Origin of the sequence: Streptomyces sp. NPDC049541, from assembly GCF_044465725.1 — a bacterium.
Lineage (GTDB): Bacteria > Actinomycetota > Actinomycetes > Streptomycetales > Streptomycetaceae > Streptomyces.
The window spans coordinates 42,417-99,438 of record NZ_JBITLY010000015.1 but is presented as its reverse complement, the minus strand read 5'-3'; the positions used below and the strand labels follow the sequence as shown (position 1 = coordinate 99,438).

The 57,022-nt window shown below is 71.5% G+C and carries 51 protein-coding genes (1 of these 51 running past the window's edge); 26 read left to right on the top strand and 25 right to left on the bottom strand.

What is annotated here, in order from left to right; translation table 11 throughout:
• The 4 genes from ACIBW9_RS37980 to ACIBW9_RS37965 form a co-directional block, all read right to left on the bottom strand.
• On the bottom strand, positions 1-620 hold the 5' portion of the coding sequence (locus tag ACIBW9_RS37980; RefSeq protein WP_398961988.1) for a hypothetical protein. The gene continues 148 nt to the left of window position 1, outside the view; the window shows 620 of its 768 coding nt (coding positions 1-620); its start codon is at positions 618-620; the stop codon falls past the left edge of the window.
• Positions 621-1,160: 540 nt separating this feature from the next.
• Positions 1,161-3,011, bottom strand: coding sequence for a M1 family aminopeptidase (locus tag ACIBW9_RS37975; RefSeq protein ID WP_398961986.1), 1,851 nt, complete (start codon positions 3,009-3,011; stop codon positions 1,161-1,163).
• Between the two features lie 514 nt (positions 3,012-3,525).
• Entirely contained in the window at positions 3,526-4,491 is a 966-nt protein-coding gene (locus ACIBW9_RS37970; RefSeq protein ID WP_398961983.1) for a M56 family metallopeptidase, read from the bottom strand.
• 79 nt (positions 4,492-4,570) lie between these two features.
• Positions 4,571-4,996, bottom strand: a complete 426-nt coding sequence (locus tag ACIBW9_RS37965) for a BlaI/MecI/CopY family transcriptional regulator (protein ID WP_398961980.1) — start codon at positions 4,994-4,996, stop codon at positions 4,571-4,573.
• Between the two features lie 96 nt (positions 4,997-5,092).
• On the opposite strand from ACIBW9_RS37965, the gene ACIBW9_RS37960 reads away from it, so the two are divergent.
• The 5 genes from ACIBW9_RS37960 (at position 5,093) to ACIBW9_RS37940 (ending at position 7,994) form a co-directional block, all read left to right on the top strand.
• Complete coding sequence (locus ACIBW9_RS37960) at positions 5,093-5,776, top strand: DedA family protein (RefSeq protein WP_398961978.1); 684 nt, start codon at positions 5,093-5,095, stop codon at positions 5,774-5,776.
• On the top strand, positions 5,773-6,378 hold the full coding sequence (locus tag ACIBW9_RS37955; RefSeq protein WP_398961975.1) for a phosphatase PAP2 family protein: 606 nt from the start codon (positions 5,773-5,775) through the stop codon (positions 6,376-6,378). The genes ACIBW9_RS37960 and ACIBW9_RS37955 overlap by 4 nt, the downstream gene beginning before the upstream one ends.
• 48 nt (positions 6,379-6,426) lie before the next feature.
• Complete coding sequence (locus tag ACIBW9_RS37950; protein ID WP_398961972.1) at positions 6,427-6,798, top strand: hypothetical protein; 372 nt, start codon at positions 6,427-6,429, stop codon at positions 6,796-6,798.
• A 33-nt stretch (positions 6,799-6,831) separates the two neighbouring features.
• On the top strand, positions 6,832-7,092 hold the full coding sequence (locus tag ACIBW9_RS37945) for a hypothetical protein (protein WP_398961970.1): 261 nt from the start codon (positions 6,832-6,834) through the stop codon (positions 7,090-7,092).
• Between the two features lie 74 nt (positions 7,093-7,166).
• A complete protein-coding gene (locus ACIBW9_RS37940) occupies positions 7,167-7,994 on the top strand; it encodes a phosphatase PAP2 family protein (protein ID WP_398961967.1) in 828 nt (275 codons plus the stop codon).
• A 1,048-nt stretch (positions 7,995-9,042) separates the two neighbouring features.
• On the opposite strand, the gene ACIBW9_RS37935 is transcribed toward ACIBW9_RS37940, so the two are convergent.
• Positions 9,043-10,200: a YbhN family protein gene (locus ACIBW9_RS37935; RefSeq protein ID WP_398961965.1), complete on the bottom strand. Its 1,158-nt coding sequence runs from the start codon at positions 10,198-10,200 to the stop codon at positions 9,043-9,045.
• Between the two features lie 25 nt (positions 10,201-10,225).
• Complete coding sequence (locus ACIBW9_RS37930; protein WP_398961962.1) at positions 10,226-11,734, bottom strand: hypothetical protein; 1,509 nt, start codon at positions 11,732-11,734, stop codon at positions 10,226-10,228.
• A 136-nt stretch (positions 11,735-11,870) separates the two neighbouring features.
• Between ACIBW9_RS37930 and ACIBW9_RS37925 the strand changes: the two genes are divergently transcribed.
• Positions 11,871-12,254 carry a BlaI/MecI/CopY family transcriptional regulator gene (locus ACIBW9_RS37925; RefSeq protein ID WP_398961960.1) on the top strand — a complete coding sequence of 128 codons (384 nt, stop codon included), beginning with the start codon at positions 11,871-11,873 and terminating at the stop codon, positions 12,252-12,254.
• 326 nt (positions 12,255-12,580) lie between these two features.
• On the opposite strand, the gene ACIBW9_RS37920 is transcribed toward ACIBW9_RS37925, so the two are convergent.
• Entirely contained in the window at positions 12,581-13,726 is a 1,146-nt protein-coding gene (locus ACIBW9_RS37920; protein WP_398962165.1) for an MFS transporter, read from the bottom strand.
• Between the two features lie 159 nt (positions 13,727-13,885).
• Between ACIBW9_RS37920 and ACIBW9_RS37915 the strand changes: the two genes are divergently transcribed.
• From ACIBW9_RS37915 to ACIBW9_RS37905, 3 genes are all read left to right on the top strand, one after another.
• Positions 13,886-15,355, top strand: coding sequence for an AlkA N-terminal domain-containing protein (locus tag ACIBW9_RS37915; RefSeq protein ID WP_398962163.1), 1,470 nt, complete (start codon positions 13,886-13,888; stop codon positions 15,353-15,355).
• Between the two features lie 20 nt (positions 15,356-15,375).
• The gene (locus tag ACIBW9_RS37910) at positions 15,376-15,864 is read left to right on the top strand and encodes a methylated-DNA--[protein]-cysteine S-methyltransferase (protein ID WP_398962161.1); all 489 of its coding nucleotides are present in this window, start codon (positions 15,376-15,378) and stop codon (positions 15,862-15,864) included.
• Between the two features lie 144 nt (positions 15,865-16,008).
• A complete protein-coding gene (locus ACIBW9_RS37905; RefSeq protein WP_398961957.1) occupies positions 16,009-17,250 on the top strand; it encodes a serine hydrolase domain-containing protein in 1,242 nt (413 codons plus the stop codon).
• A 39-nt stretch (positions 17,251-17,289) separates the two neighbouring features.
• On the opposite strand, the gene ACIBW9_RS37900 is transcribed toward ACIBW9_RS37905, so the two are convergent.
• Positions 17,290-18,027 (bottom strand): SIR2 family NAD-dependent protein deacylase, encoded by a 738-nt coding sequence (locus tag ACIBW9_RS37900; RefSeq protein ID WP_398961954.1) that lies wholly within the window; start codon positions 18,025-18,027, stop codon positions 17,290-17,292.
• 76 nt (positions 18,028-18,103) lie between these two features.
• Between ACIBW9_RS37900 and ACIBW9_RS37895 the strand changes: the two genes are divergently transcribed.
• A complete protein-coding gene (locus tag ACIBW9_RS37895; RefSeq protein WP_398961951.1) occupies positions 18,104-18,304 on the top strand; it encodes a type II toxin-antitoxin system VapB family antitoxin in 201 nt (66 codons plus the stop codon).
• A 12-nt stretch (positions 18,305-18,316) separates the two neighbouring features.
• Here ACIBW9_RS37895 and ACIBW9_RS37890 read toward each other — a convergent pair whose 3' ends face one another.
• Positions 18,317-18,811, bottom strand: a complete 495-nt coding sequence (locus ACIBW9_RS37890; RefSeq protein WP_398961949.1) for an NUDIX domain-containing protein — start codon at positions 18,809-18,811, stop codon at positions 18,317-18,319.
• A 36-nt stretch (positions 18,812-18,847) separates the two neighbouring features.
• Complete coding sequence (locus tag ACIBW9_RS37885) at positions 18,848-19,921, bottom strand: ADP-ribosylglycohydrolase family protein (protein WP_398961947.1); 1,074 nt, start codon at positions 19,919-19,921, stop codon at positions 18,848-18,850.
• A 204-nt stretch (positions 19,922-20,125) separates the two neighbouring features.
• Between ACIBW9_RS37885 and ACIBW9_RS37880 the strand changes: the two genes are divergently transcribed.
• Positions 20,126-21,244, top strand: a complete 1,119-nt coding sequence (locus ACIBW9_RS37880) for a glycerate kinase (RefSeq protein WP_398962159.1) — start codon at positions 20,126-20,128, stop codon at positions 21,242-21,244.
• Positions 21,245-21,492: 248 nt separating this feature from the next.
• On the opposite strand, the gene pssA is transcribed toward ACIBW9_RS37880, so the two are convergent.
• The 9 genes from pssA to ACIBW9_RS37835 form a co-directional block, all read right to left on the bottom strand.
• Positions 21,493-22,311 carry a CDP-diacylglycerol--serine O-phosphatidyltransferase gene (gene pssA / locus ACIBW9_RS37875; RefSeq protein WP_389077819.1) on the bottom strand — a complete coding sequence of 273 codons (819 nt, stop codon included), beginning with the start codon at positions 22,309-22,311 and terminating at the stop codon, positions 21,493-21,495.
• Positions 22,312-22,333: 22 nt separating this feature from the next.
• Positions 22,334-22,990, bottom strand: coding sequence for a phosphatidylserine decarboxylase (locus ACIBW9_RS37870; RefSeq protein ID WP_115910141.1), 657 nt, complete (start codon positions 22,988-22,990; stop codon positions 22,334-22,336).
• A 170-nt stretch (positions 22,991-23,160) separates the two neighbouring features.
• On the bottom strand, positions 23,161-24,366 hold the full coding sequence (locus ACIBW9_RS37865) for an acyl-CoA dehydrogenase family protein (protein WP_062710448.1): 1,206 nt from the start codon (positions 24,364-24,366) through the stop codon (positions 23,161-23,163).
• A gap of 5 nt (positions 24,367-24,371) precedes the next feature.
• A complete protein-coding gene (locus tag ACIBW9_RS37860) occupies positions 24,372-24,878 on the bottom strand; it encodes a MaoC family dehydratase (protein WP_389077432.1) in 507 nt (168 codons plus the stop codon).
• 5 nt (positions 24,879-24,883) lie between these two features.
• Entirely contained in the window at positions 24,884-25,849 is a 966-nt protein-coding gene (locus ACIBW9_RS37855) for a CoA ester lyase (protein ID WP_115910143.1), read from the bottom strand.
• Positions 25,846-27,894 carry a protein meaA gene (locus ACIBW9_RS37850; protein WP_398961943.1) on the bottom strand — a complete coding sequence of 683 codons (2,049 nt, stop codon included), beginning with the start codon at positions 27,892-27,894 and terminating at the stop codon, positions 25,846-25,848. The genes ACIBW9_RS37855 and ACIBW9_RS37850 overlap by 4 nt, the downstream gene beginning before the upstream one ends.
• 17 nt (positions 27,895-27,911) lie before the next feature.
• Positions 27,912-29,255: a crotonyl-CoA carboxylase/reductase gene (ccrA, locus tag ACIBW9_RS37845; RefSeq protein ID WP_398961940.1), complete on the bottom strand. Its 1,344-nt coding sequence runs from the start codon at positions 29,253-29,255 to the stop codon at positions 27,912-27,914.
• A 390-nt stretch (positions 29,256-29,645) separates the two neighbouring features.
• Positions 29,646-30,479 (bottom strand): TetR family transcriptional regulator, encoded by an 834-nt coding sequence (locus tag ACIBW9_RS37840; protein ID WP_398961937.1) that lies wholly within the window; start codon positions 30,477-30,479, stop codon positions 29,646-29,648.
• Between the two features lie 118 nt (positions 30,480-30,597).
• Positions 30,598-32,403 (bottom strand): 3-hydroxyacyl-CoA dehydrogenase family protein, encoded by a 1,806-nt coding sequence (locus tag ACIBW9_RS37835; RefSeq protein WP_398961933.1) that lies wholly within the window; start codon positions 32,401-32,403, stop codon positions 30,598-30,600.
• A 430-nt stretch (positions 32,404-32,833) separates the two neighbouring features.
• On the opposite strand from ACIBW9_RS37835, the gene ACIBW9_RS37830 reads away from it, so the two are divergent.
• A complete protein-coding gene (locus tag ACIBW9_RS37830; RefSeq protein WP_398961931.1) occupies positions 32,834-33,409 on the top strand; it encodes an adenylosuccinate lyase in 576 nt (191 codons plus the stop codon).
• 7 nt (positions 33,410-33,416) lie between these two features.
• Here ACIBW9_RS37830 and ACIBW9_RS37825 read toward each other — a convergent pair whose 3' ends face one another.
• From ACIBW9_RS37825 to ACIBW9_RS37810, 4 genes are all read right to left on the bottom strand, one after another.
• Positions 33,417-33,917 (bottom strand): GNAT family N-acetyltransferase, encoded by a 501-nt coding sequence (locus ACIBW9_RS37825; protein WP_398962154.1) that lies wholly within the window; start codon positions 33,915-33,917, stop codon positions 33,417-33,419.
• A gap of 20 nt (positions 33,918-33,937) precedes the next feature.
• On the bottom strand, positions 33,938-34,336 hold the full coding sequence (locus ACIBW9_RS37820) for a RidA family protein (RefSeq protein WP_398961929.1): 399 nt from the start codon (positions 34,334-34,336) through the stop codon (positions 33,938-33,940).
• 62 nt (positions 34,337-34,398) lie between these two features.
• The gene (locus ACIBW9_RS37815; RefSeq protein WP_398961926.1) at positions 34,399-35,994 is read right to left on the bottom strand and encodes an alpha/beta hydrolase; all 1,596 of its coding nucleotides are present in this window, start codon (positions 35,992-35,994) and stop codon (positions 34,399-34,401) included.
• Positions 35,995-36,129: 135 nt separating this feature from the next.
• A complete protein-coding gene (locus ACIBW9_RS37810; protein ID WP_398961923.1) occupies positions 36,130-37,173 on the bottom strand; it encodes an Rv2578c family radical SAM protein in 1,044 nt (347 codons plus the stop codon).
• A gap of 180 nt (positions 37,174-37,353) precedes the next feature.
• Here ACIBW9_RS37810 and ACIBW9_RS37805 point away from each other — a divergent pair, with 180 nt between their 5' ends.
• The 12 genes from ACIBW9_RS37805 to ACIBW9_RS37750 all read left to right on the top strand — a co-directional run bounded on the left by ACIBW9_RS37805 (position 37,354) and on the right by ACIBW9_RS37750 (position 53,954).
• Positions 37,354-37,797, top strand: coding sequence for an SRPBCC family protein (locus ACIBW9_RS37805; RefSeq protein WP_398961921.1), 444 nt, complete (start codon positions 37,354-37,356; stop codon positions 37,795-37,797).
• A gap of 146 nt (positions 37,798-37,943) precedes the next feature.
• Complete coding sequence (locus ACIBW9_RS37800) at positions 37,944-40,343, top strand: MFS transporter (RefSeq protein WP_398961918.1); 2,400 nt, start codon at positions 37,944-37,946, stop codon at positions 40,341-40,343.
• Between the two features lie 153 nt (positions 40,344-40,496).
• Positions 40,497-43,010: a SpoIIE family protein phosphatase gene (locus ACIBW9_RS37795; protein ID WP_398961915.1), complete on the top strand. Its 2,514-nt coding sequence runs from the start codon at positions 40,497-40,499 to the stop codon at positions 43,008-43,010.
• A 180-nt stretch (positions 43,011-43,190) separates the two neighbouring features.
• The gene (locus ACIBW9_RS37790) at positions 43,191-43,916 is read left to right on the top strand and encodes a class I SAM-dependent methyltransferase (protein WP_398961913.1); all 726 of its coding nucleotides are present in this window, start codon (positions 43,191-43,193) and stop codon (positions 43,914-43,916) included.
• 108 nt (positions 43,917-44,024) lie between these two features.
• Positions 44,025-44,858, top strand: coding sequence for a M55 family metallopeptidase (locus tag ACIBW9_RS37785; protein WP_398961910.1), 834 nt, complete (start codon positions 44,025-44,027; stop codon positions 44,856-44,858).
• Complete coding sequence (locus ACIBW9_RS37780) at positions 44,851-46,155, top strand: M20/M25/M40 family metallo-hydrolase (protein ID WP_398961907.1); 1,305 nt, start codon at positions 44,851-44,853, stop codon at positions 46,153-46,155. The genes ACIBW9_RS37785 and ACIBW9_RS37780 overlap by 8 nt, the downstream gene beginning before the upstream one ends.
• A gap of 17 nt (positions 46,156-46,172) precedes the next feature.
• A complete protein-coding gene (locus tag ACIBW9_RS37775; protein ID WP_398961905.1) occupies positions 46,173-48,125 on the top strand; it encodes a prolyl oligopeptidase family serine peptidase in 1,953 nt (650 codons plus the stop codon).
• On the top strand, positions 48,122-49,045 hold the full coding sequence (locus ACIBW9_RS37770; protein ID WP_398961902.1) for an LD-carboxypeptidase: 924 nt from the start codon (positions 48,122-48,124) through the stop codon (positions 49,043-49,045). Before ACIBW9_RS37775 ends, ACIBW9_RS37770 begins: the two co-directional genes overlap by 4 nt.
• A 143-nt stretch (positions 49,046-49,188) precedes the next feature.
• Entirely contained in the window at positions 49,189-50,952 is a 1,764-nt protein-coding gene (locus ACIBW9_RS37765) for a CocE/NonD family hydrolase (protein WP_398961899.1), read from the top strand.
• A gap of 59 nt (positions 50,953-51,011) precedes the next feature.
• The gene (locus tag ACIBW9_RS37760) at positions 51,012-51,257 is read left to right on the top strand and encodes a DUF1049 domain-containing protein (RefSeq protein WP_398961896.1); all 246 of its coding nucleotides are present in this window, start codon (positions 51,012-51,014) and stop codon (positions 51,255-51,257) included.
• A gap of 19 nt (positions 51,258-51,276) precedes the next feature.
• A complete protein-coding gene (locus ACIBW9_RS37755) occupies positions 51,277-51,843 on the top strand; it encodes a GNAT family N-acetyltransferase (protein ID WP_398961894.1) in 567 nt (188 codons plus the stop codon).
• Positions 51,844-52,028: 185 nt separating this feature from the next.
• On the top strand, positions 52,029-53,954 hold the full coding sequence (locus tag ACIBW9_RS37750; protein WP_398961892.1) for a DUF5107 domain-containing protein: 1,926 nt from the start codon (positions 52,029-52,031) through the stop codon (positions 53,952-53,954).
• Between the two features lie 3 nt (positions 53,955-53,957).
• Here the strand turns inward: ACIBW9_RS37750 and ACIBW9_RS37745 are convergent, their stop codons facing one another.
• Together ACIBW9_RS37745 and ACIBW9_RS37740 are read right to left on the bottom strand one after the other, a co-directional pair.
• Positions 53,958-54,305 carry a VOC family protein gene (locus tag ACIBW9_RS37745; protein ID WP_398961889.1) on the bottom strand — a complete coding sequence of 116 codons (348 nt, stop codon included), beginning with the start codon at positions 54,303-54,305 and terminating at the stop codon, positions 53,958-53,960.
• 89 nt (positions 54,306-54,394) lie between these two features.
• Positions 54,395-54,943: a hemerythrin domain-containing protein gene (locus tag ACIBW9_RS37740; RefSeq protein WP_398961886.1), complete on the bottom strand. Its 549-nt coding sequence runs from the start codon at positions 54,941-54,943 to the stop codon at positions 54,395-54,397.
• A gap of 145 nt (positions 54,944-55,088) precedes the next feature.
• Between ACIBW9_RS37740 and ACIBW9_RS37735 the strand changes: the two genes are divergently transcribed.
• Both ACIBW9_RS37735 and ACIBW9_RS37730 read left to right on the top strand, forming a co-directional pair.
• A complete protein-coding gene (locus ACIBW9_RS37735; RefSeq protein ID WP_398961883.1) occupies positions 55,089-55,631 on the top strand; it encodes a phage holin family protein in 543 nt (180 codons plus the stop codon).
• A 3-nt stretch (positions 55,632-55,634) separates the two neighbouring features.
• A complete protein-coding gene (locus ACIBW9_RS37730) occupies positions 55,635-56,675 on the top strand; it encodes an SDR family oxidoreductase (RefSeq protein WP_398961881.1) in 1,041 nt (346 codons plus the stop codon).
• Positions 56,676-57,022: the final 347 nt, after the last annotated feature.

Sequence of the window (57,022 nt, the reverse complement as noted above, 5' to 3'; positions counted from 1 at the left end):
TCTGTCGCCTGGTCCTCGTTCAAGAAGTCCTTGCAGGTCGAGGAGCCGGTCAGGCCCGCGTCCGCGCCGCCGCCCAGGACCGCCGGAACGGCCTTGAACACGATGAAGACCAGCGCCAGGACGACCAGGGCGATCACCACGTAGCGACCGACCGGGCTGTTGTGGGTGACGTCTCCCTCGTAGGTGTCACCCTGGTGCTGGTGGGTGACATCGCCTTCGTAGATCGAACCGGCTCCGTTGACCACGCGGTTCTGGTCGCCGTAGGTGTCGCGCCGGTCGCCGATCTGGGCGTCGCCGTCACGGCCGATGCTGATCGCGTTCACCCCCGTGCCGCCCGGCCGCTCGGCCTTCGCCCCGCGCACCGCCTCGGCGAGCCTTCGCCGGAAGTCCTCGTCCTCCTCGACGGCCTGTCTCAGCAGGTACTCGACGAGGGAGTTGTTGCGCGGGTCGCGTGCGAAGTCGTCCCACTGCCCTCCGTTGCCGCCACGGCGCAGCCGGTCCGCGACCAGATCGGCCAGCAGCCGCGTCGCCACCCCCTGCGCGACCTGCCCCGCGCCCGCGGCCGCCGATGTCATGTGCTGTGTCAGGACGCGGACAGCCTCGGCTGCCATGTCGCTCACGTGCATGGGTCCCCAGCCCTTTCCCCCGATGAGTGTGCGCCGGCCGTCGGACATGTCGGTCCGTCATGGGACGGAACGGCCAGAAGGCGCATACCGAAGGAGAGGAATGTAGCGCTCCGAAAGATGTGAAGGATGGGTGAAGTTGTTGAGCTTTACGTAAGAGAGACATGTAACGGAACAGATAGGCATGGGTCATATGCCATGTATGTCAGGGGATTCCATGTGAAGTCGGTCGATCCCGTCGACCCGAACCGCCGGAGACGCACCGACCGAGTCACCAACTACCCATCGAAGAAAGGGAGTTCGGGCAGATCGGCATCGAACTCCGTGTCCCGCCAAGTGGCGATGAGGACGCGGCCCTTGGGAGCGCGGAAGGTCGCTCGACGCAGGGGCGCGCGAGCGGCTCCTGCGCCCGCGCAAGGCCGGCTGTTCGCGCCCTCCCGCCAGGTTCAACCGCGCGTGAGGGTGAAACGACCGGCGGGCCTGCGAGGCATTCGCCGCGCAGGCCCGCCGGGGCCGACAGTCGTCGATCCGTGATGCTCAGCCGTCGATGCGGTGCGTGCTCCAGAAGGAGGTCAGGTCCGTGCTCGTGGCGGCCTGCGCGGCCGCCTTGAACTCGGCCGTGGTCGAGACGCCGTACCAGTGCGAAGTGGCGTAGTCCTTGAGCAACTTGGTCATCGCCGTGTCACCGAGCAGCCGCCGCAGGTCGTGCAGGGCGCACTTGCCGTAGCCGTAGACGACGGTGGAGTAGCGGGACGAGTGGGCGTCCCAGTAGGCCATGGAGTTGGTGATCTTCTCCGCGGAGGAGGCCCAGGAGACGCTGTTCCAGCAGTTGCTGCCGGTCTTGCCGAGGGCCAGGTCGGTGGCGTAGTCGGTGAACGCCTCGTCCAGCCAGGGGCTGTTGTACTCGTCGTCGCCGACGATGCCGTACCACCACTGGTGGCCGATCTCGTGGGTGAGCGCGGTGGTGCTGACCAGGTCGAGGACGAACCCGGGGTACTCCATGCCGCCGAACCAGTAGTTGTTGTCGATGACCGCGTCCAACTCGCCGTAGGGGTACGCCCCGAAGCGTGCCGCATGGGCGTCCACGGCCGACTTGGCGGTGGAGAGCATCGACTGGGCGTCGGAGGAGCTGATGCCCGAGACGGAGTAGATGTTGATCGCGGTCCCGGCGGCCGAGGTGCCGGAGATCTTGCTGAACGGTCCGGCCGCCCAGGCGAAGTCACGCACCTTGGAGGCGGTCGCGGTGGTGACGGTACGGCCGCTGGAGCCCGGGGTGTCGGTCGAGGTACCGGTGGCCGGGACCAGCAGGGTGCTCGGGTGGTCCAGGGTCACCTTGAAGTCGGCGGCCAGGGAGTAGAAGGACTCGCCGTTGTTGGTGTACGGGTCCAGGTGCCAGCCCGAGCCGTCCTTCACGGCGAGGACGGGCAGCGCGTTGCCGATGTTGTTGAAGGCCCCGTCGTGGCCGAACCGGTCGGCGCCGCTCGGCACGGTGATGCCGAGGTCGAAGCCGATCGTGGCGGACTGCCCCTGCGCCAGCGGCGTCGGCAGGGTGATCTGCAGGGCCGTGCAGGCGACGGACAGGGAACCGGCCGTACCGCCGGTGACGTTGGTGACCGTGATCGGCATGGCGTCGCAGGTGCCGTGGTAGTTGTCCCACAGCCTCAGGTACACCTCGCTCAGCGCGGTCGAGGAGGCGTTGGTGAAGGTCGCGCTCTCGTGGCCGGTCCACACCGTGCCGCTGGTGTTGCTGCTGAGGCTGACGGTGTACGAGGGCGTGGCGGGCGTGCGCGTGGAGTCCGCCGGCGGGGTGCTGCCCCCGGACGTGTCGAGGGCGATGTCGTCGAGGACGAAGCTGGTCTGCAGGCTGGAGTCCTCGGCGCCGGTGAAGGAGAGGCTCACGGTCTGCCCCGCGAACGCCGAGACGTCGAGGGTCTTCTTCACGTACCCGGTGTTCTTGTCGAGGTTCGAGTACGTCGCCAGTGTCGTGCTGCCGATCTTCGCCGTCAGCTTGTCGTACGCGATCGACGAGGTCGTCTCGGCGGTGTCGATGTGGAGCCAGAAGGAGAGCGTGGCGGTGCTGCACCCGGAGGGGATCGTGACGCTCTGGGAGAGGGTGTCGGTGTGGGTGCCGCCCGTGCCGTCCAGCCAGGCGTAGCTGGTGCCGCCGTGGGCGGTCTGGCCGGAACGGCTGGTGATGACGCTCGTCGAGGACTGGGTCCACGGCGAAGTGCCGCTCTCGAAGCCGCCGTTGGTGACCACCTGGGCCGGGGTGCATGCCGCCGCGGTCGACGGGGCGGCTGCGGCAGGGGCGGCTGGAAGGGAGATGGCGGCCAGCGCGGCGACTGCCAGTGCGCGCAGGGCGATGGATCTGTGGGGGGTCTTTCTCACGCGAAACTCCTTTGCGGCGGCCGGGATTCCGGCCTGCTCGGTGCCGCCCCGCCGGCTGGGGTGCGCCTGCGGACGGCAGTGGGCTGCGTGGATCGGTGGTGCGACCGCTGTAGCGTGGCAGATTTGTCGAGGGCATGCCACGAGAAGGGGGTAAAGCGGGTTGGGGTGATCGCCGGGAAATCGGCGCCGAGGGGAGGAGCATGGGCTTCAGTGGCGGCAGCCTTCGCCCGCCGACAAGAGGGCCGGCTGGTTGTGGCACGGGTCGCAGTGAACGGCGTGGAGCTCCACCGGGGACGAGGACGACCTCGCGGCACTGCGCCGTCCTCGACCACCACCGCCTCGCCGACTGCACCAGGGCCCGCCGTGCTGTCGAAGAGCACGGTGGGCCCGCCGTGGTTCGCCACGATCGTCTGCAGGCTGTCCGCCGCCCTGTCGCAGGTGCGGACGCGCGCCCGAGGGGCGGTCCGCCGGTCTCCGTGACCCTTGGCTCTACGGGGCTGTCAGGTCTGCGCGGTCAGTCACCGTCGCCGAAGACCGCGTGCCCGTGTTGCCCCTGCTCGCCCTGGGCGACCTCGATGCCCGCGTGCAGATCGGTGGCCGCGTCCAGCACGGCTGTCGCCGATACGGCCACGCAGGCCAGGAGCAGACAGGCCAGGGCGCGGGGGAGCAGGCGGGCGGCGGGCGCGGGAGTGGTCAGCAGGGCGGTGACACGGCGGGGGACCGGGCCCGCCGTGGCCGTCAGCGACAGACGGGGGCGCGCGGAGGAGCCCGCGGCACGGGCCGCGAGGGCGGCGCGGCCGACGGCCCGGGCGGTGAGCGCGCGATCGCCCGTCGCCTGCGCCGCGGACTCGTCGGCCCAGCGCTCCAGGGCGTACGAGAGGGGGGCGCGCAGGCCCCGCAGGGCGGGGTGCAACGCGAGGGCGAACTCCGCGGCCGCGAGGAAGACGTGGTGGCGGCAGTTGAGGTGGGCGCGCTCATGGGCGAACAGCACCTCGCGTTCGCCGGCGCTGAGGGCGCGCAGCATCCCCGTCGTCACCACGATGCGGCCGGGCCGCCCGGGCAGGGCGTAGGCCTCGGGCCGGTCGTCGTGCCGCACGCAGAGGTCGCCGGCGCTCGCCCCGCTGCGGAACTGCCGGTGCGCGGCGCGCAGTTCGTGCCAGTGGCGGCGGGCCCGGTCGAGGACCAGGACGCCGAGACCGGTCAGCGCGAGGGCGGCCAGGACCGCGGCCGGGAGAGTGGCGGGCGAGCCGTCGCCCAGCAGATGCGGGGAGAGATGCGCCGCCTCGGCGACGAGAGAGAGGTGCAGGGCGCCGGCCAGGGCGAGCATGCCCAGTGCCGCAGTGCTGGAGAGGGCGAGGACCAGCGCGAGAGCCGTCAGCGCCCAGGCGGCCGTCCGGGGCCGCAACTGCTCGGCGCCACGCCGGGCCACGGGCACGGCGAGGAACGGCATGAGCAGCGGAAGCCACACGGCGTAGATCACGGGATTCCTCCAGGGGCCGCCGGATCGTCGTCGACCAGCCTACGTGCCGCAGCCGACGACAAGATCGACAAGGTGCTGTTCACACGCTGTCCTCACCGCCCTCCGGGCCGCCCTCCAGGAGCGTGCGCAGGAGCTGTTCGTCCTCCGGGCTCAGGTCGGAGACGAAGCGGGCGAGGACGGTGCCGCGGTCCTCGTCCTTGTCGAGTTCGGCGTGCATACGGCGGGCCGTGAGACCGGGGGAGTCCTGGGCCGGGGCGTAGGCGTAGCCACGGCCGGAGCGTGCGCGGGTGACCGCGCCCTTGGCGTGCAGTCGTGTGAGGATCGTGGTCACCGTGGTGCGGGCGAGGCCGCCGCCGAGCTCCAGTTGGACGGCGCCGGGCGTGAGCGGCCCGTCGGCGGCCCACAGTGCGGCCAGCACGCTCGCCTCGAGCTCGCCGGCCGGCCGTCGGTCGGTGCGCCCGTCGACCGGGCCGTCGGCCGGCTCGTCAATCTGCCCCTGGGGCATGGGAACACTCCTCGGCTCTGATTCGTCTACAGTTCAGTAGACGGTCTACATGACTGTAGTCGCTAGGTGCGGGTCCGCGCCCGCTTCGTTCCCAGTATGAGAGGGGTCGCCTCCGTGGCAGCTGCCCAGTTCGCCGTCGCCCAAGCGGTGAACGTCCTGGATGCCGGATCCCTGCTGTCCGCCTTCGGTGCGTTCGGCATCGCGGTCGTCATGTTCGCCGAGACCGGTCTTCTGGTCGGTTTCTTCCTGCCCGGCGACTCGCTGCTGTTCACGGCCGGGCTGCTGTGCGTCCCTGGCGTCCATGGATCCGTACACCTGTCACTTCCGCAGGTGCTGGCCGCCGCCGTGGCCGGCGCACTGCTCGGGGCCCAGACGGGGTACTGGCTCGGGCGGCGCGGTGGCCGCGCGCTGCTGGCCCGCAGCCGTGCGAAGAAGCTGCACGAGGGCGCGGCGCGGGCCGAGGAACTGCTCGCGCGCTACGGGCATGCCAAGGCGGTGGTCCTGGCCCGCTTCGTGCCGGTCGTGCGCACCGTGCTGAACCCGCTGGCCGGAGCGCTCGACGTGCCGGTGCGGGTGTTCACCCTGTGGCAGGTGATCGGTGGCCTTGTCTGGACGGTCGGACTGGTGCTGGGCGGTTACGCGCTGGGTTCCTCGGTGCCGAACGTCGACCGCTACCTGCTGCCGCTGGTCGCGCTCGTGGTCGTCATCTCCCTGACCCCGATCGCTCTCGAAGCCCGGCGCGCCCGTGCCCGCCGCGCCTCCCAGGGGGCCTCCTCGTGACCGGCCTCGCCTTCGGTGGCGCCTCGGTGGACGGCGGCGCGTACAGCTGGATCACCGGCCTCGCCCGCCACACTCCGCATGCCGTGAACACCGTGATCGCCGTCTGGTCCGACTACGGCCTCGCGGTGTTCGGCGCGCTGATGCTCGCCGCGTGGTGGTGGGCCCGCGGTGCGGGGACGGCGCGGATGGTCCGGGCGCTGGCTGCGCCGGTGGTCGTGGTGGTCTGTTACGTGCTCGATGTGCTGGTCAAGTCGGCCGTCGCCGAGCGCAGACCGTGCCGGACGCTGCACACCGTGACGGTCGAGGCGTGCCCGGCCGCGGGCGACTGGTCGTTCCCCAGCAACCATGCGGTGATCGCCGGGGCCGCCGCGGCTGCCTTGTGGCTCGTACACCGGCGCCTCGGCCGGATCGCGGCCCTGGCCGCCGTCCTCATGGCGGCCTCCCGGGTCTGGATCGGCGTGCACTATCCGCACGACGTGATCGTGGGCCTGGCATTCGGCGCGGCCCTGGCCTGGCCCCTCACTCTCCTGGCGGACCGCGCCGCCCCTTTTGTCACACACGTGGCCGCCACCCGGCTCAGGCCGCTGGTGACGGCTTCATGACCGGGCGCGAGGGGGAGGGGGACGAGCGGGGCGGGGGTGCGGTTGGGGGTGGCGGCGGTGCTGGGCGTGTGCCTGGGCGCGCTGGAGGGGCTGCTGGGCCTGGCGGAAGTGCCGGGAACGGCGGAGGGGCTGCTGGGCCTGGTGGAAGTGCCGGGAACGGCGGAGGGGCTGCGGGGCCTGGTGGAAGTGCCGGGAGCGGGGGAGGGGCTGCGGGGCCTGGTGGAAGTGCCGGGAGCGGGGGAGGGGCTGCGGGGCCTGGCGGAAGTGCCGGGAGCGGCGGAGGGGCTGCGGGGCCTGGCGGAAGTGCCGGGAGCGGCGGAGGGGCTGCGGGGCCTGGCGGAAGTGCCGGGAGCGGCGGAGGGGCTGCGGGGCATGGTGGAAGTGCCGGGAGCGGGGGAGGGGCTGCTGGGCCTGGCGTAGGCGCCGGGAACGGCGAAAAGCAAGCTGGGTCTGGTGGTGGGGCCGGGCCCGGCGGGCCTGCTGCTGGGCCGGGTGGTGACGGTGAGCGGGGCGGGCGTGCTGCCGGATCCGGTGGAGGCGGAGGGACTGGGCGGGGAGCACGGGGCCAGGCCGAGGAAGGGCGGCGGTCGGCGGTGCAGGGTGCGCGGGCACGCGACCCTGCCGGGCGGCCGCGCAGGGACCCGAGCGGACGAGGGGCGAGCGGCAGCCGGAGTGGGCAAGGGCCGGGTGGAACCAGCCAAGGCCCGACCGTGAGCCGGACGGGGCAAGGGCCAGCCGTGCCCCGGGCCGGGCTAGGCCCAGCTGTGAACCGGGCCGGGCGAGCGCCGGTGCTGCTTGCCGTCGTCTGCGCGCTGCTGTTCACCGGCCTCGCGACCGCGGTGGGACTGCGCCACGGCGCGCCCCTGCCGGGGGACCCTGCGGCCCATGCGTGGGGACTTGCGCACCGACCCCCGGAAGCGGTGGCGCTCGCCCGCGGGATCACGGCGACGGGGACGGGGCCCTGGCCGTACGTACTCGTCGTGATCGCCGGCTTTCTCGCGGGGCGCACCGCGCGTGAGCGGCTCCGGATCGCCGTCGTCCTCCTGGTCGTGCTGGTCGCCGGGCAACTGGTCCGCACCGGGATGATGGAACTCCTCGCGCGGGCCCGCCCGGCCCCTGCCGAGTGGGCGACGCAGGCGTCCGGCTTCGCGTTCCCCTCCGGCCACGCCACCACTTCGGCGCTCACCGCGGGCCTGCTGTGCTGGGCGACGACTCGTGGCGCCCGCGTGGATCTCGCCCGCACGAGCTGCACCCTCGCGGTGTGCTGGGCGGTGGCCGTCGGCCTGACCCGCGTGTACCTCGGAGTGCACTGGGCGAGCGACGTCATCGGCGGCTGGCTGTTCGCCGTCGTGTGGCTGAGCCTGTGGTGGTGGGGCTGGGCCCGGCGGCTGCCCGTGGAGTCGACGGGGCGGGATCGGCCCGGGGCGCCCGGCACGGGCACGGCGCTGGACTCGCCCACCGCACCTTTGCCCCCGGAGGCTTCCGGACCGCGTCCGCCCACGAAAGCCCGCGGCTGGCCCCCGTCTTCGGACGCTCCTGGCTCGTCTCCCTCTTCGCGCGCCCCGGGGCCTCTGACCGGAGACCGTCACGACCATCTCCTCGACGCGAACGTGTGAATCCACGCCGGTCAGCGGCTGCTGGAACAACCGCCCTCCGTCGGCGCGCTCACCCAGGTCGCTGAAGGCGTGGCCGGTCGGGGCGGCCGGCAGTGCGTCACCGCCTCCGGTCACGGATCGAGCCCCGTCCGCCTGTGTGAGCCCGTCCCCGGCGCAGAGCAGGCGGCCACCATCGTCACGTCCTGGACGCCGTGATGCCGCCCTTCACCTACGCACTGCTCCCGCTGGTGTCAGACGCGCGCTGCGTCACCGTCGGGACGATGACCGACCATGCCCCCCCGGTGGAGCGCGGTGGCCTCCGAGGAACGCTTCGGCAGCGCGGGTCGGCCGGCCGAACTCGCCCGGCTGGGCGCGTCGTTGGACGCCTCCCGACCGTATCCGCGCGGCGCTGCGGCACGAGCGGCAGCTGACCGACGAGCTCTCGCACGAGCTGCGCCAGCTGGACGGGTACCGCTCGCGTCCCCGCACGGCGGCCGAGACAAGTGCGGTGCACGAGACGATCGCCGAGGCCGCCCAGTCGACGCGCACCATCTGCGACACCCTCTGAACGGCGCCCGAGAAGACGCGACCACGGCCGCTCCCGGCACCTCCCCGGTCCTGCCCACGCTGCGCCGCCTCGCCGTACAAGCGGATCCCCCGAGCAGCTGACGGTCACGGTCGAGGCGCCCGGTGTCGCCGAGGGCACGGATGGACGGCTGCAGGCCGGCGTACAGGACGCACTCCTCGAACGGATCGTCAGCCCACTGCCGGCCAACGCCCTCCGGTGCGCGAGTCGAGCGTCACCCTGTGCGCGGACCGCGAAGGCGGCGGCGTACGCATCTGCGTCACGGACGACGGACGCGGCGGAGCGGGCCTCGGGCTGCCGCTGGCACGACGCCTGGCCCGCTCCGCGGGGGTGCGAGGCCTCCCACGACCCCGAACTCACCCCCGGTGCGCCCTTCGTGACCGGCCTGCCGTCCGGCTGAAGCCGTCCGCAGGCTGCCGCCCACGCGTGTGTACGTACCCCATCAGCCCGCGCAGTAGGGCCGGCAGCACCACCGACGAACCCTCACAGGGCTCTCGAACGGACCAGCCCCGCCAGCACCAGCAGCCCCGGCACCAGCGGCAGCCACACGGTCAGCAACCGGTAGCCGAGCACGGCCGACACGCTCACCGAGGCCGGGGCGCCGGCCGTGGTCAGCGCCCAGGCGAGCGCGGCGTCCAGGGAGCCGAGGCCGCCGGGGGTCGGCAGCAGGACGGCGGCGCTGCTCGCGGCGAGGTAGGCGAGCGCGATGCGCCCCACGGGCAGCGGTACGTCCAGGGCGCGGACGACGGCGATGACCACCGCCGTGTGCAGGGCGGCGAAGGCCAGCGAGCCGCCCCACAGGGCCGCCGCGCGGCGGGGGCTCTCGTGCACGGCACGTACGTCGGCCGCCGCGCAGGCGAGCGCCCGCCGCAGCCGCGTCCGCCGTACGAGCAGGACGGCCACGGGCACCGCCGCCGCTGCCGCCAGCGTGCCCACCAGCAGCCTCGGTCCGGCCACCGACGGCAGCCGCAGCACGCCGGGACAGGCGAGGGCGAGCACCGCCATCAGGGCGATCCGGACGACGGCTCCGGCGGTGGACTTGACCGCGAGGGCCGTGGCCGCCCGGCCGGGTGTCAGACCGCTGCGCATCAGGAACCGCAGATTGACCGCGCCCGCGCCGAGCCCGGCAGGCAGCAGATGGTTTGCCGCGGAGGCCGCGAACTGCACCGTCAGCAGACGGCGCGTGGGCAGCGCCTCGCGTACCGCGCCCTGTTGCGCGAGCGCCGCGCTTGCCCAGGTCAGCAGGGTGAGCAGGGCTGCCAGCAGCAGCCAGCCGGGGTCGGCGACGGACAGACGGTCGATGCCCGAGCGCAGGACGGGCCAATGCAGGGCGGCGAGGCCGATGGCGGCGGCGGTGAGGACGAGTGCGGCCGCGGTCTGCCACGGCGCGAAGCGATCCGCGGGCTGTGCAGAGGTGCGGCTCCGCCGCGGGGTCGGGACGGGTCGTTCTCCGTCGGCGGCTTCGTCGTGGCCGGTCGCTCCCCCACTCTCGGCTGCGCTCGAGCCGGGGGACCCCCATCGCGGCGGAGCCGCAGATCGATACAGCCCGGCGCCCTCTGGGGAGGCTGCCGAACCGCTCCGGATCTCGCCAAGGGCGCTCGACCTGTCGGCGGCCAGGGAGGCGGCGACCTCGGCGTTCATGCGTGCTGCCCCTGTACGGACGTGGTCATCCTTGACCGCCCTTCCCCACCGCGCCGGGAGAGAGATACGCATAACCGCCCGTCAGGCGGTGTGGCTGCCAAGTGCGGGCGTAGGACGGCGGGTGGCCAGGATGAGCGGTGAGAACGACGACCGGCATCCGGCGGCCGGTTCGCGCGAGTTCCGCAGGGGTGGTGTTGGCGTCGTGGCCGCCGGTGTGGACGGAGGCGCAGCCTGCGGCGAAGGCGACCGGCACGGAATCGCCCCCGGTGACCAGACACGGTGGGTCCACGCCGAGACGGCGCAGGTCCGCGGCGGTGCGGCCCCAGACACGGTGGTCGGCGGTGGTTCTGGACACGGCGCGCTCCAACACGTCGAACTGCACGGCCAGATGGCCTGCGAGACCCACGGCCACCACTGTCGCCGCCAGCGTTCGCCGGCGCCCGCTCGGTGCGGTGACCAGGCGGGCCAGGGCGTCCGCGACCGGGATCGCGAACAGGGCGTAGGCGGGCAGCAGGAAACGGGGGGCGGCATAGCCGATCAGGAAGAGGTACGGCACGGCCGCGCTCGCCGCACAGGCCAGCGGCAGCAGCGTGAGGGTCGTACGGCGGGTCCGTGCGGCGATGACCAGCGCGGCGGCGGCGAGCAGCGGCAGGGCTAACCACCAGGCGATCACCGGCGGGCTCGCGATCGCCCCGGTGCATGGGCGGCACAGGGCGCGTCCGCCGAGGCTGCGGAGCTGGTCGACGACGGCGTTGTGCAGGCCCAGGCCGCCCTGGATGCGGGAGGCGGCGGCCAGCCGGGCGCCGACGCCGCCGTAGTCGACGTACGCCTCGACGATCCACTCGGTGGCCCCCGCCGCAAGGCCGGTGACCAGGGCCAGGAGCAGCCGAAGATGGCGTCGGGGGCGGACGGACAGCACGAGCGCGAGCAGCGGGAGTGTGACCCAGACGGCGTCCGTGGGCCGCATCCACGCCATCAGCGCCGTGCCCGCGGCCACGCCCCAGAGGGCGCCGCGCCGGGTGCGGTCGGACCGGGCGTGCAGGAAGAAGCCCACCGTGGCCGACCCGCCCACGGCCACCCAGTAGTTGGGCATGGCCTGCGGGCCGTAGAAGAGGGTGATCCACAGCGAGGCGAACAGGGCGCCGCCGGCCGCGATCACCCGTACCGGGAACAGGCCCCGCCAGGCTCGCAGGGCCCAGTACAGGCCGAGGCCGGACAGGACCGCCAGGTACACCCGCAGCAGCGCGGTGGACGACGACCAGGAGGCGACGGGAGCCACCAGCAGGGTGATGCCGCGGGCGCGCGGTGCGCTGAAGAAGGCCGCCGGGGCGTGGGTGCTCACCTGGCTGACGTACACCGTCTCGTCCCAGCCCAGGCCCATTCCGGGCCGCACCAGGGCGAGTTGGAGCAGTGTGAAGGCGGCCGCCACCGCTGCGAGCCACCACTCGCCCGTGGAACGCCACGGCGGCCGGGTGGTCGCCGACGGCCCCTGCTGGGTGGCGCGGGTCGGAGTGGCGTTGGAGGTCCTCGTCATCGTTCACCCATCCGGTCCTACGAGTTGTAGGGTTGATCTCACCCTACAGGCTGTAGGTCGGGGTGGGATCGGGGACGGGTAAGGGGCGGGTGCGACTTGGTGACCGCCGGACCCTACGCACCGTAAGGTGGTGGCCATGGCAGGCACGACTCCTCGCGGCAGGGGCGAGCGACGCAGCCCCGGCGAGCTGGAGAGCGCGGTCCTCGCCACCCTGTGGGCGACGGACCGGGCGCTCACCCCGGCCGAGATCCAGACCGACCTCGGTGGCGACCTCGCCTACAACACCGTGCACACGATCCTTCGGCGCCTGCACGACAAGAGCCTCGTCCTGCGGGACGCCGACGGCCGGCGCGGCGCCTACCGCCCGGCGAAGAACGCCGCACAGATGACCGCCGAGGCCATGCACCAGGCCCTGGACCGCGGCCCCGACCCGATCGCCGCCCTCCAGCAGTTCGTCACGGGCCTGAGCCCTGCGGAGGAAGCAGCGCTGCGGGCACTCCTCGACGAGAGCGGTGCGTGAGGCGGCGGCCGCAGCCGCAGTGGCAACGGGGAGCCCCGGGAGAGGGAGGCGCGTGCCCGGGGTGGAGGGAGCGGTTTTTGTCGGGGCCCGGCTGAGGCGTGGGGTCTTGCTGCAGGTCAAGGAGGTGGGGCGGGCCGACAGGGGCGCTGGTGCATGCTCCGGCCGGACGGGGGCGGGTGCTTGCCCCGGCCGACGGGACCGAGTGCCGGGCAGGCGTTTGCCCGGAGTGAGCGCGGGCGGGCGATGTGGAGTGCGGACAGCGGGTGCGAGCTGTCCCGTCTGGGCAGCTACGCCGGCCCGTTCGTCCGGTCCGCCGTGCTCCCGTCTCAGCGCAGCCCGGCCGTCGTTCTCCGTGCCCCCGCCACGACCCCTACCGCCAGGCAGCCCAACACCATCGCCAGAGCCCCGAACCCGTACGTCAGGGTCGCTGCGGCCGCGACCCCCGCCACCAGCAACGGACCGCCCGCATCGCCCAGTTCGCGGCCCAGTTCCGCCGCGCCCGTCGTCTGGCCGAGCCGTTCCTGCGGGGTCGCCGAGGCCAGGGTCGCGAAGCCCAGTGGGGTGATCAGGCCGGTGCCGGTGCCGATGAGGGCGGCGGCGAGCAGGATGCCGGTCAGGCCGGGCAGCATCGCGCAGGCCAGGCCGGTTGCCGCGAGCAGCAGCCCGGCGGTGAGCCCGGCGCCCGCGCTGAGCCGCCCCGCGTCCAAGGCTCGGCCGGCACGGGGCTGTACGACCGCCGCGCACCCCGCCAGCACCGACACCGCGGCGCCCGTCGCCACCGTCCCGAGCCCGGCCACCGCACCGGACACCGGCAGAAAGCCCACCCCGGCCGAGAGCGCGGCCGTGGCCCCCGCGAGCGCGGACGTCGGCACGAGAAACGCCGGGTCCGTCAGCCGTCGCGACAGGTCCAGCAGGGTCTGCCGGGTGCGGGGGAGTGGCGCCACGACGGGCACGGCGACCAGTGTCCACACCGCGACGGCGGCACCGAGCACCGCCAGTACGGCGAACAGCAGCCGCAGCCCGCCCGCCCACACCAGCACCCCGCCGAGCAGCGGTCCCAGTGTGTAGCCGACGGACTTGCAGAAGCCGTAACTCCCGAAGACCCGCCCGTGTCTGACCGCCGGATTGAGCCGGGCCACCAGCGCGGACGCGGCCGGCGAGAACGCGGACGCCGCCGCCCCCTGCCCGAGCCGCGCGGCCCACAGCCACCCCGGGCTGTCCGCGAGGACGTACACCGCGGACGCGGCGGCGAACGCCACCAGCCCGCCGAGCAGCACCGGCCGCGCCCCCACCCGGTCGGCCACGGTGCCGAACACCGGCTTCAGCACGACCTCCGCCCCGTCGTAGAGCGCCAGCAGACCGCCCAGGACGAGCAGCGAGGAGACCGCACCCTTTCCGGCACCCCCGAGGTTCGCGGCGATACCGTGCGCCCCGAAGGCGGTGGTGAACCCCGCCGCGTACAGCGGCCACATCGGTCGCTGCCGTCCACGGTCCATGCAGGGCAGCGTACCCATCACCCACCGTGCCAAGGAGAGGGTGATCCGGACCGCTCCAGCCCACACCACCTTGATGTCGGATTCTCGCCAGCCTCGGTCCCGCCCATCGCCGATGCTGGACGCATGCAGAACGGGATGCACACCGACCGAGAGCGCTGCGTACGCGCCGTCCAGTCCAAGGACGCCCGCTTCGACGGATGGTTCTTCACGGCGGTCCTGACCACCCGCATCTACTGCCGGCCCAGCTGCCCGGTCGTACCGCCCAAGCCCGAGAACATGACCTTCTACCCGAGCGCCGCAGCCTGCCAGCAGGCCGGATTCCGGGCCTGCAAGCGCTGCCGTCCCGACACCAGCCCGGGCTCCCCGGAGTGGAACCAGCGCGCCGACCTCGTGGCCCGCGCGATGCGTCTGATCGCCGACGGCGTCGTGGACCGCGACGGTGTCCCCGGACTCGCCGCCCGTCTCGGCTACAGCACCCGCCAGATCGAACGCCAGCTGCTCGCCGAACTCGGCGCCGGACCCCTGGCCCTGGCCCGCGCCCAACGCGCCCAGACGGCCCGCCTGTTGATCGAGACGACCCCGCTCCCGATGGCGGAGATCGCCTTCGCCGCCGGCTTCTCCTCGATCCGCACCTTCAACGACACCGTGCGCGAGGTCTTCGCGCTCTCCCCGAGCGAGCTGCGGGCCAGGCTGCCGAAGAAGAACGCCCCCGCGGCCCCCGGAGCCCTCACCCTCCGCCTGCCCTTCCGCGCCCCCCTCAACCCCGACAACCTCTTCGGCCACCTCGCCGCGACGGCCGTACCCGGCGTGGAGGAGTGGCGCGAGGGCGCCTACCGCCGCACCCTCCGCCTCCCCTACGGCCACGGCATCGCGACCCTGGCCCCCGAACCCGACCACATCGCCTGCCGCCTCACCCTCAGCGACCTGCGCGACCTGCCCGTCGCCATCAGCCGCTGCCGCCGGATGCTCGACCTGGACGCCGACCCGGTCGCGATCGACGACCAGCTCCGCACGGACCCGCTGCTCGCGCCGCTGGTGGACAAGGCCCCCGGCCGGCGGGTCCCGCGCACGGTCGACGAGGCGGAGTTCGCCGTACGGGCCGTACTCGGCCAGCAGGTCTCCACGGCCGCCGCCCGCACCCACGCCTCCCGCCTGGTCATGGCACACGGCGACCTCGTCGACGACCCCGAGGGCGGCCTCACCCATCTCTTCCCCACCCCCGAGGCGCTCGCCGCACTCGACCCCGAGTCCCTGGCCATGCCCCGCACCCGCCGCACCACCTTCACCACCCTGGTACGCCAACTCGCCGACGGAACCGTCCACTTGGGCCCGGAGAGCGACTGGCCCGAGACCCGAGCCCGGCTCCTCGCCCTCCCCGGTTTCGGCCCCTGGACCGTCGACGTCATCGCCATGCGGGCCCTTGGCGACCCCGACGCCTTCCTCCCCACCGACCTCGGCATCCGCCGCGCCGCACAGGAACTGGGCCTCCCGTCCACTCCGGCGGCCCTCACCGCCCGCGCGGCGGCCTGGCGCCCCTGGCGGGCGTACGCCGTCCAGTACCTGTGGGCGACCGACAGTCACCCCATCAACTTCCTTCCCGTATAAGGACGTTCGCGATGAGTTCCGTGAAGCACCACACCGTGATCGACAGCCCGTACGGCCCCCTCACCCTCGTGGCCGACGACGGCATCCTGTGCGGCCTCTACATGACCGAACAGCGCCACCGCCCACCGGAGGAGTCCTTCGGCGCCCGGGACGAGAGCCTCTTCGCAGAGGCGGAGGACCAGCTGGAGGCCTATTTCGCAGGCGACTTGAAGGAGTTCACCCTCGAACTCCACCTGCACGGAACCCCGTTCCAGCGCACGGTGTGGGACCAGCTCCGCGAGATCCCCTACGGCGAGACGCGCTCCTACGGCGAACTGGCCGCGGCCCTCGGCAACCCGTCCGCCTCCCGCGCGGTCGGCCTCGCCAACGGCAGGAACCCGATCGGCATCATCGTCCCCTGCCACCGAGTCGTCGGCGCGAACGGCGGCCTGACGGGCTACGGCGGCGGCCTGGACCGCAAGCAGCGCCTGCTGGACCTCGAGAGCGGAACGGTCGCCCTGATCAGGTAGGAACCTGACCCCTGATCAGTTCTCGGGGTGCGGTGGGGGGTTACTCGGGGAAGCTCCCGGATGATCGGGGCTGCCGGGGCGCATGAGACTCGTGGGCGGGCCGGGCGTTCGCCGGTCCTACCGTCACCCTGGGAGAGCCCTGCCGTGAACCGCACCCTGCGTCATACCCGTTGGTCCGCCGTGGCAGCCGCCGGCGCCGTGCTGGCCGCCCTGGCCGTGAGTGTGGCCGCCCCCGCCTCCGCCGCGACACCGGCCACGGCGGCGACCAGCACGCCGCTGCCCGTGCTCGATCCGGTCAAGCTCAGGGCGGCCATCGGTGGCCTGCCCAGCGCGGACGTCACCGGCGCGCTGCTGCGGATCACCGGCAGGGCCGGCCACTGGTGGGGCACCTCGGGCGTGGGCGACCTGGAGACCGGCCAGGGCGTCCCACGGAACGGACACTTCCGGATCGGCAGCATCTCCAAGGTCTTCACCGCGACCGTCGTGCTCCAACTCGCCGCCGAGCACCGGATCGACCTGGACACACCCGTCCAGCACTACCTGCCGGGCGTTCTGCCCGCGGAGCTGCCGCCGGTCACGGTGGGCCAGCTGCTCAACCACACCAGCGGTCTGCCGCGCGCGGCCGACAGCCCGGACTTCGGCGACGGCAGCCCCGAATGGTTCGCCGCCAACCGTCTGAAGAGCTTCACGCCGCAGCAGGTGATCGACCTGATGGCCGGTCAGCCGATGCAGTTCACGCCCGGCACCGCGCAGCAGTACAACGGCATGAACTACTACGTCGCCGGCGTGCTGATCGAGAAGACCACCGGGCACACCTTCGCCCACGAGGTGCAGTCCCGGATCACCCGCCCCCTCGGCCTGCACGACACCTACGTCCCCGACGCGGACGACCCGACCCTGCCCGGCCCGCACTCGCACGGCTATCTGATGGCCAAGTCCGCGGACGGCACCAGGCACCCGGTGGACGTCACCGAGCAGAGCCCCTGGCCGTGGGCCGAGGGCGGCATGATCTCCACCCCCGCCGACCTCGACCGCTTCATCACCCAGCTGTTCCGCGGCCGACTCCTTCCGCCCACCCAGCAGGCCGAGCTCTTCGCGGTTCCCGACGTCCCCAGTCACCACAGCAGCCAGTGCCGCACCCAGTCGGACGCGGGCCGGGCCTGCATGACCATGGGCCTGATGCGGGTCAAGACCTCCAACGGCGTCGTGGTCTGGGGCAAGACCGGCTCCCGCCCTGGCTGTACCAGTGGTGTCTTCGCCACCAGCGACCTCTCCCGCAAGATCGTCTACTCCCTCGACCCCGACAACCTCGACGGCACGGAGATGCGCTACATCCAGCAGATCGCCGCAGCCTCCTTCGGCACCATCGTCCCGGCCGGGAGCTGACACGGCTTTTCGTGCCCGCACGGGACGGCGACCTCGGCCTCAGCCGCGGCTCTCCGCGCTCAGCCGGCCCAGGAGTTCGGGCAGCGCGGTGCCGATGGGCTCCCGTACGACTTCGTCCGCGAGGTCGTCGTACGGCGTCGCCTCGGCGTTGACGATGACGAGCCGTGCGCCGTTGTCGGCGGCGACGCCGGCGAGTCCGGCCGCGGGCTGCACCTGCAGGCTGGTGCCGACGGCGATGAACACGGAACAGGCCTTGGTGATGGCGAGAGCCTCACCGAGGACCACCGGGTCGAGGCGCTCGCCGAACATCACGGTCGCCGACTTGAGAATGCCCCCGCACTCCAGGCACGCCGGGTCGTCCTCCCCGGCCTCGACCCGGGCGAGCGCGTCCTCCATCGGACCGCGCGCATGACAACCGGTGCACACGAAACTCCGTGCGGAACCGTGCAGTTCGAGCACCTTGCGGGCGGGCAACCCGGCGAGCTGATGCAGTCCGTCGACGTTCTGCGTGATCACCCGCACGGGCACCCCGGACCGCTCCAGCTCCGCCACGGCCCGGTGCCCGGCGTTGGGTTCGGCCTGCAGCGTGCGGTTCTTGCGCCGCATCTGCCAGGACCGCCGCCGGATCTCCGGATCACCCATGTAGTACTCGTACGTCACGAGCTTCTCGGCCTCGGGATCCTTCCGCCACAGCCCGTTGGGGCCACGGTAGTCGGGGATCCCGGAGTCCGTGGAGATACCGGCACCGCTGAGGATCGCGACGAGGGGCTTGCTCATGGCACCGAGGGTAGGACGGGGGGCCGGGTGGGGCGAACGGATATTCGTGCGCGCTCTGGGGTGCTAGTTTCCCGCCATGGCCAAGGTCACCGTCTCGCTCGATGCCGAACTCGTCGTGGAAGTCATGGTCCTTGCGGGCGTCGGCAGCCCGCAGGCCGCCGTCGAGCTCGTCGTCCGCGACTACATCGAGCGCGGCCACCGGACCGAAGCCCGCATCGCCGCACGGGACGAGGGGCTGCGCGAGGTGGACGCCAAGCCCCGCGACCCCGAGGGGTGAGCCGGTGCCCGGTCAGGCCACCCGCTGCCCGTTCTCCAGCTCGGCCGTGCCCGAGCCCTCCGCCAGGACGTCCAGGGCGACCCGGACGCGGTGGCCGAGGGTGCCCAGCAGGTAGTCGTCGAGTTCCTCGCGGGGGACGAGGCGCCAGGAGAGCAGCTCCTCCTCCTGCAGACGGATCGCCTTGAGGTCGTCCTCGTCGAGGACACCGCCGTCGTACAGATAGGCCACCAGCGGCGGCCAGCTCGGCTTGTACACCCAGTCGACCGCGAGCAGCCGGCCCGGTTCGCGGTCGAGACCGATCTCCTCGAGCGTCTCGCGGCGGGCCCCCTGGCGCGGGGTCTCGCCGCCGTCGGACTCGATCGTGCCGCCCGGCAGCGCCCAGCCCTCACGGTAGTTGGGCTCGACGAGCAGCACCCGGCCCTCGGCGTCGCGGAAGAGAGCGGCGGCCCCGGCGAGAATCCGGGGCAGGCCGGCGAGGTACGTGGCGAAGTCTGGCGTGGAGGTCATCCAGGAAGGGTAACCAGCTCCAGGCTCGGCCTTCGGCTAGCTCTCCGCCTCCGCCAGCTGCACCGTCCGCTGCGCCAGCTCGCTGATCCGCACCCCGTCGAAGCCGAACACCGCACTGCGGACCGTGTCCTGCAGCGGCTCCTTCCACTGCGCCGGAATCGCCTCCGCACCGGTCAGTACGCCCGCCACCGAGCCGGCCGTCGCCCCGTTGGAGTCGGTGTCCAGGCCGCCGCGGACGGTCAGCGTGATGGTGCGGGTGAAGTCGCCGTCGCCGTACAGAAGCCCTGCGGTGAGCACTGCGGCGTTCGGGATGGTGTGGATCCAGCCGAGCCCGGCGGTCTCCTCGGCCACCGTCGTGAGCGTGTCCTCCCAGGTCATGCGCGTGTCGTGAAGGGAGACGACCCGCCGCACGGTACGGGCGAGCCGGCTGCTCGCCGGGATGACGGCCAGTGCCTGGTCGACCGCGTGCCGCACGGTGGGCGCGGTGAACGCCGCCGCGATCAGCGCCGCCGCCCACATCGCGCCGTACACGCCGTTGCCCGTGTGCGACAGCACCGCGTCCCGGCGGGCCAGGGAGGCGGCACGGCGCGGCACGCCCGGGCAGGTCCAGCCGTAGATGTCGGCGCGGATCAGGGCGCCGATCCACTCCTGGTACGGGTTGTCGTACGTGGCCGTCAGCGGCGGCTTCAGCCCGTTGGCCAGGTTTCGGTAGGTGGCCCGCTCCGCCGTGAAGGTCTGCAGATACGGCAGCCGCAGCAGCCACAGCTCGCCGACCTGCTCGGTGCTGAAGTCGAAGCCGTGCGTCTCCAGGAGGTCCAGGCCGAGGATCGCGTAGTCGACGTCGTCGTCGCGGCAGCTGCCGTGGATCCGGCCGCGCACGCACTGGCGCCACTCGGGGCGCAGCTCGAAGCCGTCGCTCTCGTCGGCGGGCTCGGGAAGATAGTCGGTGAGGGGCAGCGCGGCGGCCTGCCGCAGATAGCGGTCGATACGGTCCCGCGTCCACAGGTCGCCCTGCTCGACCGGCTTGCCGAGCATGTTGCCCGAGATCCGGCCCAGCCAGCCCCCGAGGATGCGGTCCGCGAGCTCTGACTCAGTGCCCACAGGGGTCATAGCAGAAGGCTTACCCAATTTGGGCGGAGGCTGCGCGGCGTTCGGCAGGGGACGCGCAGCGGGCCCTCAGCAGGCTCCCACCGGCGTCCCAGGCTCCGGTCACGGAATGACGGCGGGGGCCTCCCCCGGTTAAGGTCGCAGCGGCGCGACTGGCCTTGACGTGCGCGAGGCCCGGAGAGCAAGGGGAAACAGGTGACACAGCGCGTGCTCATCGCCGCGGACAAGTTCAAGGGGTCGCTGACGGCCGTGCAGGTCGCCGAGCGGGTGACGGCCGGGCTGCGCCGGGTCGTGCCGGAGCTCCAGGTGGAGTCGCTGCCCGTGGCCGACGGGGGTGACGGGACCGTGGACGCGGCGGTCGCGGCCGGTTTCGAGCGGCGCGAGGTGCGCGTCGCCGGGCCCCTGGGCGACGAGGTGACGGCGGCCTTCGCACTGCGTGCGGGCACGGCGGTCGTGGAGATGGCCGAGGCGAGCGGGCTGCAGCGGCTGCCGGCGGGTGTCTTCGCACCGCTCACGGCTTCGACGTACGGCTCCGGTGAGCTGCTGCGGGCCGCGCTGGATGCGGGCGCGCGCACGATCGTCTTCGGCGTGGGTGGCAGCGCGACCACCGACGGCGGCGCCGGGATGCTCTCGGCGCTCGGCGCACGGTTCCTGGACGCGGAGGGCGAGCCGGTTCCCCCGGGCGGCGGCGGACTGAGCGAGCTCGCCTCCGCCGATCTGTCCGGCCTGGACCCGCGCCTCGCCTCCGTCGAACTGGTCCTGGCCAGCGACGTCGACAACCCGCTGACCGGCCCGAAGGGCGCACCCGCCGTCTACGGCCCGCAGAAGGGCGCCGCCCCGGACGATGTGGAGGCCCTGGACACGTCCCTCGCGCACTACGCGAAGGTGCTGGAGGAAGCGGTCGGGGCGAAGGCGGCGGAATTCGCCGCATCGCCGGGGGCGGGTGCGGCGGGTGGCATCGGCTATGGCGCGCTGCTCCTCGGTGCCGCCTTCCGCCCCGGCATCGAGGTGATGCTCGACGTGCTCGGCTTCGCGCCGGCGCTGGAGTGGGCGGACCTGGTGATCACGGGGGAGGGCTCGCTGGACGAGCAGACCCTGCACGGCAAGGCGCCCGCGGGGGTCGCGGCGGCCGCGCGTGCCGCGGACAAGGAGGTCGTCGCGGTGTGCGGGAGGTTGGCGTTGCCGCCGGACGCGCTGGGGCGGGCGGGGATCCGGCGGGCGTACCCGCTGACCTCCGTCGAGCCGGACGTGGCGAAGTGCATCGCGGACGCCGGGCCGATCCTGGAGCGGGTGGCGGAGCAGATCGGCCGGGACTTCCTCACCTGAGACCAGGCTTTTTTCGCCCCCACCGCCCCTTCCCGTCCCGACCCGGGAGCCAGTCCCCGGACCCCCGCTCCTCAAACGCCGGAGGGGCTGGATTCGGCTCAGCCACCTCAGCCCGTCCGGCGTTTGAGGACGAGGCCGTTCAGGCCGAAGCGGCGGTCTGGGGGCGGAGCCCCCAGTCGGCGCCCATACGAAGGGCCCCGAACCCAATGGGTTCGGGGCCCTTCGCCGTCGTACAAGCGCCGCTACGGCTACGGCACCTGCGCCGCCCGCGCCTCGCGCCGGTTGTCGCGGAAGTTGTTCACCCGGCGAGCCGTGGCGAACAGGGGGATCACCGCACCGGTGACCAGCTGGAGCGCGCACCCCGTCTGGAGGAGCAGCTGGCCGCTCGGGGCGTCGAACGCCCAGGCCGCCAGGAGGCCCATCGACACGACGATCCAGGACAGCATCGCCACCGCGAGGCGGCCCCGCGGCTTCGGGTACTCGACCCGGCTCACCATCAGCCAGGCCGTGCCCAGGATCGCCAGCAGGGTCGCCACGAAGGGCAGCTCCAGCAGGACGATCGAGACGACCGTCAGCGCGCCGAACGGTGACGGCATGCCCTGGAACATGCCGTTCGGGACGGTCACGCAGGAGAATCTCGCCAGTCGCAGTACCACGGCCAGGAGCACCACGATTGCCCCGACCGCGGCCACCCGCTGATGTGCGTCGTCCGCGACCATGCCGTAGACGAGGACGAAGTACGCCGGCGCCAGACCGAAGCTGATCAGGTCCGACAGGTTGTCCAGCTCCGCGCCCATGGGGGAGGAGCGCAGCTTGCGTGCCACCAGGCCGTCGAACAGGTCGAAGACCGCCGCGCACAGCATCAGGATGACCGCGGTGGCCGCGCTGTGGCGGGCCATGCCGGTCTCCTGGTCGCCGGTGAGGTGCGGGATCAGGATCCCGGTGGTGGTGAAGTACACCGCCATGAAGCCGCACGTGGCGTTGCCCAGGGTGAGGGTGTCCGCTATTGAGAGGCGGAGAGAGAGGGGCATCTCCTCCTCTTCGTCCACCTCGTCGGCCTCGGGCACCCAGCCCGCCTGGGTATCAGGATCAATCACGGTCAATGCGAGTCACCCCAGCCACGGTCTTCTGGCCGACCTCGACCGCGACGTCCACGCCCTCGGGCAGATAGATGTCGACGCGCGAGCCGAAGCGGATCAGACCGATGCGGTCCCCCTGCTCGACCTTCGTCCCCTGCGGGATGTACGGCACGATGCGGCGGGCCACCGCGCCGGCGATCTGGATCATCTCGATGTCGCCGAGTTCGGTGTCGAAATGCCAGACTACGCGCTCGTTGTTCTCGCTCTCCTTGTTGAACGCCGGAACGAACCCGCCGGGGATGTGCTCGACCGACGTCACCTCGCCGGAGAGCGGCGCGCGGTTGACGTGGACGTTGAGCGGGCTCATGAAGATCGCGACGCGGGTACGGCCGTCCTTCCACGGCATGATGCTCTGCACCACACCGTCGGCGGGCGAGATGACCCGGCCCGGGGCGATCTCGCGCTCGGGGTCGCGGAAGAACCACAGCATGCCCGCCGCGAGTGCGGTGGCGGGTACGGCCACGGCCTTGGCGACGCCGGAGCGGCGCGCACGGGCCAGGCTGAGGGCTGCGGTGGCGACGGTCGGCAGAAGCCACGGCGATGCTCCGCGCGCGAGGCGTACGCCGGCCCGGCTGTCGCGTGGTGCAGAGGTTTGGCTGTGGGGCATGGATGACCTTCGTAGCGGATGATGCCGCGCTGTAACGGGGGACGGCGGCTTTTCCGGGATGGTACCGGTCGCGGACCGCAACTGGGCAAGCCAGGAAGCCGAGTCGGCGGCCGAAGAGTGCTGACGGGGTGTGATCTTCTTCTCCAAGAAAACACCCCGTATCCGGACATCTAGCCCTGGAACCGATACTCTTCGAGCAGCCTGCGACCGATGATCATTTTTTGGATCTCGGCCGTACCTTCACCGATCAGCAACATCGGGGCCTCGCGGTAGAGGCGCTCGATCTCGTACTCCTTGGAGAAGCCGTAGCCGCCGTGGATCCGGAACGCGTCCTCCACGACCTCCTTGCAGTACTCGGAGGCGAGGTACTTCGCCATACCGGCCTCAAGGTCGTTTCGCTCCCCTGAGTCCTTTTTGCGTGCCGCGTTGACCATCATGGCATGCGCGGCCTCGACCTTGGTAGCCATCTCGGCCAGCTTGAACTGGATGGCCTGGTGCTGGGCGATCGGCTTGCCGAAAGTGTGACGCTGCTGGGCGTACTGGACGCCGAGCTCGAACGCACGCTGAGCGACGCCACAGCCACGCGCCGCCACGTTCACCCGGCCGACCTCCACGCCGTCCATCATTTGGTAAAAACCCCGGCCGGTCTCGCCACCGAGCACGCGGTTGGCCGGAATTCGCAGGCCGTCCATGATGAGTTCGGTGGTGTCGACGCCCTTGTAGCCCATCTTGTCGATCTTCCCGGGGATGGTGAGGCCGGGGCGGACCTCTCCGAAGCCGGGCTCCTTCTCGACCAGGAAGGTCGTCATCGACTTGTGGGGCGCGGTGCCCTCGGGGTGTCCTTCATCACTTCGGACCAGTACGGCGACCAGACTTGACGTTCCGCCGTTGGTCAGCCACATCTTCTGGCCGTTGAGGACGTACTCGTCGCCGTCCTTGACCGCCTTGGAGGTGATGGCGGACACGTCCGAGCCGAGGCCCGGCTCCGACATCGAGAAGGCGCCGCGGATGTCGCCGGCCGCCATGCGCGGCAGGAAGTGGTCCTTCTGCTCCTGCGTGCCGTGCTGCTTGAGCATGTACGCCACGATGAAGTGGGTGTTGATGATGCCGGACACCGACATCCAGCCGCGGGCGATCTCCTCGACGCACAGGGCATAGGTGAGGAGCGACTCGCCCAGGCCCCCGTACTCCTCGGGGATCATCAGGCCGAACAGGCCGAGTTCCTTGAGGCCGTCGACGATCTGCTGCGGGTACTCGTCGCGGTGCTCCAGCTCGGTGGCGACCGGGATGATCTCCTTGTCCACGAAGTCGCGGACGGTGGAGAGGATCTCCTGCTGGATGTCGGTCAGACCGGCGGTCTGGGCGAGGCGTGCCATCGGGCTCAGCCCTCCTGAAGTTCCGGGCGGCCGGGCTGCTCGCCGCCGCGTTCCTTGATGTACGTCTCGGTCGGCACCATCACCTTGCGGCGGAACACGCAGACCAGCGTGCCGTCCTGCTTGTAGCCCTTGGTCTCGACGTAGACGATGCCGCGGTCGTTCTTCGACTTCGACGGCCACTTGTCGAGGACGGTCGTCTGGCCGTAGATCGTGTCACCGTGGAAGGTCGGCGCCACGTGCCTGAGCGACTCGATCTCCAGGTTGGCGATCGCCTTGCCGGAGATGTCCGGGACGGACATGCCGAGCAGCAGGGAGTAGATGTAGTTCCCGACGACGACGTTCTTGCCGAAGTCCGTCGTCTTCTCCGCATAGTTGGTGTCCATGTGGAGCGGGTGGTGGTTCATGGTGAGGAGACAGAACAGGTGGTCGTCGTACTCCGTGACCGTCTTGCCCGGCCAGTGCTTGTACGTCGCCCCGACCTCGAACTCCTCGTAGGTGCGTCCGAACTGCATCGCGCTCAGGCCTCCGGGATCTCGAACTTCGACGTGCGCTGCATACCGGCCGCACGTCCCTTGCCGGAGATGACCAGCGCCATCTTGCGGCTGGCCTCGTCGATCATCTCGTCGCCGAGCATCGCGGAGCCCTTCTTGCCGCCCGCCTCGGACGTGTAGTAGTCGTACGCGTCCAGGATCAGCTCGGCGTGGTCGTAGTCCTCCTGGGAGGGCGAGAAGATCTCGTTGGACGCCTCGACCTGGCCCGGGTGCAGCACCCACTTGCCGTCGAAGCCGAGCGCGGCGGCGCGCTGGGCGACCTCGCGGTAGCCGTCGATGTTGCGGATCTGCAGGTAGGGGCCGTCGATCGCCTGGAGGTTGTTGGCGCGGGCGGCCATCAGGATCTTCATCAGGATGTAGTGGTAGGCGTCCGCCGGGTAGCCGGGCGGCTGCTCGCCCACGACCAGCGACTTCATGTTGATCGAGGCCATGAAGTCGGCCGGGCCGAAGATGATCGTCTCGACGCGCTGGGAGGCCGTCGCGATCTCGTTGACGTTGTTGAGGCCCTGGGCGTTCTCGATCTGCGCCTCGATGCCGATCTTGCCGACCTCGAAGCCCATCGTCTTCTCGATCTGCGTCAGCAGCAGGTCCAGGGCGACGATCTGCTGGGCGGTCTGCACCTTCGGCAGCATGATGCAGTCGAGGTTCTGGCCGGCTCCCTCGACGACCGTGACGACGTCGCGGTACGTCCACTCGGTCGTCCAGTCGTTGACGCGCACGACCCTCGTCTTGCCGGTCCAGTCGCCCTCGTTGAGGAACTTGACGATGGTGTGCCGCGCCTCGGGCTTGGCGAGCGGGGCGCACGCGTCCTCGAGGTCGAGGAAGACCTGGTCGGCCGGGAGGCCCTGCGCCTTCTCCAGGAAGCGGGGGTTGCTTCCCGGGACCGCGAGGCAGGAGCGTCGCGGACGCAGACGGTTGACGGGCGTGGTCATGCGGGGACCTCCAGGGGGTCGAGCTTGTTCGCTTTCCGGATCTCGTCGACGATGCGGCCGATGATCCCGGTGATGTCGAAGTCCTTCGGGGTGAAGACCGCGGCCACTCCGGCGGCCCGCAGCTGTTCGGCGTCGCCATTGGGGATGATGCCACCGGCGATCACCGGTATATCTGTGGCACCGGCCACACGGAGCCGTTCCAGCACGTCCGGGACGAGTTGGGCGTGCGAGCCGGAGAGGATCGACAGGCCGACCGCGTGCACGTCCTCGGCGAGGGCCGCGTCCACGATCTGCTCGGGGGTGAGCCGGATGCCCTGGTAGACCACCTCGAAGCCGGCGTCACGGGCCCGCACGGCGATCTGCTCGGCGCCGTTGGAGTGCCCGTCCAGGCCCGGCTTGCCGACCAGGAAGCGCAGCTTGCCGACGCCGAGGTCGCGGGCGGTGGCGTCCACCTTTCGGCGCACGTCGCTCAGCGCCGAGCCCTCCGCCGCGGCGACCGCGACCGGGGCGGACGAGACACCCGTCGGCGCCCGGAACTCGCCGAACACCTCGCGCAGGGCCCCGGCCCACTCGCCGGTGGTGACTCCGGCGCGGGCGCACTCCAGGGTGGCCTCCATGAGGTTGTCGGTGCCCTTGGCGGCCTCCTTCAGCCTCTCCAGCGCCTTGCAGGGGCGCGGGTGGTTGAAGGGCGGCTGGTAACGGGTGTCGCGCCAGTGCTGCAGCGAGGCGATGACCTGGGCCTCGACCGCCGGATCGACTGTCTGGATGGCTGTGTCGAGGTCCGCGGTGAGGGGATTGGGCTCGGTCGTCTCGAAGATGTTGACGCCGACGATCTTCTCCTCACCGGACTCGATACGGGCGCGCCGCTCGGCGTGCGAGGAGACGAGCTGCGACTTGAGGTAGCCGGACTCGACGGCGGCCATCGCGCCGCCCATCTCCTGGATCCGCTCGATCTCGGCGAGGGACTCCTCGACGAGCCCCGCGACCTTCGCCTCGATGACGTGCGAGCCCTCGAAGATGTCCTCGTACTCCAGCAGGTCGCTCTCGTGCGCCAGGACCTGCTGGATGCGCAGCGACCACTGCTGGTCCCAGGGACGGGGGAGGCCCAACGCCTCGTTCCAGGCGGGGAGTTGGACGGCACGCGCGCGTGCGTCCTTGGAGAGGGTCACGGCCAGCATCTCCAGCACGATCCGCTGGACGTTGTTCTCCGGCTGCGCCTCGGTCAGACCCAGGGAGTTGACCTGGACGCCGTAGCGGAAGCGGCGGTGCTTGGGGTTCTGGATGCCGTAGCGCTCAAGTGTGATCTTGTCCCAGATCCGCCCGAAGGCGCGCATCTTGCACATCTCCTCGATGAACCGGACGCCCGCGTTCACGAAGAAGGAGATACGGCCGACGACGTCGCCCATGCGCTCCTGCGGCACCTGTCCGGAGTCCCGGACGGCGTCCAGGACCGCGATCGCCGTGGACATCGCGTACGCGATCTCCTGGACCGGTGTGGCGCCCGCCTCCTGCAGGTGGTAGCTGCAGATGTTGATCGGGTTCCACTTCGGCAGGTGGGAGACCGTGTACGCGATCATGTCCGTCGTCAGACGGAGGCTCGGCCCCGGCGGGAAGACGTGCGTGCCGCGGGACAGGTACTCCTTGACGATGTCGTTCTGGGTCGTGCCCTGGAGCTGGGTGATGTCCGCACCCTGCTCCTCGGCGACGACCTGGTAGAGCGCCAGCAGCCACATGGCGGTGGCGTTGATCGTCATCGAGGTGTTCATCTGCTCCAGGGGGATGTCCTGGAACAGCCGGCGCATGTCACCGAGGTGCGCGACCGGCACTCCGACCCGGCCGACCTCGCCGCGGGCGAGGATGTGGTCGGAGTCGTAGCCGGTCTGCGTGGGCAGGTCGAACGCGACCGACAGGCCCGTCTGCCCCTTGGCGAGGTTGCGCCGGTACAGCTCGTTGGACGCCTCGGCCGTGGAGTGACCGGCGTACGTGCGCATGAGCCACGGCCGGTCCTTCTTCCTTGCCCCGTCGGCGTTCTGACGCTCAGTCATCTATGACCCCGGGTGTCTCAGATGTTGCGGAAGCGGTTGATGGCGTCGATGTGCTTGGCGCGCATCTCCTCGTCGCGCACGCCGAGGCCCTCCTCGGGGGCGAGGCACAGCACGCCGACCTTGCCCTGGTGGAGGTTGCGGTGCACGTCGTACGCGGCCTGCCCGGTCTCCTCCAGGGAGTAGGTCTTCGACAGCGTCGGGTGGATCTTGCCCTTCGCGATGAGCCGGTTGGCCTCCCAGGCCTCGCGGTAGTTGGCGAAGTGCGAGCCGATGATCCGCTTCAGGGACATCCACAGGTAGCGGTTGTCGTACTCGTGCATGTAGCCCGAGGTCGAGGCGCAGGTGGTGATGGTGCCGCCCTTGCGGGTGACGAACACGGAGGCGCCGAAGGTCTCGCGGCCGGGGTGCTCGAAGACGATGTCGATGTCCTCGCCGCCGGTCAGTTCGCGGATGCGCTTGCCGAAGCGCTTCCACTCCTTCGGGTCCTGGGTGTTCTCGTCCTTCCAGAACTTGTAGCCCTCGGCGTTGCGGTCGATGATCGCCTCGGCGCCCATCGAGCGGCAGATCTCCGCCTTCTGCGGGCTGGAGACGACACAGATCGGATTGGCGCCGCCCGCGAGCGCGAACTGCGTGGCGTACGAGCCGAGGCCACCGCTCGCGCCCCAGATCAGGACGTTGTCGCCCTGCTTCATGCCGGCGCCGTTGCGGGAGACCAGCTGGCGGTAGGCGGTCGAGTTGACCAGGCCGGGGGCGGCGGCCTCCTCCCAGCTGAGGTGGTCCGGCTTCGGCATCAGCTGGTTGGACTTGACGAGCGCGATCTCGGCGAGGCCGCCGAAGTTCGTCTCGAAGCCCCAGATGCGCTGCTCGGGGTCGAGCATGGTGTCGTTGTGGCCGTCCGACGACTCGAGTTCGACGGACAGGCAGTGCGCGACGACCTCGTCACCGGGCTTCCAGGCGTTGACGCCCGGGCCGGTGCGCAGGACGACGCCCGCGAGGTCGGAGCCGATGATGTGGTACGGCAGGTCGTGGCGCTTGGTCAGCTCCGACAGCCTGCCGTAGCGCTCCAGGAACCCGAAGGTCGACAGGGGCTCGAAGATCGAGGTCCACACGGAGTTGTAGTTGACCGAGGAGGCCATGACAGCCACCAGGGCCTCGCCCGGGCCGAGCTCCGGCAGCGGAACCTCGTCCAGGTGGATCGACTTGCGCGGGTCCTTGTCGCGGGTCTCCAGGCCCGCGAACATCTCCGTCTCGTCCTTGTGCACGGTGATCGCGCGGTACGACTCGGGGAGCGGCAGGGCGGCGAAGTCGGCCGGCGTCGATTCCGGCGACTGGATCGCGTCCAGGATGTCCTTGGTGGTCACGGTGTTGCCTCCGGCGATACGCGTCCTGAGGGAGGGACGCTGAGGGTTACGTCGGTGCCGTCGGTTCGGCGGTCATGCTGTGCGGCAGCGCTTTGTGGCGCGGGAGGTTGCCTGTGACGCAGGCGTCCGGGCGCGCAAGCCATGGGCTTGAGGGGACAGCCGGCGTGCGCTAGGTCTCTGCACGCCGGCCGCCCGGACTCCTTCAACGTATGACACCGCGTGTCACCTTGCAAGGCACTGAGTGCCAGAGATTGCCCTCAGGTGAAATCTTTACGTAACAAATGAGCGATGATCGATCGAACGGGCGCTGAAAGCTGTTTGAAAAGGGCCCCTGACATGCCAAAACGGCCACCCCGGAGGGTGGCCGTCGTCACAAAGGGGGGACGGGTCTCAGCGTTCCTTGAGCGCCTGCTCGATGGTCCGCATGACCTCGTCCAGCGGGGCGTCGGTGCGGGCGACGGTGACCAGGACCTCGCCCTGGGTGGAGACGGCCGCGGGAGCCGGCGGCTTGTTCGCCGGCGTGCTGCGCCCCGCCCCGATGCCCGTCCCGAACGTCTTGCGCACGATCGCGAAGGCGTGGTCCAGCTGCGCCTCCACATCGCCCTGCCCGCCGGCCCGCAGCCAGCGTCTGAGGACGTGGTTGTGGGCGGTGACCACGGCGGACGCGGCGACCTCCGCGAGCAGCGGGTCGTCGTTGGCGTCGTCGTCGTGCGCGTGCTCGTCGAAGTGGCCGAGGAGATAGCGGGTGAAGAGACGCTCGTAACGCGCCACCGAGGCGATCTCCGCCTCGCGCAGGGTGGGTACCTCGCGGGTGAGCTTGTAGCGGGCGACCGAGATCTCCGGCCGTGCCGCGTACATCCGCATGACTTCCTTGATGCCGCGGCACACCGTGTCGAGCGGGTGCTCATGCGCGGGAGCCGCGTTGAGCACGGCCTCCGCACGGATCAACGTGTCGTCATGGTCGGGGAAGATCGCCTCTTCCTTGGAGCGGAAGTGGCGGAAGAAGGTGCGGCGCGCGACCCCGGCAGCGGCCGCGATCTCGTCGACGGTGGTCGCCTCGTACCCCTTGGTCGCGAACAGCTCCATCGCCGCGGCCGCCAGTTCGCGGCGCATCTTGAGCCGCTGGGCGGCCGCGCGACTGCCTGCGGCACTTTCCGGCGCGTCGGGCGTGGCTGGTGTACGTGAGGACTTGGCGGGCTGGGACATGACCCGAACGTACTGCATGTGCGCAGCTTGTTGCGCATGTACGGGGGTTACCCCGCCCGGTGCGGGCGGGGGTCCTCCGGCGGGGCCGAGCAGTCCGCCCCAGTCCGTCTCGCCTCTGAACCAGTCGCCGGCGCCGTCAGCGGCGGGCATATTCGCGGAAGCCACGGCCCGTCTTGCGGCCGAGGCAGCCCGCGGCCACCAGGTGCTCCAGGAGCGGCGCGGGGGCCAGGCCCGGGTCGCGGAACTCGCGGTGCAGGACCTTCTCGATCGCCAGGGAGACGTCGAGCCCGACGACGTCCAGGAGCTCGAACGGGCCCATCGGGTAGCCGCCACCCAGCTTCATCGCCGCGTCGATGTCGTCAAGAGACGCATAGTGTTCCTGCACCATCTTGATCGCGTTGTTGAGGTACGGGAAGAGCAGCGCGTTCACGATGAAGCCCGCACGGTCGCCACAGTCGACGGCGTGCTTCTTGATCCGTCCACACACCTCACGGACCGTCGCGTGGACGTCCTCGGCCGTGAGCACCGTACGGACGACCTCGACCAGCTTCATCGCCGGCGCCGGGTTGAAGAAGTGCATGCCGATCACGTCCTGCGGGCGCGAGGTGGCGCGGGCGCAGGCGACGACGGGCAGCGAGGAGGTGGTGGTGGCCAGGACCGCGCCCGGCTTGCAGACCTTGTCCAGCGCCTGGAACAGCTGCCGCTTGATCTCCAGGTCCTCGGCGACGGCCTCGACGGCCAGGTCGACGTCGGCGAAGGACTCGTAGGAACCGGCGGCGGTGATCCGGTCGAGGGTCTGCGCGGCCGCCTCGGCGGTCATCCGGCCCTTGTCGACGGAGCGTGAGAGCGACTTGCCGATACGGGCCTTGGCGGCCTGGGCCTTCTCCTCGCTGCGGGCGGCGAGGACGACCTCGTACCCGGCCTTGGCGAAGACCTCGGCGATACCGGAGGCCATGGTGCCGGAGCCGGCGACACCGACGGAGCGGACCTCGCGGCCCGGGGTGAGGGCGGCGCCGTCCAGGGGCGTCAGCGCGTCCCGCACGACGGTGGCGCTGCCGGGGGCCTCGTAGGTGTAGAAGCCGCGGCCGGACTTGCGGCCGGTCAGGCCCGCCTCGCTGAGCTGCTTGAGGATCGGGGCGGGCGCGTGCAGCCGGTCGTGGGACTCGGCGTACATGGCCTCCAGGACCGTGCGGGCGGTGTCGACACCGATCAGGTCGAGCAGCGCGAGCGGGCCCATCGGCAGACCGCAGCCGAGCCGCATCGCGGCGTCGATGTCCTCGCGGGAGGCGTACTTGGCCTCGTACATCGCGGCGGCCTGGTTGAGGTAGCCGAACAGCAGCCCGTCGGCGACGAACCCGGGCCGGTCGCCGACCGCCACGGGCTCCTTGCCGAGGTCGAGGGCGAGGTTGGTGACGGCGGTGACGGCGGTCGGCGCGGTGAGGACCGAGGAGACGACCTCGACGAGCTTCATCGCCGGCGCCGGGTTGAAGAAGTGCAGGCCGAGCACGCGCTCCGGACGGGCCGAGTCGGCGGCGAGACGGGTCACGGACAGGGCGTTCGTGCCGGTCGCCAGGATCGTCTCCGGGCGCACGATCCCGTCGAGCTCGCGGAAGATCTGGTGCTTGATCTCGTACGACTCCGGAGCCACCTCGATGACGAGGTCGGCGTCGGCCGCGGCGCGCAGATCGGTGGAGGTGGTCACGCGGGCGAGGACTTCGGTGCGCTCCTGCTCGGTCAGCCGGCCCTTCTCCACGGCGCGGGCGGTGGCCGCCTCCAGGGTGGCGAGGGCCTTGGCGGCCGCGGCCTCGCTGATGTCGATGCCGACGACCTCGCGGCCGGCCTTGGCGAGGACCTCGGTGATACCGGTGCCCATGGTGCCGAGGCCGACGACGGCAATGGTCGTGAGCGAAGCGGAAGGGGTGTGGGACAGGGGAGTGGCCATCGCGGGACTCCAGGCATGAGGGTGACGACTGGGAGAGCGCCCGGGTGCGCCGAGGGCAGGCCGGCCGAAGCCGGACCCGGCGCACCGGGTGCATGAAGGAATGCGGGTGTTGCCGGGCTGCAAGCGCACACGCCCGGTGCCGTCGCCTCGGGCGTGCACACGCCTGGAGCGAACGGTGGGAAATCCGACCGGCCCTGTCCCGTGGCCGGGTCGTGCTGCGGTACCTGATGTACCGAACCGACTTTCCCCCACTGCCTCAAGGGCGTGGGAGGTGCCCCCACTCACGGCAGCTGCGTCACCAGGCCGCCGCAAGCGGATGCGAGTGGGTAACTCGCTCGTCTGAGCTTAACCGGCGGGTAACGAGCGCGCCAGTCCCCGTGTTTGTGATGTACGTCCCGAGAGATCGGCGTCCCCTCTAATCTTCGGTGTCATGGACGAAGAGTTGCGATCGCTCACGGAGCGTTTACGGGCGGAGTCGGGGGCGACGGCCGAGTACGACCGTCTCGTCGCCACCGAGGACCCGGACGAGCTGGCGCGGGTGCTCACCGAGCCCGGGCAGCCGCTGTGGGCCCGGGAGCTGGCGGCGTTCCGGCTGGGGCTCGCGGGTGACCGGCGTGCCTTCGAGTCCCTCGTCCTGTTTCTCAACCACCGCGATCCGCAGCGCTGCGCCTCCGCCGCCTACGCCCTCGCCCGCCTCGACGACCCGCGCACCGCGCGCGCGGCGGCCGCCCTCGCCACCAACGAACTCCGCGTCGCCTACGCCCTGCACCCCGTCCGGCTCCTTGCCCAGCTGCGCGCCCCCGAGTCCGTGCCCGCGCTGATCACCACCCTGCAGCGCAGGCTCGGCCCGCACGACCCCTACCGCCGGGTGGCGCTCGCCTGTGTGGAGGGCCTCGGTGACCTGGAGGACGCCCGCGCCAGACCGGTGCTCAACGAGGCACTGGCCCACCCGGCCCTGGCCGAGGCGGCGGTGCGGGCGCTGGCCCGGATCCCGAGGCAGAGGTGAGGCGGCGTCAGCCGGCGAGTTCCCTGACGTACCGCACCTCCGGCACCTCGACCCTGTCCACCTCGAAGGGTTCCTCGGCGCCGTCCGGGCGGAAGCCCGACCGCTCGTAGAAGCGGCGGGCGCGCGCGTTCTCCTTGAGCACCCACAGGTACATACGCGCGTGCCCGGCGGCCGTGCACCGCCGTACCGACTCCTCGATCAGTGCCCGTCCGATGCCCACGCCGTACGACTCGGGGGCCACGTACAGCGCGTACAACTCGAGCTCCGCGGTGCGCACTTCACCGGCCCGGTACGGGCCGTGGCAGGCCCAGCCGACGATCTCCCCGTCCTGCTCGGCGACCAGGTTCACCACCTCGGCGCTGCGCTCCAGGAAATGGGTGCGGCGGCGCTCGGCGTCCTCCGGCACGCTCATCGTGTCGAGGTAGGACTGCGGGATGATCCCCCGGTAGGCCGTCTGCCAGCCGCCGACGCGGATCTGTGCCACGCGCTCGCAGTCCGCCAGGGTCATTTCACGGACCAGGAGACCGCTCACCCGTCCACCACCGCGAAGGCCTCGATCTCCATCAGGAACTCGGGCCGGACGAGTGCGGCGACCTGTACGGCGGAGGCGGCGGGGAGGCGGTCGTCAGGTATGTGGGCGGCGCGGGCCGCGCGGATCGCGGGCAGGTCTGCCGTGTCCGTGACGAAGTAGGTGAGTTTGACGACGTCGTCGAAGGTCGCCCCCGCGGCGGCCAGACAGCGGCGGAGGTTCTCGAAGACCTGGCGGGCCTGGGCCTCGGGATCGCCCTCGCCGACAAGCCTGCCCTCCTCGTCCAGGGCGAGCTGGCCGGCGATCGCGACGAAACGGCCCGTGCCCATGACGACGTGGCTGTACTGCGCGGCGGGGAAGACCCCGTCGGGGGCGGTGATCCTGGTCAGCTCACTCATGCGTCCATCGTGGACGATGGGTGTGACAACGCCCCCGACGGGACCTCACCTTCGGGTCGTGCTCAGCCGCGGAAGCCGATCAGCGCATGCAGCGTGGCGCCGCTGTCGGACCCCGACGCCGCCTTGGTGCTCATCGGCGCCTTGGAGCTCAGCGGCTTGGGGTCGGGCGTCTTCGGGCACACCGCGTCGATCGGGCCGCCGCCGCGCGGCACCGTGCCGTCGGACAGATATGCCGCCAGGTACCTGTCCAGGCAGGCGTTCCCGCTCAGCGTGATGCCGTGGTTGCCGCCGCCCTGCTCGACCACGAAGCTCGAGCCGGCCAGCAGGCGGTGGACCGTCGCGCCGCCCTCGTACGGGGTGGCCGCGTCGTCGGTCGCCTGGAACAGCAGCACCGGCGGCAGCTTGTCGTTGGCGACGCGCACCGGCTTCAGCGAGTCCGTCGGCCAGAACGCGCACGGCGCGTTGTACCAGGCGTTGTTCCAGGTCATGAACGGCGCCTTCTCGTACACCGCCCAGTTGTCCTTGCGCCACTGGTTCCAGTCGCGCGGCCAGGAGGCGTCACGGCACTGCACCGAGGCGTAGACGCTGTAGCCGTTGTCCCCGGACGCGTCGACGGCGCCGACGCTCCGGTACACCTCGACCAGCGGGTCGGGGTTCTTGTCGTTCACGTACGCCGCGAACGCCTCGGCCAGACCCGGCCAGTAGCCGTTGTAGTAGCCGCCGGGGACGAACGTGTCCTCCAGCTCGGAGGCCCCTACCTTGCCGCCGGCCGGCTTCTTGGCGACCGCCTTGCGCATCGCGTACCACTTGGCCTCGACCTTGGCCGGGTCGGTGCCGAGTCCGTACGTCGAGTCGTACTTGGCGATCCAGGCCATCAGGGCCTTGTGACGGGCGTCGAAGGCGGAGTCCTGCGCGAGGTTGTCGTCGTACCAGACGCCGGTCGGGTCGACGATCGAGTCCAGGACCAGGCGCTTCACGCGCTGCGGGAAGAGCTTGGCGTAGACGGCGCCCAGGTAGGTGCCGTACGAGTAGCCGAAGTAGCTGGTCTGCCGGGAGCCCAGGGCCGCGCGGATCGAGTCCATGTCCTGGACGGCCTGAATCGTGTCGATGTACGGCAGCAGGCTCGCGTACTTCGTTCCGCAGGCGGCGGCGAAGGACCTGGCGCGGTCGAGGTTGGTCTTCTCCAGGGCCGGTGTGCTCGGCACGGTGTCCGGGCGCACCGGGTTGAAGTGGCCCGGCTCGCAGTCGAGGGCGGGCTTGCTCTTGCCGACCCCGCGCGGGTCGAAGCCGATGACGTCGTACTGGGCCGCGACGGCCTTGGGCAGGGAGTTCGCGACGAATCCGGCGAGCGTGAGACCGCTGCCGCCGGGACCGCCGGGGTTGACCAGCAGCGGGCCCTGGCTCTTCGGCGCGGTGTGCTTCACGCGCGAGAGCGCGAGCGTGATCTGCTTCCCCTGCGGGTCCCCGTGGTCGAGCGGCACGTCGAGCGATGCGCACTGGAGCGTCGGATAGGTCGTGGTGCCGCAGTTCTTCCAGGTGAGTTCCGCGGCAGGAGCGGTTCGCGGGGACTGCACGGTGCTCGCCCCGGCGGGCAGGGCCGGGAAGCCCCCGGCCACGACGACGGCGGCACCGCACAGCACCGCTGCGCGTTTCCTCATGAAGTCCTCCCAGGACGGAGGGTTTCGGACCGTGATTCCCACGGTCCTCGCCGCATCGTCCCGGAAAGCCGCCTCCGAAGAACTCGTTCCGGCAAGACTTGACCCGATTGGGTCGCGGGATGCGCTCGTATGCTCTCAAATGAGCGTGAGTTGGGTCGGTTCGGACACCGTCGGCTCGGGTGTCTCGGGCGGCCGGATCCGCTGTGGCATCCCCGCGCGCGTGGGGCCGATCCCGTACTCCTGTGCCAGCTCGTGGACCTGACGGGTGATCCGGCGCTGGTACCACTTCGGGGCGTAGGCGCCGTCCGCGTACAGGCGCTCGTAGCGGCGCACCAGGTACGGGTGGTGCCGGCCCAGCCAGGCCATGAACCACTCGCGGGCGCCGGGGCGCAGGTGCAGCACCAGCGGGGTGACGGAGGTGGCCCCGGAGGCCGCGATCGCCCGCACGGTGGCGCGCAGTTGGGCCGGCCGGTCGCTCAGGAACGGGATCACCGGGGCCATCAGGACGCCGCATCCGATGCCGTGCTCGGCGAGGGTGCGGACCACGTCCAGGCGCCGCTCCGGGGCGGGCGTGCCCGGCTCCACCGTGCGCCACAGCTCGGTGTCGGTGAAGCCCACCGACACCGAGATGCCGACGTCCGTCACCTGGGCCGACTGCACCAGCAGATCCAGGTCGCGCAGGATCAGTGTGCCCTTCGTCAGGATCGAGAAGGGGTTGGCGTGGTCGCGCAGGGCGGACAGGATGCCCGGCATCAGGCGGTAGCGGCCCTCGGCGCGCTGGTAGCAGTCGACGTTCGTGCCCATCGCGATGTGCTCGCCCTGCCAGCGGCGTGAGCCGAGCTGGCGGCGCAGCAGCTCCGGGGCGTTCACCTTGACCACGATCTGCGAGTCGAAGTCGAGCCCCGAGTCGAGGTCCAGATAGGTGTGCGTCTTGCGGGCGAAGCAGTACACGCACGCGTGCGAGCAGCCGCGGTACGGATTCACCGTCCACTCGAAGGGCATCCGCGAGACGCCCGGCACCCGGTTGATGATCGAGCGGGCCCGCACCTCGTGGAAGGTGATGCCCCGGAACTCGGGCGTGTCGAAGGTACGGCTGACCACCGCGTCCGCGCCGAACAGCGCGGCGTCCGCCGCCCGGCTGTGCCCGCCGGACTCCACTGTGAGGTTCTCCCACCGCATGACGCCTCCTCGGTAGCGCTGCCCCGAGTGAAACACGTGTTCGATTTCCCGTGCAAGGCCTGTTTCCGCTCGCTCCACGAGCCCCCGGGGGGCGTCCTCGGGCACCCCGATTTGGGCGGCCGTGGGCGGGGGTGGTTGGCTTGCCCCAACCCCGAGAGCAGCAAGTCCTGGAGGAAACCGATGGCGCAGGTCGAGGCCACTACCGAGCGGGTCGTCGCGGCAGACGCGGAGAGGGTGTTCGACGCCCTCGCCGACTACAGCGGCACGCGCGCGAGGCTGCTGCCCGAGCACTTCAGCGAGTACGAGGTGCGCGAGGGCGGCGACGGCGAGGGCACCCTCGTCCACTGGAAGCTCCAGGCCACCAGCAAGCGGGTGCGCGACTGCCTCCTGGAGGTCAGCGAGCCCACCGACGGCGAGCTCGTCGAGAAGGACCGCAACTCCTCCATGGTCACCACCTGGCGGGTCACCCCGGCGGGTGAGGGCAAGTCCCGCGTCGTCGTGACCACTGTCTGGAACGGCGCCGGCGGCATCGGCGGCTTCTTCGAGAAGACCTTCGCGCCCAAGGGCCTCGGCCGGATCTACGACGCCGTGCTCGCCAAGCTCGCCACCGAGGTCGAGAAGTAAGCACCGGCCGCTCGGGGGCCGTTGACGCCCCTCACCGGATCGAGTGGATCTCCCCGCGCCGCACCGGTCCGCCGTAACTCGTCGCGCTTGCCCGTAGTTGCCGCCTTGAGCGGGATTGTGTGGCAGCGCGGCGAGGGGAGCGGTACGTGAGCGGGACGACGGTGCAGGGCGAGCTGCGGGGCGAACCCGACGTGGCGCCCCCGCAGGCCCCCGCCGCAGCGGCCGCATCGGCCGACCCGGTCGCACTGAGCCCGCGCCGGGTGCGGTTGGTCTTCCTCGGGCTGATGCTGGCGCTGCTGCTCGCCGCCCTGGAGCAGATGATCGTCGCCACCGCGCTTCCGAAGATCGTCGGCGAGCTGCACGGCCTGGACCGGATGTCCTGGGCGATCACCGCCTACCTCCTGACGGCCACCGTGGGCCTCCCGGTCTACGGCAAGCTCGGCGACCTGCTCGGCCGCAAGGGTGTCTTCCAGTTCGCCATCGTCGTCTTCGTGATCGGCGCCGCGCTCGCGGGCCGGGCGCAGAGCATGGACCAGCTGATCGCCTTCCGTGCGGTCCAGGGCGTCGGTGCGGGCGGACTCATGATCGGTGTGCAGGCGATCATCGCGGACATCGTGCCGCCCCGCAGGCGCGGACGGTTCATGGGGCTGATCGGCGCCGCCTTCGGCCTGGCGTCCGTGGCCGGCCCCCTGCTGGGCGGGTACTTCACCGACCACCTCTCGTGGCGCTGGTGCTTCTACTTCAACGTCCCCTTCGGCCTGGTCACCCTGGCCGTCGTCACCGTCGTACTGAAACTCCCCAAGCCGCAGGCCAAGGCGCGGTTCGACGTGCTGGGCGCTGTGCTGCTCGCCGCCGCGTCCACCTGCCTCGTACTGCTGACCAGTTGGGGCGGCACCGAGTACGCCTGGGACTCGCGGACGATCCTCGGTCTCGGCGCGGGAGCGGCGGCCGCCACCGTCCTCTTCCTCGTCGTCGAGCACGTCGCCGTCGAACCCCTCATCCCGCTGCGGCTGTTCAGGGACTCCGTCTTCAACGTCACCGCTCTGGTGGGCCTGGTGATCGGCGTCGCGCTGTTCGGCGCCGCCAGCTATCTGCCGACCTTTCTGCAGATGGTCGACGGGGCCTCCGCCACCGAGTCGGGTCTGCTGATGCTGCCCATGATGGGTGGCATCGTCGGCGCCTCGATCGTCTCCGGGCAGCTCATCAGCCACACCGGGCGCTACAAGATCTATCCCGTCCTCGGCAGCGCCGTCTCCGTCGTCGGCATGTGGCTGCTCTCCCGCCTCCAGGTCGACACGCCCCGACTGCACTACAGCCTCTGGATGGCCGTGCTCGGCGCCGGCATCGGCATGGTGATGCCGGTCCTGATCCTCGCCGTGCAGAACTCCGTGCGCCCCGCCGATCTCGGCACCGCCACCAGCGCCAACAACTACTTCCGGCAGATCGGCGGCAGCGTCGGCGCCGCGGTCTTCGGCACCCTCTTCGCCGGCCGGCTCACCGACGCCCTCGAAAATCGGCTGCCCACGCGCGCGGGTGCACAGCTTCCCGACCCGCAGTCCATCACCCCGCAGCTCGTCCACGCCCTGCCCGCGCCGCTCCGCGACGACTACATCCGCGCGTACGCCGACGCCATGCCCCGGATCTTCCTCTACCTGGTGCCGGTGCTCGCCCTGGGCCTGCTCATCGCGTTCTTCCTCAAGGAGAAACCCCTGGTGTCCCACAACACCTCCGAAACGGAACCGGCAACCGCGACCGGCCAGGTGCCGCACGCCAGGTCGCCGTACGCCTCCGGAGTCCCCGTCTGCGGCACGGTGCAGCACCCCGACGGGACCGTCGTCCCGCGCGCCGCGCTCACGCTCATCGACGCCACCGGACAGCAGATCGGACGCGGCGCCAGCGGCGAGGACGGGCGGTACGCGCTGTCCACGCCCGGCACCGGGGCGTACGTCCTGATCGCCGCCGCGGGCGGCCACCAGCCGCAGGCCGTCTCCATCACCGTCGGCGAGCGCCCCGTGGAGCTGGACGTCGTCCTCGGCGGCGCCGGACGCCTCGCCGGCGGCGTGCTCACCGCCGACGGCACCCCCGTGCGGGACGCCACCGTCACACTCACCGACGTGCGCGGCGAGGTCGTCGCCACCACCCGCAGCGGACGCGAGGGCGGCTACGTCATCACCGAGCTGGTCGCGGGCGAGTACACCCTCGCCGCGAGCGCACCCGGGTTCCGCCCGGCCGCGCTCCCCGTCACCGTCCAGGCCGCCCGGGAGACCCGCCAGGACGTCGAACTCGCGGGCGGCGCCGTGCTGCGCGGCACCGTGCGCACCAGCGGCGGGAGGCCGGTCGAGGACGCGCGCGTGACCCTGCTCGACGCGGCGGGCAATGTGGTGGACACGCTGACCACCGGCCTCGACGGAACGTTCCGGTTCGTCGACCTGTCCTCCGGCGAGTACACCGTCATCGCGGCCGGTTACCCGCCGGTCGCCACCGTGCTCCGGGTCGCGGGAGGCGGACGGACCGAGCGGGATCTGCAGCTGGGCCACGAAGACTGACGTGGTGTCATACGCTCCGGCGCGCGCCCCGGGGCGCGAGGGCCGTTCCGTTGCATCAATTCCCGTATTGCCGCACATCACCACCGCGCTGAGCCGTACGGTGGAGTAGGCGGCACAGATCTTGCGGAGCCGTGGGGAGAGAGGGCCTGGGCCATGGACAATGGCACCGACCGTGGCACCGAGAGGGACACGCCTCCCAGCCGCGGAGCTGGGACCGGCGCGGCTACGGAGTCCGCAGCGGCCGGCCGCATCCCGCTGGCCGTGGTCGTGGTGGACCGTGACGGCCTCGTCTCCCACTGGAGCAGGGGCGCGGGCCGGCTCTTCGGAGTCCCCAAGGACGACGCGATAGGACGCGCCGCGCTGGACCTGCTGCCCGTCTCCGGCGCACTGCCCGAGGACGAGGACATCAGCGTGTACGGGGCATACGGCGCGTACGACGGACTCGGCCCCGACCTGGGGTCCTCGCTCGACGGCGGGCTGTCCTACCCGGCCGCGGGCCGCGCCCGCCTCACCGTCCCCGAATCCGACGGCGCCGACGCGCGCGTGGACGTGCTGTGGTGGGCGTACCCCCTGGTGGGCCCGGGGCGCGAGCGGCTGCTGGTGCTCGCCGCCGACACGGCCGGACTCCGCCAGGACGAACCCGACGGCGGCGAAGGGGATCTGGCCTTCGAGCGGATCGCACCCGGCTTCGCCCTGCACACGGACTTCCCCGGCGCCGAGGAGCTGGCCCGCAGGCTGCCCGAGATCCTGCCCAGCATGAGCGTCGACGAAAGCGCCCGCATCGTCGCGCAGGTCCTGGAACTGGGCTATCCGGTCCTGGAGTTCAGCCAGAACGACCGGGTGCCCGTCACCCCCGACTGGGGCGTCCCGCGTCGCATCGAGCGCAAGGCCCGGCGCGAGCGGGCCGCGCGGGCGGCGGCCGAGGGACGGCCGGTACCGCACGAACTCGCCGACGACACCGAGGACCTCGAGTACGCCGCCGTACGCGAGCGCCTGGAGTTCCTCAACGAGGTCAGCGGGAGGATCGGCACCTCGCTGGACCTGGCCACGACCATCATCGAGGTCAGCAAGGCCGTCGTCCCGCGCTTCACGGACGTCGCCGGCACCTATCTGCGCGAACAGGTCGTCGCCGGCGAGGGCTTCCCGGACGGTGTGCCGGACACGACCACGATGTGGCACCGCGTCGCCCTCGAGCACACCGACGAACCCGGCCGCTGGGACGACGTCGTACCGGTCGGCGAGGCCATGCCCTTCCCGGCGCACACGCCGTTCTTCCAGTGCATGACCAGCGGCGAGCCCGTCCTGGTGCCGCGCATCAGCGAGGAGATGGGCCATGCCATCGCCTCGCAGTTCGAGAAGCGGGACATCCGGCCGCTCATCACCAACCGCTCCATGCTGATCGTGCCCCTGAAGGCACGCAACGTGGTCCTCGGCTTCATGATCCTGCTGCGCCACCCGGAGCGCGTCGAGTTCAACGACATGGACCGGGTCACCGGCGCCGAGCTCGCCGCCCGCGCGGGCCTCGTGCTCGACAACGCGCGCATGTACACGTACCAGGAGTCCGTCGCCGAGACCCTCCAGGACAGCATGCTGCCGCACATCCCGCCGCGCATGGCGGGCTGCGACATCGCCACCCGCTATCTGCCGGGCACGCTCCTCGGCCGGGTCGGCGGCGACTGGTTCGACTCCGTGAAGCTGCCCGGCGCCCGCACCGCGCTGGTCGTCGGCGACGTCATGGGGCACGGCCTCAACTCGGCCGCCATGATGGGCCAGTTGCGTACGGCCGTGCAGACCATGGCAGCCCTCGACCTGCCGCCCGCCCAGCTCCTGCGCAACCTCGACGACCTCGCCCAGCGCCTCGGCGACACCTATCTCGCGACCTGTCTGTACGCCGTCTACGACCCGATCGCGAGCGAACTGCACATCGCCAACGCGGGACACATCCCACCCGTGCTGGTCCGCGCCGAGGACGGCCGCAGCGAGCTGCTCGACCTGCCGACCGGTGCACCCATCGGCGTCGGCGGAGTGCCCTTCGAAGCGGTACGCGTGCGCGTGGAGCCCGGCGACCGCATCGTGATGTGCACCGACGGACTGGTCGAGGTGCGCGGCGAGGACATCGGGGTCGGCCTCGCGGCCCTCAGCGAGTCCGCCGCCCACCCGGCCGCCTCCATGGACGACGCCTGCGACTCCATCATCCGCGCCCTCGCCGCGACGTTTGCGGAAGCGGGCCGCGGCGGCCGCAAGGACGACGTGGCCCTGCTGATGGCCCGCCTCAACGGCATCGAGCCGGACGACGTCGCCGAGTGGCGGCTCGCCCTCGACCCGATCGAGGTCGGCCGCGCGCGTACCGTCGTCCGCGAACAGCTCCACGAGTGGGGGCTCGCCAAACTCGTCCCCACCGCCGAACTGCTGGTCAGCGAACTCGTCACCAACGCCGTACGGCACTCCCACAGCCGCCCCGTCGAACTGCGGCTCGTCCGCGGCGACACCCTGCTGTGCGAAGTGGACGACGACGACCACGACCTGCCGACCCTGCGCAGCGCCGGCCCCGAGGAGGAGTCCGGACGCGGACTGCGCGTGGTCAGCGCCCTCGCCCGGGAGTGGGGCACCAGCCGTACGAAGGCGGGCAAGACCGTCTGGTTCGAACTGACCTTGCCCCGCCGCTGACCGCACGACAAGCGCCTGCTGACGGCTCATCGGGCGGGTGAGAGGGCGCCCGGGGGCGTACGCCCCTCGAATGCGGAGTGAAGGAATGCGCCGCGCGCTTGTAGCCGTTACCGGGGCGCGATAGACCGTACTGGCCCGTCAGTTGAACGGGCCAGTACGTCGCACCCTGGGGAGTCGGTCATGAGCGTGACGAGTCGGTACCGCGAGGCCTGGGAGGGCTTCTGGCGTGCAGCCCCGGAGGAACAGGGGGCCGTGTTCTGGGACGCGGAGCCCGCCCTGACCGTCGGCATGCACCTGGGACTGTTCGAACCGCACCTCGCCGATCGCGGCCTGGCGCTGGTGGACCTCGGCTGCGGCAACGGCACCCAGACCCGTTTCCTCGCCGACCGCTTCGGGCGAGTGATCGGCGCGGATCTGTCCGCTGCCGCCGTCGCCCACGCCCAGCACGCCGACCCCGCCGGACAGGCGACGTACCGGGTGCTGGACGCCGTCGAGAAGAGCGAGACGGAGACGCTGCACGCCGAGATCGGCGACGCCAACGTCTATGTGCGCGGCGTTCTGCACCAGGCCGAACCGGACGACCGGCAGCCCATGGTGGACGGGATCGCCGCGCTGGTCGGGGAGCGCGGCCGGGTCTTCCTCGTCGAACTCTCCGAGGCCGCCAAGCCCGTCCTGCTGGGCCTGGCGCAGAGCCCCACCGGACCCCCGGCCAAGCTCGCACCGATCTTCCAGCACGGCATCGCCCCCGGCGAAGTCGCCGACGACGCCGTGCCGGCGTATCTGCGCACGGCCGGCCTCACCGTCCTGGCGAGCGGCGAGCTCCCGCTGACCACCACGGAGTTCGATGCCGACGGCAACCGGATCGTGCTGCCGTCGAAGTGGCTGGTGGCGGGGCGCACGAGCTGAGGGCATGATCTTGAAGCGTCTCCGCCCGTCCCGACGCGCCTGTTCCGCCGTGCGCTCCGGCCTGTGCTTCCTGGCCGGTTTCGCCCGCGGCGCGTAACGTGGCGCTCCATGAAGATCCTGATCAGCGCCGACATGGAGGGTGCCACGGGGGTGACCTGGCCGGCCGATGTGCTGCCGGGGACACCGCAGTGGGAGCGGTGCCGCTCGATGTTCACCTCGGACGTCAACGCCGCCGTGCTGGGGTTCTTCGACGGCGGGGCGGACGAGGTCCTCGTCAACGAGGCCCACTGGACCATGCGCAACCTGCTCCTCGAGCAGCTCGACGAGCGGACGGAGATGCTCACCGGGCGGCACAAGTCCCTCTCCATGGTCGAGGGGGTGCAGCACGGGGACGTGGACGGGATCGCCTTCGTGGGCTATCACGCCGGGGCCGGGATGGAGGGCGTCCTCGCCCACACCTACCTCGCCAACTCGATCACCGGGGTATGGCTGAACGACGTACGCGCCAGTGAGGGCCTGCTCAACGCGCATGTCGTCGCCGAGTACGGGGTGCCGGTCATCCTGGTCACCGGCGACGACGTGGCCTGCGAGGACGCCCTCGGGTATGCGCCCGAGGCGCTGAAGGTCGCCGTCAAGGACCATGTGTCGCGGTACGCGGCCGTGTGCCGTACGCCGGCCAGGACCGCGTCCGACATCCGGGCCGCCGCCAAGGAGGCGGCCCAGCTGGCGGTCCGTCACCAACCCGTCCAGGCAGGGCCGTTCACCCTCGCGCTCGAGTTCGACGCCGAGCATCTCGCCATGGCCGCCACCGTCGTGCCCGGCGTCGGCCGGATCGGGGAGCGGAAGGTGGCGTACACCAGCGAGACGATGTACGAGGGGATCCGTACCTTCAAGGCGGTCACCACGATCGTCTCGGCCGCCGTGGAGGAGCAGTATGGCTGACCAGCAGGCCCTGGAAGAGGTCGTCCGTTTCACCTCCGACCTCATCCGTATCGACACCACCAACCGCGGCGGCGGCGACTGCCAGGAGCGGCCCGCCGCCGAGTACGCCGCCGAGCAGCTGGCCGGGGCCGGACTCGAACCCGTGATGCTGGAGCGCACCAAGGGGCGCACGAATGTCGTCGCGCGCCTGGAGGGGACCGACCCGTCCGCCGACGCGCTGCTCCTCCACGGTCATCTGGACGTCGTACCCGCCCGGGCCGAGGACTGGACCGTCCATCCCTTCTCCGGAGAGATCCGCGACGGGGTGGTGTGGGGGCGCGGCGCCGTCGACATGAAGAACATGGACGCCATGATCCTGGCCGTGCTGCGGAGCTGGGCGCGCCAGGGCGTGCGGCCACGGCGTGACATCGTCGTCGCGTTCACCGCCGACGAGGAGGACAGCGCGCAGGACGGTTCCGGGTTCCTCGCCGATCAGCACCCCGGGCTGTTCGAGGGGTGCACCGAGGGCGTCAGCGAGTCGGGGGCCTTCACCTTCCACGACGGCAGCGGACGGCAGATCTACCCGATCGCGGCCGGTGAGCGCGGCACGGCCTGGCTGAAGCTCACCGCGCGCGGGCGCGCCGGGCACGGCTCCAAGGTGAACAAGGAGAACGCGGTCACCCGTCTCGCCGCCGCGATCACCCGCATCGGCGAGCACGAATGGCCGCTGCGGCCGACTCCGACCGTGTGGGCCGCGCTGTCGGAACTGGCCACGCTCTACGGCCTCGACGCCGGCCTGGACGACATCGACCGTCTGCTCGAAAAGCTCGGCCCGGCAGCGAAGCTCGTCGAGTCGACCGTCCGCAACAGCGCCAACCCGACCATGCTGGAAGCGGGTTACAAGCTCAACGTGATCCCCGGTGAAGCGGTCGCGTATGTCGACGGGCGGTATCTGTACGGCGGCGAGGACGAGTTCCGCACGACCCTTGACCAGCTCACCGGGCCCGACGTGGAGTGGGAGTTCCACCACCGTGAGGTCGCCCTCCAGGCGCCGGTGGACTCGCCGACGTACGCGAAGATGCGTGCCGCCGTCGAGGAGTTCGCGCCCGAGGGGCATGTGGTGCCGTACTGCATGTCGGGCGGCACGGACGCCAAGCAGTTCTCGCGGCTCGGCATCACCGGGTACGGCTTCACGCCGCTGAGGCTCCCGGAGGGCTACGACTACCAGGCCATGTTCCACGGGGTCGACGAGCGGGTCCCGGTCGAGGCGCTGCACTTCGGTGTCCGCGTCCTCGACCGCTTCCTGCGGACGGCCTAGGCGAGTTGGGGGAGAACGTGCAGAGACTGCCGTACGGTTCCTGGCCCTCGCCCATCGACGCGGCGCTCGCCGCCGCGCACGACGGGCGACCCGAGTACGTGGGCTTCGTGGGCGACGAGGCGTGGTGGACCGAGCCACGCCCCACCGAGGGCGGCCGCCGCACCCTGGTGCGGCGCCGCGCCGACGGCGAGGAGGAGCCGCTGCTGCCCGCGCCATGGGACGTCCGCAGCCGCGTCATCGAGTACGGCGGACAGCCCTGGGCCGGGACGGTCGTGGCCGGACGGCCGCTCGTGGTGTTCGTGAACTTCGCCGACCAGCGGCTCTACCGGTACGAGCCAGGGAGCGACCCGCGGCCCCTCACGCCCGTCTCGCCCGTGGGCGGCGGACTGCGCTGGGTGGAGCCCCAGTTGCAGGTCGAACGCGGTGAAGTGTGGTGCGTTCTGGAGGAGTTCACCGGCGACGGACCCACCGATGTGCGGCGCGTCCTGGCCGCGGTGCCGCTGGACGGATCGGCGGTCCAGGACCGGGATGCCGTTCGCGAACTCACCGACGACCGGCACCGGTTCGTCACCGGTCCCCGCCTCTCGCCCGACGGGCGCAGCGCGGTGTGGCTCGCCTGGGACCATCCGCGGATGCCGTGGGACGGCACGGAACTGGTCCTGGCCCAGGTCGCCGAGGACGGGACCCTGCGGGAGACACGCACGCTCGCCGGCGGTCCGGACGAATCGATCGCCCAGGCGGACTGGGCCCCCGACGGCTCCCTCCTCTACGCGAGCGACCGCACCGGCTGGTGGAACCTCTACCGCGACGGAGTCCCCCTCTGCCCACGCGAGGAGGAGTTCGGCGGGCCGCTGTGGAAGCTCGGACAGCGCTGGTTCGCCCCGCTGGACAGCGGACTGATCGCCGTGGTGCACGGCCGCGGCGCCACCGCGCTCGGCGTCCTCGACCCGGAGACCGGCGAGGTCGTCGACGCGGCCGGCCCCTGGACCGAGTTCGCGCCCACGCTCGCGGTGCACGGCGAGCGCGTCGTCACCGTCGGAGCCAGCCCGCGCAGCGCCTACGAGGTGGTGGAGCTCGACACCCGGGCCGGCCGGGCCCGTGTGATCGGCGCCGAGCACCAGGACGCGGTCGACCCCGCGTACTACCCCGAACCGCAGATCCGCACCTTCACCGGGCCCGCGGGACGCGACATCCACGCGCACATCTATCCGCCGCACAACCCGGGCTGCGTCTCGCCCGGCGACGAGCTGCCGCCGTACGTGGTCTGGGTGCACGGCGGCCCCACCAGCCGGGCGCCGCTCGTGCTGGACCTGGAGATCGCCTACTTCACCTCCCGGGGCATCGGCGTCGCCGAGGTCAACTACGGCGGCTCGACCGGGCACGGGCGCGAGTACCGCAACCGGCTGCGCGAGCAGTGGGGCGTGGTCGACGTCGAGGACTGCGCGGCCGTCGCGCTCGCCCTCGCTGACGAGGGCACCGCCGACCGCGGGCGGCTCGCGATCCGGGGTGGCAGCGCGGGCGGCTGGACCTCGGCCGCCTCCCTCGCCGCCACCGACGTCTACGCCTGCGGCACGATCCTCTACCCCATCCTCGACCTGGCCGGCTGGGGCTCGGGGGAGACCCACGACTTCGAGTCGCAGTACCTGGAAACCCTGGTCGGACCGCTCGCCGAGGTGCCCGGCCGGTACGCGGAGCGCTCGCCCGCCGAGCACGCCGACCGCATCACCGCCCCCTTCCTGCTGCTGCAGGGCCTGGACGACGTGATCTGCCCGCCCGCCCAGTGCGAACGGTTCCTGGAGCGGATGGAGGGCCGGCGGGTGCCGCACGCGTACCTCACCTTCGAGGGTGAGGGGCACGGGTTCCGGCGGGCGGAGACCATGATCCGGGTCCTGGAGTCCGAACTCTCCCTCTACGCCCAGGTCTTCGGGCTGAATCAGCGCGGCGTCCCCACACTGGAGCTGACCAAGTGAGAGAACTCCTGCGTCCGTCCCGGCTCGCCCCAGGTGCCCGCGTGGCCGTCGTCGCGCCGAGCGGTCCGGTGCCGGAGGAACGGGTGCAGGCCGGGCTGGACGTGCTGCGGGGCTGGGACCTCGACCCGCTGGTGGCACCCCATGTGCTGGACCGGCACGCCGAGTTCGACTACCTGGCGGGCACGGACGCCGAACGGGCCGCCGATCTGCAGGCCGCCTGGTGCGACCCCTCGGTGGACGCGGTGCTGTGCGCGCGGGGCGGGTACGGGGCGCAGCGGATGGTCGACCTGCTCGACTGGGACGCGATGCGGGCCGCCGGACCCAAGGTGTTCGTGGGCTTCAGCGACATCACGGTGCTGCACCAGGCGTTCGCCAACCGGCTGGGCCTGGTCACCCTGCACGGACCGGCGGCCGCCGGCATCGACTTCATCAAGCACGCCCGGGCGCAGGAACACCTCAGAGCCACCCTGTTCGCCCCGGAGCGGGTCCGCACCCTCGTCTCCACCGGCACCGCTCTGGTTGCGGGGTGGGCCCGGGGCGTCACGCTGGGCGGATGTCTGAGCATGCTCACCTCCGACCTCGGGACGCCGCACGCCCACGACGGTGCCCGCGGTGGGCTGCTGCTGATCGAGGACGTCGGCGAACGGCCGTACCGCATCGACCGGATGCTGACCCAGCTGCTGCGCACCGGATGGCTCGACGGCGTCACCGGGTTCGCGCTGGGTTCCTGGGCGAAGTGCGGTCCCTACGAGGAAGTGCGCGCCGTCCTCGTGGACCGGCTCGGGGACCTCGGCGTGCCCGTCGTCGAGGAGTTCGGATTCGGGCACTGCGAGGGCGCGTTGACCATCCCCTTCGGTGTGACCGCCGAACTCGACGCCGATACGGGCACCTTGACGCTCGACGAGCCCGCCCTTCTCTGAACCGAACGGACGATCGCCTTCACTGAATATCCGTCAAGAGCACTCGTCTGGGCGATTGACCACGTATGACACGTGTCACACCATGACAAGCGGTGGTTACTTACTGGTCGGTAAGCAGGGCTGTCCTGAGTGTGGAGGTCTCAGTGTCCCGACGCGTGTTCAGATCCCGGGCTCCGCTCGCTCTCGCCCTGGGCGCGGCGCTCGCCGCGCCCCAGGCACTCACCGCTCCCGTGTCCGCAGCAGGCCAATACAGCGTCACAGCACTGAAGTTCTCCGTCCAGGCCGGCGGCCGCCGCTGCGCGGTCGACGCCGACCTCTACCGCCCGGCGGGCGTCGACAGCTCGCACCGGGCCCCGGCCGTGCTCGCCACGAACGGCTTCGGCGGCAGCAAGTCCGACGGCACCACCGACGCCATCGGCAAGGCCCTCGCCGCGCGGGGCTATGTGTCCCTGATCTACTCCGGGCTCGGTTTCGGTCGCTCCGGCTGTCTGATCTCGCTCGACGACCCCGGCATCGACGGCACCGCCGCCTCCCGGCTGATCGACTTCCTCGGCGGCAGACGCGCCGCCGACGACGGCACCAGGGCCGACTTCGTCACCCTCGACGGGGCGGGCGACCCACGGATCGGCATGATCGGCGGCTCGTACGGCGGCGCCATCCAGCTCGCCACGGCCGCCGTCGACCGCCGGGTGGACGCGCTGATCCCCCTGATCACCTGGAACGACCTCGCCTACGCGCTGGACCCGAACAACGCCGGAGGCACCGTCCCCGGCGCGTTCAAATGGCAGTGGACCAACGGGTTCTACCTCCTCGGCGAGGGCCAGACGCTGACCCAGCCGAACCTCGACCCGTCCCGGATCAACTCCCTCACCTGTCTGCACTTCGTCACCCGGGCCTGCGCCACCATCCGCACCCTGAACTCCGGCAGCTACCGCCCGGTCCCCACCGCCGCGATGCTCGCCTACGCCCGCAGCGTCTCCCCGGCGTCGTACCTGAACCGGGTCCAGGCGCCCACCCTGCTGATCCAGGGGCAGGCCGACAGCCTCTTCAACCTCAACGAGGCGACGGCGACGTACAAGACGCTCAAGGCCCAGGGCACACCCGCCGCGATGATCTGGCAGTCCTGGGGGCACAGCGGCGGCATGGTGGACGGTGAACTCAACCTCACCCAGGGCAACTTGGACACCAGTTATGTCGGCAGGCGGATCATGTCCTGGTTCGACCACTACCTCCGGGGGCGGCACACCGACACCGGACCGGCCTTCGCCTACCACCGCGACTGGATCACCGACCCCGCCCACGCATACGCCACCGCCGACCACCTGCCCGCCCTCAGCCGGAAGCTGTATCTCTCCGGGGACGGCAAACTCGTCGACAACGGCAAGAAGGTGGCCCCCGGCAGCCGTACGTACGCCAACCAGCTGACCCCCACGAGCCATTCGGAGACCTCGCTGGCCGCGCTCGGCGGGCTGCCGGACCCGGCGCCGTTCGACACCGAGGGCACCTACCTCGCCTGGACCAGCGAACCGCTCGCCCGCAGCACCGACGTGGTCGGCGCGCCGCGGGCCACGCTCAGGGTCGATTCCCCGCAGGCCGCGAAGGCCCAGGACTCCGCCAACGCCGCCGACCGGCTCGTCCTGTTCGCCAAGCTGTACGACGTCGCGCCCGACGGCACCAAGACGCTGGTGCACCGGCTGGTCGCACCGGTACGGGTGCCGGACGTGACCAAGAGCTTCACCGTGAGCCTGCCGGGCATCGTGCACCGGTACCAGAGGAGGCACCGGCTGCAGTTCGTGATCGCGGCGAGCGACGACGCCTACTTCGGCAACCGCGGGATCAAGGCGGTCACCGTGGCGAGCGCGCCCGGGAACACCGGGGTGCTGGAGCTGCCCGTGCTCGGCGGGTGAGGCGTCTCACCGGCAGTCCTCACCGTGCGTAAGGGGGGCTTCGGGCGCATCCTTGGGGTATGACCCCGAAGACCTCCGAGCCGGGTGCCAGGCGCAGCGGCGAGCGGGGCCCGGCGGTGACGCCCCGCCGGGTGGCCGTCCTGCTGCTCGCCGTCTTCGCCCTGATCTTCATCTTCCAGAACACCCGGCACATCAGGATCCGCCTCCTGATCCCCGAGGTCACCATGCCTCTGTCGACGGCCCTGCTCGTCGGGGCGGCGATCGGCTCGTTCTTCGGGGCGTATTTCATGAGGCGGAAGCCCTAGACCGCCGTAGGGTGGCGTGATGCCGCACACCGCATCCCGTTATCTCGCCGAAGGCCCCCGCGTGGGGATACGTCACTTCACCTACGAGGACGGTGCCGAGTTCACCGCCCGCGCCCGTGAGAGCAAGGATCTGCACCACCCCTGGCTGTTCCCGCCGGACACCGCGAGCGCCTACACCGCCTACGCGGGCCGGCTGATCGAGGACCCGACCAAGGCCGGGTTCCTCGTCTGCGAGAAGGACGGCGAGCAGGGGGCCGGGGCCATCGCCGGGTACATCAACATCAACAACATCGTCGAGGGCGGCTTCCAGTGCGGCGCGCTCGGCTACGGCGCCTTCGCGCACGCCGCCGGGCGCGGGCTGATGCGGGAGGGGCTCGACCTGGTGGTGGGGTACGCCTTCGGGCCGATGCGGCTGCACCGGCTGGAGATCAACGCGCAACCGCAGAACGCGGCGTCGATCGCGCTGGCGCGCGCGTGTGGATTTCGGCTCGAAGGGTTCTCGCCGAAGATGATCTTTATTGACGGGGACTGGCGGGATCATGAGCGGTGGGCGATCACTGCAGAGATGCGGGGCGCTTCGCTGTGATCGCAGCGACTGGGTAGTGCCACGAGGGAGTGTCGGTTGGCTGCTGCGCCGTTGTGGCTTGTCGCGCTCACGCGGCGGAGCCGCATATCGATACAGCCCCGCGCCCCTCTGGGGCGCGCGGCAGCTGCCCTTTGCGGAATCCTGACCGGTAGGGCCCCTGGTCAGGTCACCGATGAGCGGCTTCCATGGTGATCGTGACGAGCATTCGGCGTGAGGTACTGACGTTGCCCGCCGCGGAGTTGGGGCCGGACAATCCCCTGCCCCCGTTGCGGCTGCTGCACGAGGTGCACCGCATCGAGGACCGGGACCGGGACGAGCTGCCGCGGGAGATGGCCCGGCAGGTCGGCTACGGGCCCTTGCGCAGTCTGCTGCCGGTGCGGGTCCGGGACGGGTACGGGCGGGTGCGTGAACCCCGCGAGTTCGACACCCTCGTGATCGAGAACGGCAAGCTGCGCGCCACCGTGCTGCCCGGCCTCGGCGGCCGTGTCGCCTCCCTGCTGCACAAGCCGACCGGCCGTGAACTCCTGTACCGGAACCCGGTGTTCCAGCCCGCTGACTTCGCCCTCAACGGCGCCTGGTTCTCCGGCGGCATCGAATGGAACTTCGGCGCCACCGGCCACACCGCCCTCTCCTGTTCCCCGCTCCACGCCGCCCGCGTCCCCGCCCCCGACGGCGGCGAGATGCTCCGGCTGTGGGAGTGGGAGCGGCTGCGCGACCTTCCCTTCCAGGTCGACCTGTGGCTGCCGGAGGGCTCCGACTTCCTGTACGTCGGTGTGCGCGTCCGCAACCCGCACGAGCGGCCCGTGCCGGTCTACTGGTGGTCCAACATCGCCGTACCGGAGGAGCGCCGGCTGTCGGCGCCCGCGGAGGAGGCCTGGCAGTTCGGGTACGAGCGGCGCCTGCGGAAGGTGCCCGCACCGTCGTGTGACGAGGTGCAGCAACTCCCTTACGCCGCGGACTACTTCTACGACCTGCCGGATGAGCAGCGACGCTGGATCGCCGCCCTCGACGAGGACGGTCACGGCCTGGTGCAGACCTCCACCGACCTGCTGCGCGGACGCAAACTGTTCGTCTGGGGGAAGGGACCCGGCGGACGCCGCTGGCAGCAGTGGCTCACCGAACCCGGCACGGGCGGCTACTCGGAGATCCAGGCCGGGCTCGCCCGCACCCAGCTGGAGCACGTACGGCTGGAACCGGAGAGCGAGGTGTCGTGGCTGGAGGCCTACGGTCCGCTCAGCTCCTCGGAGGCCGCCGACGAAGTGGAGGCGCGTCTCGAAGCCGCCCTCCCGCGCGCCGAGGTCGACGCCGCCCACGCCGCCTGGAAGCCGCACGCCGACACCGAACCCGGCGAGATCCTCGCCGTCGGCTCCGGCTGGGGCGCGCTCGAAGTGCTGCGCGCCGACTGGAAGCTGCCCGGCACGCCCTTCGACGAGGACACGCTCGGCGAGGCCCAGGAACCCTGGCTGCAGCTGCTGCGGACCGGTGTCTTCCCGGAGCCGCGCCGGGTGCGGCCCCCCGGTGAGACGCTGGTCGCCCCGCACTGGCGCGACATGCTCGAGACCGCGCCCGCGACCCCGCTCACCGAGTACCACCTCGGCGTCGCCCAGTGGCACGCCGGTGACCGGGCGCAGGCGGTGCGCAGCTGGGAGCGGGCCCTCGAACTCGCCCCGTCGCTCTGGCCGTTGCTGCGCTGCCTCGCCGTCGCCGACCAGGAGAGCGGCAACCACGAACGGGCCGCGGACCGGTATGCCGAAGCCTTCGACGACCTGTGCCATGAGCGGCGCGACGGCGGGGAACAGTGGACGGCGGCCACGGCCGCGCTGGGCCGCGAGACGATCGAGGCACTGCTCGCCGTACGCCGCACCGCGCAGGCACGAGAGGTCTGGGAGCGGCTGCACCCCGCCACCCGGGAGCGCGGCCGGTTCCGGTTGATCGAGGCGGGGCTGCTGCTCGCGGAAGGGCGGCGGGAGGAGGCCCTGGACATCTTCCGGGCGGGCTTCGAGGCCGCCGACCTGCGGGAGGGAGCGGAGGCGATCAGCCGCCTGTGGTCGAGACTGACCGACGAACCGCTCCCGGCCCACTACGACTTCCGTATGCGGCCTGAGCCGTAGGCTCTACACGTTGCGGTCCACGTACTCGTACACCATGCCGTCCGGGTGCATCGCGATCAGGTTGCGGCCGCCTGGTGTCGGCACCGGACCCGCGACGATGTGTGCGCCGAGCTGGGTCAGCACCCGGTGGGTTTCCTCGACGTCCTTGACGGCGATCGTCGCGGAGATCTTGCGCAGCACCTCCAGTTCGGCCTCGGGCCCGCTCATCAGCAGGAAGCAGCCGACCGCGGCCACCTGGACGCCGCCGCGTTCGAAGCGCTGGGCTCTGCCGCCCGCCAGCCGTTCGTAGAAGGGGACCGCGGTCTCCAGGTCGTCGACGCAGATACGCAGCGTGGCTCCCAGAATGTCCATGCGCAGAGCCTAGTTGGGGCGGCCGGGCCAGGAGATCACTTCCGATCGTTTCGGTGATCGTCCTCGGCCCGGCCGCCCCGGGGCGTGGATCAGCCCATCGCCTTGCGTATGACGTCACGCGTGCGGTCGATGACGGCCGCGACCGGGCCCACCGCCACGTTCTTCAGGGCGGTGTCGGTGCCCGGGTGCGGACGCGTGGGCGCCAGCGCCTCGGCCGCCTGCACCGCGCGGGCCAGGGTCTCCAGCCTGTCGCGGTCGGCGACCCGGCTGAAGTGGGCGAACTCGTACCGCTCCTCGTTGTCCGCGTGGGCGAGCACGTCCTGGCGCAGGGCCGCGAACTGGTCCAGGAACTCCGGCGAGTCCGGGTCCATGTCGTCCAGCCGGGACAGGGCCGCCTTGGCCTTCTCCTCCTCCTCGATCCGGTCCTTGACGACCAGCTCGCCGCCGTCGATGTGCTTGCGGGCGAAGGGGTGGACGACCTCTTCCTCGGCCGTCTCGTGCACCGCGAGCAGCCGGACGAGGTCGTGGAAGTGCCGCTTGCGGTCCGCGCCCTTGGTGTTCGCCACCTCGTCGAACAGTTCTCGGATCCGGATGTGCTGCCCCTTGAGCAGCTCCACCACATCGGTGCGCTCGGTCATCCTGCAACTCCTGTAGAGGGGTCGGTGAGGGTTTTGGTCGTGCGGTCGTGCGTGCGCCGGGTACCCGGCGGCCAAGGGCTGACGCACCGCTTTCCGGCCGTGACGGACCGCGTTATCCGTACGCCCGTACGGGTACTCGGCGGCCATGGAAGGCTTGGATCATCTGGAGCATTTGGACAGGCACCTGGTCGACGAGCTGGCGCAGGTGGCGCGCGAGACCGTGCGCGACGAACTGCGCGAACAGACTCGCAAGCAGCGGCGTAGGGCGATGCTGTACGCCGTGTCCGGAGCCGTCGCCCTGTACGCGGGCGCGGCCCTCGCGCTCACCATCGGACTGGCCCTCGCCATCGGCCTGCCCGACTGGGCCGCCGCACTGATCACCGCGGTGATCCTCGGCGTCGTCGCCTACGTCCTGCGTGGCGCGGCCCGCCCCTCCGCGTCCCGGGCCACGCCGGAACGGGAGGCGGAGCTGGCCACCGCGAGCCAGGGCGACCCCGTCGTCGGCGGCCGGGCGCCCGCCGCGCCGCCGAGCGGCCTCGGAGCGCCGTACCCGCCGATGCCACCGGTCGCACCGGGCGGTCTGGGCGGGGCGGCGGGCGCACCCGCCGCGGGCGAACCGGGCGGTTCGGGCACGCCGGCGCCGTGCCAGGACGACATCGATCCCGAGCAGCCGCACCACCGGGGGTGACTCATGGTCCGCAAGCGGTGGGGCGTGCCCGTGCCGGGGGGCCGTAGAGCCGTCGTCGTGACCGGGGCCAGCGGCGGCGTGGGCCGGGCCGCGGCCCTGGCCTTCGCCGCCCGCGGTGACCGGGTCGCCCTGCTGGCCCGCGGACGTGAGGGCCTCGCCGCGGCGGCCGACGAGGTGCAGCGCGCCGGCGGCGAGGCGCTCGTCGTCTCCGTCGACATGGCCGACGCCAAGGCGGTCGACGACGCCGCCCAGCAGGTCGTCGACACGTTCGGGCACATCGACGTGTGGGTCAACAACGCCTTCGCCGGGGTGTTCGCGCCGTTCACCGAGATCACCCCCGACGAGTTCCGCCGGGTGACCGAAGTGACGTACCTGGGCTGTGTGTTCGGCACCCGGGCCGCGCTGCACCACATGCTGCCGCGCGACCGAGGCACGATCGTGCAGGTGGGCTCCGCCCTCGCCTACCGCGGGATTCCGCTGCAGTCGGCGTACTGCGGGGCCAAGCACGCGATCCAGGGGTTCAACGAGTCGCTGCGCTGCGAGCTGCTGCACAGCGGCACCGGGGTCCGTACGACGATGGTGCAGATGCCCGCCCTCAACACCCCGCAGTTCGACTGGGTGTTGAGCCGCATGCCGGGGCGGGCCCGGCCCGTGGCGCCGGTGTTCCAGCCGGAGGTCGCGGCCCGCGCGATCGTGCACGCGGCCTCGCACGGGCGGCGGCGCGAGTACTGGGTCGGAAGCTCCACGGTGGCCACCCTGATCGCCAACGCGGTGGTTCCCGGACTGCTCGACCGCTATCTCGCCCGCACCGGCTTCGACGCCCAGCAGGACGAGGGCGAGCACGGTGAACTCGGAAACCTGTGGGCCCCGGCGGACGGACCGCACGGACGGGACTTCGGGGCGCACGGGCGGTTCGACGAGGAGTCCCGGCCGGACAGTGCGCAGGAGTGGATCTCCCGGAACCGCGGCCGGGTGGGCACGGCGCTCACCGTCGGCGCCGGCGCCCTGGCCGCACGAAAACTGACCCGCCTCGTCCGCCGTTAGGGCATCAGCCGGCCCGGTACTCCTGACCTCGTCGGTCCGCAGGGTCAGTCCGTGGCCGGGGCCGGACGTCGGGCGCACGGTGCTCCCTTCGGATCGAGCGTGCCGTCGAAGAACATGTTCGTGCGCCGTTGGGGCATCAGCCGGCCCGGTACTCCTCGACCTCGTCGGTCCGCAGGGTCAGTCCGTGGCCGGGGCCGGACGTCGGGCGCACGGTGCTCCCTTCGGATCGAGCGTGCCGTCGAAGAACATGCTCGTGCGCCGTTGGGACATCAGCCGGCCCGGTACTCCTCGACCTCGTCGGTCCGCAGGGTCAGTCCGTGGCCGGGGCCGGACGTCGGGCGCACGGT

Bases quoted from the DNA above. Each gene is read 5' to 3' on its own strand.
- ACIBW9_RS37915 (WP_398962163.1), top strand. From the start codon at position 13,886: ATGCACACCGACCGAGAGCGCTGCGTACGCGCCGTCCAGTCCAAGGAC.
- ACIBW9_RS37935 (WP_398961965.1), bottom strand. From the start codon at position 10,200: ATGAACGCCGAGGTCGCCGCCTCCCTGGCCGCCGACAGGTCGAGCGCC.
- ACIBW9_RS37865 (WP_062710448.1), bottom strand. From the start codon at position 24,366: ATGGCACGCCTCGCCCAGACCGCCGGTCTGACCGACATCCAGCAGGAG.
- ACIBW9_RS37790 (WP_398961913.1), top strand. From the start codon at position 43,191: ATGAGCGTGACGAGTCGGTACCGCGAGGCCTGGGAGGGCTTCTGGCGT.
- ACIBW9_RS37850 (WP_398961943.1), bottom strand. From the start codon at position 27,894: ATGACTGAGCGTCAGAACGCCGACGGGGCAAGGAAGAAGGACCGGCCG.
- ACIBW9_RS37830 (WP_398961931.1), top strand. From the start codon at position 32,834: ATGGACGAAGAGTTGCGATCGCTCACGGAGCGTTTACGGGCGGAGTCG.
- ACIBW9_RS37855 (WP_115910143.1), bottom strand. From the start codon at position 25,849: ATGACCACGCCCGTCAACCGTCTGCGTCCGCGACGCTCCTGCCTCGCG.
- ACIBW9_RS37825 (WP_398962154.1), bottom strand. From the start codon at position 33,917: ATGACCCTGGCGGACTGCGAGCGCGTGGCACAGATCCGCGTCGGCGGC.
- ACIBW9_RS37745 (WP_398961889.1), bottom strand. From the start codon at position 54,305: ATGGACATTCTGGGAGCCACGCTGCGTATCTGCGTCGACGACCTGGAG.
- ACIBW9_RS37920 (WP_398962165.1), bottom strand. From the start codon at position 13,726: ATGTGGCCGCTGTACGCGGCGGGGTTCACCACCGCCTTCGGGGCGCAC.
- ACIBW9_RS37750 (WP_398961892.1), top strand. From the start codon at position 52,029: ATGGTGATCGTGACGAGCATTCGGCGTGAGGTACTGACGTTGCCCGCC.
- ACIBW9_RS37820 (WP_398961929.1), bottom strand. From the start codon at position 34,336: ATGAGTGAGCTGACCAGGATCACCGCCCCCGACGGGGTCTTCCCCGCC.
- ACIBW9_RS37785 (WP_398961910.1), top strand. From the start codon at position 44,025: ATGAAGATCCTGATCAGCGCCGACATGGAGGGTGCCACGGGGGTGACC.
- ACIBW9_RS37780 (WP_398961907.1), top strand. From the start codon at position 44,851: ATGGCTGACCAGCAGGCCCTGGAAGAGGTCGTCCGTTTCACCTCCGAC.
- ACIBW9_RS37835 (WP_398961933.1), bottom strand. From the start codon at position 32,403: ATGGCCACTCCCCTGTCCCACACCCCTTCCGCTTCGCTCACGACCATT.
- ACIBW9_RS37740 (WP_398961886.1), bottom strand. From the start codon at position 54,943: ATGACCGAGCGCACCGATGTGGTGGAGCTGCTCAAGGGGCAGCACATC.
- ACIBW9_RS37840 (WP_398961937.1), bottom strand. From the start codon at position 30,479: ATGCAGTACGTTCGGGTCATGTCCCAGCCCGCCAAGTCCTCACGTACA.
- ACIBW9_RS37885 (WP_398961947.1), bottom strand. From the start codon at position 19,921: ATGACCCCTGTGGGCACTGAGTCAGAGCTCGCGGACCGCATCCTCGGG.
- ACIBW9_RS37960 (WP_398961978.1), top strand. From the start codon at position 5,093: ATGAGAGGGGTCGCCTCCGTGGCAGCTGCCCAGTTCGCCGTCGCCCAA.
- ACIBW9_RS37930 (WP_398961962.1), bottom strand. From the start codon at position 11,734: ATGACGAGGACCTCCAACGCCACTCCGACCCGCGCCACCCAGCAGGGG.
- ACIBW9_RS37730 (WP_398961881.1), top strand. From the start codon at position 55,635: ATGGTCCGCAAGCGGTGGGGCGTGCCCGTGCCGGGGGGCCGTAGAGCC.
- ACIBW9_RS37760 (WP_398961896.1), top strand. From the start codon at position 51,012: ATGACCCCGAAGACCTCCGAGCCGGGTGCCAGGCGCAGCGGCGAGCGG.
- ACIBW9_RS37805 (WP_398961921.1), top strand. From the start codon at position 37,354: ATGGCGCAGGTCGAGGCCACTACCGAGCGGGTCGTCGCGGCAGACGCG.
- ACIBW9_RS37925 (WP_398961960.1), top strand. From the start codon at position 11,871: ATGGCAGGCACGACTCCTCGCGGCAGGGGCGAGCGACGCAGCCCCGGC.
- ACIBW9_RS37810 (WP_398961923.1), bottom strand. From the start codon at position 37,173: ATGCGGTGGGAGAACCTCACAGTGGAGTCCGGCGGGCACAGCCGGGCG.
- ACIBW9_RS37815 (WP_398961926.1), bottom strand. From the start codon at position 35,994: ATGAGGAAACGCGCAGCGGTGCTGTGCGGTGCCGCCGTCGTCGTGGCC.
- ACIBW9_RS37795 (WP_398961915.1), top strand. From the start codon at position 40,497: ATGGACAATGGCACCGACCGTGGCACCGAGAGGGACACGCCTCCCAGC.
- ACIBW9_RS37890 (WP_398961949.1), bottom strand. From the start codon at position 18,811: ATGACCTCCACGCCAGACTTCGCCACGTACCTCGCCGGCCTGCCCCGG.
- ACIBW9_RS37870 (WP_115910141.1), bottom strand. From the start codon at position 22,990: ATGCCCCACAGCCAAACCTCTGCACCACGCGACAGCCGGGCCGGCGTA.
- ACIBW9_RS37965 (WP_398961980.1), bottom strand. From the start codon at position 4,996: ATGCCCCAGGGGCAGATTGACGAGCCGGCCGACGGCCCGGTCGACGGG.
- ACIBW9_RS37900 (WP_398961954.1), bottom strand. From the start codon at position 18,027: ATGAGCAAGCCCCTCGTCGCGATCCTCAGCGGTGCCGGTATCTCCACG.
- ACIBW9_RS37755 (WP_398961894.1), top strand. From the start codon at position 51,277: ATGCCGCACACCGCATCCCGTTATCTCGCCGAAGGCCCCCGCGTGGGG.
- ACIBW9_RS37860 (WP_389077432.1), bottom strand. From the start codon at position 24,878: ATGCAGTTCGGACGCACCTACGAGGAGTTCGAGGTCGGGGCGACGTAC.
- ACIBW9_RS37735 (WP_398961883.1), top strand. From the start codon at position 55,089: ATGGAAGGCTTGGATCATCTGGAGCATTTGGACAGGCACCTGGTCGAC.
- ACIBW9_RS37895 (WP_398961951.1), top strand. From the start codon at position 18,104: ATGGCCAAGGTCACCGTCTCGCTCGATGCCGAACTCGTCGTGGAAGTC.